This is a genomic window from Dyadobacter sp. CY326 (assembly GCF_021390515.1).
Classification (GTDB): domain Bacteria; phylum Bacteroidota; class Bacteroidia; order Cytophagales; family Spirosomataceae; genus Dyadobacter.
The window spans coordinates 115,343-173,013 of sequence record NZ_JAJUXI010000004.1; the positions used below are offsets into that span (position 1 = coordinate 115,343).

Sequence of the window (57,671 nt, forward strand, 5' to 3'; positions counted from 1 at the left end):
TTCAGCGTAAAAATACGGACGTTCTGAGCACTCGGGAGATCCAGCGTGTCATTCTTTACGCGGCGCGAAACTTCAATTCTATAAGGAAGACCTCCTTCTGTGTAACCGCCTGCCTGGAAAATAAGGTCTGCGACTGTTATGTCTTTGTAATAATAATAGTTGCCTGGGTTGGTGATAGAGCCTGAAATTGACAAAAAGGTAAATTCTTTCAGATCTTCAATGGATTTTATTGTGACAATGTCACCAGGCAGTAAAGGAATGTCAGGGCTCTCACCACTAAGCAGTTTTCTAACATCAAAGGCGAGAATGCCGGTCTGTGTGTCACCGCTTGATCTTTCCAAAATTCCGCGGTTTAAAAACGCTCTCGGACTCAGCCCTTGTGCCATTTGGATCAACTCCAAAATCGTATTACAACGATCTTCTATTGCATAGGCCCCTGGAATTGTGACCGCTCCGCGTATCTCGATCTGATTGCTTACAATATCCAAAATCCTTTTAACCGTAAAGATATCGCCATTTTGAGGAGGAAAGGTTTCTACCTGCGTTGAATCGATACTTCCTATAACGTAATTTGTGCCCGTGTTTCGCTGATAAGTGAGCATTTTCGTGTAAGCCTCCGGTAAAAAGCCTCCTGCATATCTGATCAAAGCAGAAACAGCTTCACCCTTCTTTGCCTCGAATATTCCCGGCCTTTTTATTGCTCCGGTAAGTTCTATTCTGCTTTCAAATGGTCGGATCAGGATGATATCCTGATCTTGCAAAGTGATATTATCTCGAAGATCTGCATCAACCAGAAAACGATAGAGATCTATCACTTTTAGCGTCTTGTTGTTTCTGATTACTTCAATGTTACGATATGAGCCATTTCTATTTGGCCCACCGGAAATAGAAAGAGCATTAAATGCCGTGGCCAGCGATGACACGGTGTATGTGCCAGGACGGGTTGCCTCACCAGTAATCATTACCCTAATGCTGCGAACGTTTCCTAACGTAATAGAAGAATAGGTTCCAGATCCGGGTCGGTTAAGACCGGAATATGCTTGCCTCAGTCTGTTTACAATCCGCTCTGTTGCTTGCTCGATGGTAAGACCATTGACATAAACGGGAGCAAGATTCAACATTTTTACAGTTCCTTCCGGACTGATTTTCATTCTGAAATTGTCAACCGCGTTGCCATAAATGTCAACAACAATCTCGTCCTCTGGGCCTAAAACATAGTTTCTTGGAGTTGCAATGCGCAAATTCGGTTCGAAAGTGTTTGAAGCCCGTGCAAAAAACGCTGAGCCAAAAGTTCTGTTTTGCCTGCGTCCTGTGGCTCTTCTAGCATTTGTTGAATCCTTCTCATTGTTTGCTTCGTCTTCCAATTCATCCAGCTCGTCCTGATCTCTTGTTTCGTCCAGCTCATCTCTATTCGGATCCGGTGCAGCTTTTTCATCCGGTTTCTGCAAACGTTTACGCATTGCAGAAATCTGATCCAGTGTGTATCCGCGTTGCATAGCAGCCTTTTCAATGTCCATGTCAGACATCCCAGCAGACTTGGCCTGATTATAAAAGTCTACGGCTTGCTGATTTGATGTTTGGGTAGGGTTTGGCTGCGTAGTGGGAAGCTGTGCGGGTGCCGTTTGAGTTGGAATCTGTTGTGGCGCGGTATTTTGTGCAAAAACAGTCAAGCCAATTGAAAAGAACAAAAAGAAAAATATACAATTAAGGTATATTCTTGAAGCGTTTTGATAATGCATGCAGTGTTTTAATTACAATCATTTAACGGCTCCAACTTGAAGTCGTTCGTTTTCTATGAAAGTTACAATTGAGCAAAACTACGAAATCTTACAATAAGTAAATTCGCCGCTATAAATATATTAATCCAATAACCTTTTAAACTATTTCCGATTTGATGGATAGTTCCTTCATTTGGACTTCGGAAATCAGGGATGGCGAATCGATCATAACGTCGCGGCCTGAGTTGTTTTTTGGGAATGCGATGAAGTCCCTTATGGAATCAGCGCCTCCAAAAATCGAGCACAAACGATCAAAGCCAAATGCGATCCCAGCGTGTGGAGGCGCTCCAAATTCGAATGCATTCATCAAAAAGCCGAATTGCTCTTGCGCTTCCTCTTCGCTAAACCCGAGGATGCCAAACATCTTCTTTTGAAGCTCCTTTTCGAAAATCCGGACCGAACCTCCGCCCACTTCAACGCCGTTGATTACCATATCGTATGCATTGGCGCGAACTGCTCCCAAATTCTCATCCAGTAATTGAATGTCTTCTGGTTTTGGACTTGTAAATGGATGGTGCATGGCAAACCACCGGTTTTCGGCTTCTCCATATTCAAGCAGCGGAAAATCCAGCACCCATAATGCACGGTAAACATTCGGATCTCTCAGCCCCAATCTCGAACCCATTTCTAATCTTAGCTCGTTTAATTGCTTCCTGGCCTTGTCAGCTGCCCCAGAAAGAATCAGGATCAAATCGCCCGGTTTAGCATTCAACGCCTCAGCCCATTTCTTAATATCTTCTTCCGCGTAGAATTTGTCAACGGACGATTTCAATGAACCATCGGTATTGTAGCGGACATAAATTAACCCTTTCGCACCGATTTGAGGACGTTTGAGCCAATCCGTCAATTCATCCAATTGCTTGCGGGTGTATACGGCACAATCCGGTGCGCAGATGCCGACAACCAGCTCGGCGTCATCAAAAACACCAAAACCTTTACCTGATGTCAAGTCCTGTGATTCTCCCTTTAACTCTGCAAATTGCATTTCAAAGCGAATATCAGGCTTATCCGAACCATATAAGCGCATTGCGTCCGCATAAGTCATGCGGGGGACTTCTGGCAAATCGAAGTTTTTTACTTTGCTAAATAGGTTACGAACCAGTCCTTCAAATGTATTCAGAACGTCTTCCTGCGTTACAAACGACATTTCGCAGTCAATCTGTGTAAACTCCGGCTGTCTGTCTGCGCGAAGATCTTCATCGCGGAAACATTTGACAATTTGATAATAACGGTCAAACCCGGCAACCATTAACAATTGCTTGAATGTCTGCGGAGATTGCGGTAATGCATAAAATTCACCCGGATTCATGCGGCTGGGAACCACAAAATCACGTGCGCCTTCCGGAGTTGACTTGATCAAAACCGGTGTTTCAACTTCTATAAAATCCAGATCATCAAGATAAGCACGCGTGTGACGTGCAACTTGATGCCTCAATTGTAAATTTTTACGAACAATATTTCTTCTCAGATCCAGATATCTGTATTTCATCCGGATATCATCGCCGCCGTCCGTCTCATCTTCAATTAGGAAAGGAGGCAATTTTGCTGGATTAAGCACATTCAGCTCAGTAACACGAATTTCGATCGAACCTGTGGCAATTTTATCATTTTTTGAAAGACGCTCAATCACAACCCCTTTGGTCGAAATCACAAATTCACGGCCTAACGACCGAGCAGTTTCCAGCACATTAGCCTGCGTTTTTCCCTCTTCAAATAGCAACTGCGTTATCCCATAACGGTCACGTAAATCGAGCCAGATCATGCCGCCTTTGTCACGAACACGCTGCACCCAGCCGCACAATACAACCTCTTGATTTACATGTTCTAAGCTTAACTCTCCACAGGTATGGGTACGTAACATATAACTATTTTAATACTGAGATAATGGAATTGCCTAATAATAAATGCCGCAAAAGTACGTATTTTTAGCAAATCTAACGTGATGTGTTTTCTATGAAATTATATAATAGGCTGTCCGGGCAAGTAGGAGTGGTTCTTTCGTCAATTATTTTTTGCGTCACCTGCTCCTGCGATCCCGACCCGGATCCTACTCCAAACACATCCATTGATTTCGAAACCACGCCCGAAAAAGTACAAATTACACCCGGCATCATTGATGAAGCGTCGGGGATTGTTCCCAGTTACAGCATGCCCGGCAATTTTTGGGTAAACCAAGATTCAGGTCAGCCCAATGCATTGTATTTAGTAAGTAAAGACGGCAAGACGATCAAACAAATGACGGTTCCTGGATCTGCTAACCGTGACTGGGAAGACGTTGCGATCGGGCCTGGGCCTAATAGTGGCGTCAACTATTTATACATCGCCGACATTGGCAACAACAATGCGCCTGCAAGTCCGGTTGGCGTTATTTACAGAGTGCCGGAGGTTGGTGACGCCAATGCATCATTTGATCAAAACGCGTTGGCTAAAATCACTTTCAGCTATCCCGACGGCCCAAGAGATGCGGAATCCATACTTGTTGATCCCATAACAAAAGACATTTTCATCATCTCAAAAGAAGGCCAGACGGCTGGACTTTACAGGCTGCCGTTCCCGCAATCGACCGGCGAAACCATTGTTGCCGAGAAAGTAGGAAATGTCCCGTCCCTAACCTTCGCAACGGGTGGCAATATTTCAAAAGATGGGACCGAAATTCTTGTTCGGACTTATCTTGCCGTATATTACTGGAAAGTAAATGCTGGCGAAAGCATTGGGCAAACATTAACGAAGGCAGCCTCAAAGCAGCTTTTAGTCGCGCTTGAACCGCAGGGTGAGGCCGTTTGTATGGATGCCGACGGAAAAGGATTTTACACCATCAGCGAAAAATCAAATGCTGCCAGTGTTACTTTAAATTATTACAAGAAAAAATAAACCAAAGCTATGTTGAAAACACTACTAAGCATCACATTGATGTTCGCTTTTGTTGTTGCCCATGCGCAAAATTCGGATGAGCAATTTATTCGCGACAATTACACCAAAACAGAATATGACATTCCGGTCCGCGACGGTGTGAAATTGCACACCATTGTTTACTTACCAAAAGACGCGTCCGCTGATAAGAAATATCCGTTTTTAATGCAGCGCACGTGTTACAGCGTTGCCCCTTATGGTAAAGATGCATATCCGCCACGCATTGGACCAAGCCCTGCATTGATGCGGGACAAGTTTATTTTTGTGTATCAGGACGTCAGAGGTCGTTACATGAGCGAGGGCGAATGGACCAATATGACGCCGCACATTGCGCAGAAAAAAGGGAAAAACGACGTTGACGAAGCCTCAGACACTTACGACACAATTGAGTGGCTGCTTAAAAATGTTCCGAACAACAATGGTCGGGTAGGGCAGTGGGGGATCTCTTATCCAGGGTTTTACACCACGGCAAGTGCACTTTCAGAACATCCCGCATTGAAAGCTTCTTCGCCCCAAGCACCGATTGCTGATTTCTTTTTTGACGATTTTCATCATAACGGTGCTTTTACACAAGGTTATTATCTGACTTTTCCGGTTTTTGGCATCAAGCCGCCGAAGCCTACAACTGCTTCATGGTTCACGCCCGAAATGATTGAAGCGAAGCCGGACGGTTTTGCATTCAACCTGAACATCGGTTCGCTGAAAAATTTTGATCGTTATTATGCGAAGAATTTCTTTTGGGAAGAAACGGTTAATCACCCCAATAAGGATGAATTCTGGCAGAAAAGAGACATTCTGCCGCATTTGAAAAACATCAAGCACGCATTCATGACGGTTGGCGGCTGGTTTGACGCGGAGGATTTATACGGTCCGCTGAACACTTACAAAACCATTGAGAAGAACAATCCGTCTGCTTATAACACGATCGTCGTCGGTCCGTTTGGGCATGGACGTTGGAGTCGTGAAACGGGTCACACATTGCACAATGACATTTATTTCGGGGATAGCATTGCGACTTTTTACCAAAATAATATTGAAGCCAAATTCTTCAAGCACTTTTTGAAAGAAGCAGGCGACGGCAAAACCGGGCTTCCGGAAGCATATTTGTTTGATACAGGAAAAAAAGCGTGGCAAACTTATGACAAGTGGCCCGTCGCAAATGTTGAAAAGCGCAAATTGTATTTCCACGCAAGCGGCAAGTTGGATTTTAAAGAGCCGGCGGAGCAAAAATCCGTAAGTGAATATGTGAGCGATCCGTTGAAACCGGTTCCATACACGGCCAATTTTAAACAAATGTCAGGTTTTACACCATTTGAATACATGTCGGAAGATCAGCGATTTGCTTCGTCCAGACCGGATGTGCTCGTTTTTCAAACCGATGTTCTGGAAAATGATTTGACGCTTGGCGGTGAAATCACTGCGCTTTTGAAAATCAGCACCACCGGAACCGACGCTGACTTCTTTGTAAAAGTAATTGACGTTTACCCTGGCGATGAAAAAAATCATCCTTATCTGGCCGATCCCAAAACAGTCCTGGCCGGTTATCAGCAAATGGTCAGAAGCGAGATAATGCGGGCAAGGTTCCGAAACAGTTTCGAAAAGCCGGAAGCATTGGTTGCGGGACAAATGACGGATATTAAATTCCGTTTGCAGGATGTTCTGCACACTTTCAAAAAAGGCCACCGCGTCATGATCCAGGTCCAAAGCACCGCTTTCCCATTGTTCGACCGCAATCCGCAGAAATACGTCGACAACATTTATAAGGCAGCGGACACGGATTTTATTTCCGCAAAGCAAACGATTTACCATCAGGCAGGCGCCGCAAGTTCGCTCGAAGTTGACGTCATCAAATAGGCCAGATTCACATATGAATTTTAAATTGATAGGAATGAATATCATTGCCGCTTCCATCATAACTAATGGTGTAGCTCAAAATCTGGATTATCCAACAACAAAGCGGATCGACCACACGGACGATTATCACGGTGTCAAAGTCTCTGACCCTTATCGCTGGCTAGAAGATGATCGCTCAGCCGAAACCGGCGAATGGGTGAAGGCCCAGTATGCGGTTACTTTCGGTTATTTGGACAAAATTCCTTTCAAGGGGAAGATTTTTCAGGATCTCGAAAAAGCATATAATTATCCCAAATATTCAGCGCCAAGGAAGAAGGGAGATTTTTATTATTTCTACAAAAACGATGGATTGCAAAATCAGGCAGTGCTCTATCGCCAAAAAGGCGAAAACGGATCGCCCGAAGTGGTCCTCGATCCCAACAAATTATCAGCCGATGGAACGACGCGGTTAACCGTTTTTAGCTTATCAAAGGATGGCAACCACGCCGTTTTAGGCTTTTCAAAAGGCGGCTCCGACTGGCAGGAATATCAGGTCATGGACATGAAAAACCTGTCCATGCTATCCGACAAGATTGAGTGGGTGAAAATTTCAGGTGCAGCTTGGCAAGAGAATGGTTTCTATTACAGCCGCTATCCGAAACCGGAAGGCAGCGCATTGGCTGCGAAAAACGAAAACCATCAAGTGTTTTTTCACAAGATCGGGACTTCGCAAAATGAGGACAAACTGATTTTTGAAGACGCAGCAAACCCGCAACGCTTTCATACAGTGGGCACAACGGAAGACGAGCAATACGCAGTGCTGACCGTCAGTGACCGGGGCAAAGGGAAAGATGGCAATGGATTGTGGGTTTTGAAAAAAGGAGAAACCGCATTCAAGCCGATTAAGGAAGAGATTACCAACTTTCAATATGGCGTCATTGAGAATGTTGGCAACGATTTCCTGATAGAGACCAATGAAAATGCACCGAATAGCAAAGTGCTGCTTTATGTGGAGAAAGATAAATCCTGGAAAACGATCTTGCCCGAAAAGCCAGAACCGTTGCTAGGCGCAGGCGTTGCGGGCGGGAAATTGTTTGCATCGTATTCCAAAGATGTGAGCAGCCGCGCATATGTGTATAGCATGGACGGCAAATTAGAAAATGAGGTGAAATTGCCGGGATTAGGAACGGCCAGCGGCTTTGGCGGCGAGCGAGAAGATAGTTTCGTCTTTTACACTTATACATCATTCAACTATCCGCCAACAATTTTTAAATACGACATTGCTAGCAAGAAAAGCGCTGTCTTCCGCGAACCCGAGGTTTCATTTAAACCAGAAGATTATGAAACTGAACAGGTTTTTTATCCAAGCAAAGACGGCACCAAAATTCCCGCATTCATCACATACAAAAAAGGCTTAAAACGCGACGGCTCCAACCCGACCATTTTATATGGTTATGGCGGTTTCAACATTAGCCTAACACCAGCTTTCAGTCCGACGCGCATTCCATTTCTGGATCAAGGCGGGATTTTCGTACAGGCGAATCTCCGCGGAGGAAGCGAATATGGTGAAAAGTGGCATGAGCAAGGCATGAAACTCAAAAAGCAAAATGTGTTTGATGACTTCATTGCGGCAGCTGAATTTTTGATAAAAGAAAAATACACGTCGCCAGAAAGATTAGCGATTCAGGGCGGTTCAAACGGCGGTTTACTCGTAGGCGCAGTCATGAATCAGCGACCCGAGCTTTTCAAAGTCGCATTCCCGGCAGTGGGCGTAATGGATATGCTTCGCTTTCACAAATTCACCATCGGCTGGAACTGGATTGCAGACTACGGAAGCAGCGACAATGCCGAAGAATTCAAAGTGCTCCACGCATATTCACCTTTGCATAACATTAAAGAAGGAGGGAAATATCCTGCAACCATGATCACCACGGCCGACCACGACGACCGCGTTGTTCCCGCACATTCATTCAAATACGCTGCAGAACTGCAAGCCAAAGCCGGCGCATCATCCACCAACCCGCTCTTAATCCGCATTGACACCAACTCCGGCCATGGAGCGAGCAACACCAAAAAAGCATTGGAAACGCAGGCAGACATCTATGCGTTTTTGTTTTGGAATGTTGGATTGGTTTGGAAGTGATTTTTGTAAACCTCTATTCTTCTGTATGAAACAATTTTTACTTGCATCTCTTCTATTATTTGGTTTTCAATCCTTTTCTCAAACGCTCGAAGACGACCGACTGGCGCTCGTAGCACTTTACAATGCTGCAAATGGGCCAGAGTGGCTTGATAACAATTGGGTTATACCAGGATCGCCTGGCAATAATCCTTGCGGCTGGTCGGGGGTCACTTGCGAAAATGGGCGTGTCACATCTGTGGATGTTTCGGGAGAGACACTTAAAGGAACGCTGCCAAGTGCCATAGGAAAGCTTACCGCATTAAAAAAGCTTTTGATCAATGCGCGATTTTCAACAACCAGATTAACCGGTGATATACCCGTTGAACTGGGCAATCTCACTAATCTCGAAGAACTGGACATTGCCGGACATGCATTCAGCAGCAAGAATTTTCAGGTCATAGGCCAGCTCGTAAATTTGAAAACGCTTTGGTTTACTCCACTTTGGTCTATCCCAAACCAGCTATTTACACTTCCCAAAATAGAGACTTTGGTGCTTTCCCTTGGTCAGGCAAGTGAGCGTGTCCCGATTGGCCCGTTCCCTGTTGGAATTACGAAGTTGACAACATTAAAAACGCTGGTCATCAGCAGCATGGGATACACTGGTCAGCTGCCCGTGGAATTAGGTAACCTTACCCAACTGAAATTGCTTGTTATTGGAGAGACATTTTTAGAAGGAAGAATCCCAGCCACTATTGGTAACCTGACTAACCTGACGCAGCTAGGAATTAACGGAATTCTCTATGCAGGACCAATTCCACCGGAAATTGGTAAACTTCGTAAGCTGATTGGGTTACATCTTAATTACAATACGCATACTGGACCCATTCCGAGTGAAATTAATGGCTTAGTAAATGCGATAGAAATTTCACTTGAAGGCAATCACCTTACCAGTCCGCTGCCTGATCTTTCGGCATTAAAACCAGGAATAATTAATGCTGAAATGAACAGTTTCAATTTCGATGGCCTTGAAGGGCACATTGACAGGTTTGTTTATGGAGGATATTTGAAACAATTGGAAATCCCATTATATAAAGTAAACGATTACTACTATGTCAATGCTGGTGGAACTCAGGCGAAAAACACTTATAAGTGGTATGTGAATGGCGCGTTGGAAGCAACCATAGTCGGAGACAATAGATTTTACTCGACCAAAACCGGTGCTCATCGTGTTGAAATCACCAATTTGGATATTCCACTTTTAACGCTATCCAGCACAACAATTGGATCTGCATTGCCGGTTAATCTCATTTCATTTCGCGGCGAATCCGGTGTAAATGAAAATCGCCTCATTTGGGAGACCAGCTCGGAAGTTGCCAACAAAGGTTTTGAAATCGAGAAAAGTGCTGATGCGCGGACATTCCATAAAATAGCATTCGTCGATGGCAACGGAAATAGCAATGAACTGAAAAACTATCATTACACAGATCAAAATCCTTTTGACATCACCTATTACAGGTTAAAGCAGCTTGACTACGACGGCAAATTTGAGTATTCAAAAATCATCATCGCCAGGAATGTGCCAGATATTAAAGTGTATCCTAATCCGGCAAGGGACTATATTGTGATCTCAGGATTGGATATGGAATCAAATTTTCAAATTCTAGGGCTGGATGGACATGCGGTTTTAAGTGGTAAGACAAAGCCGGCAGCGCAAATCTCTGTAAAGCAGCTGCCGACAGGGGCTTACATATTAAAGATCGGAGAAAAGACAAAAAAGCTCGTTATTAACAAGTAACTACTAAGGTAAAAGTCATTGAAAACGGTCTTAACAGGCAACACACGTTTCAAGCCAAATTGTCCCGTTTTAACTTCTTAATCTCACATTATTTCTTAATTTATTTCTACATGCAGGATACAGCAGGACGGTGGGGATGGGTAAGTTTTCTAATCTTGTGCCTGTTACACAGTAGTAATTATAAATCAGATTCCTTTGTGGAAATGAGACCTTTTACCTCAAAATGATAATTCATTAACTAAGAAAATATGAGCAGTTCTAATGTAAGCCAGTACAGGTATGTTAGCTATTTGTGGGATGAAGGTAAAGCAGCTTCACTGGGAGATGATCAGGTGGCGCTACTTTTATATCGCTCCAATTTGCTGGGTGCGGACCTCCGTCTTACCAATTATGCAGGTGGTAACACAAGTTGCAAAACCATCGAAAAAGATCCCCTGACTGGTAATCCTGTTGAGGTGATGTGGATCAAGGGCTCCGGCGGCGATATTGGCACTTTGACAAGAAGCGGCCTGGCTGGACTTTATCAGGATCGCTTGCATAATTTGAAAAACATCTACCGCGGACTGGAATTTGAAGATGAAATGGTAGAGCTTTTCAACCATTGCATTTACGATCTGAAATCCAAAGCGCCTTCTATCGATACGCCTTTACACGGTCTGTTGCCATTTAAACACATCGACCACTTGCATCCGGATGCATTGATCGCCATTGCGGCGTCCAAAGAAGGTGAGGCAATTACAAAAGAACTGTTTAGCGGTGAACTGGCGTGGGTGCCTTGGCAACGTCCGGGATTTGATCTTGGATTAAAACTGGAACAGGCATTGGCTGAAAATCCTGGAATCCGTGGAATCGTTTTAGGCGGACATGGTTTGTTTACCTGGGGCGACACGGCTTATGAATCTTACATTAACACGCTCGATACGATCGAAACGGCGTCAGAATATCTTGCTGAAAATTATGGCAAAAAGCGTCCCGTTTTTGGTGGACAACGCCTGGAAAGCGAGCCCGAAGCACGCCGTTCGGAAATAGCCGGAAAACTTGCTCCTTACCTGCGCGGACTGGCTTCTGACCAGCAGGCAATGATCGGTCACTTTACGGATGATGCGCGTGTTCTGGAATTTATCGCAAGCAATGATCTGGATAAATTGGCCCCATTGGGCACAAGCTGCCCCGACCACTTCCTGCGCACGAAAATCCGTCCATTGGTTCTGGATTTCCCCTTTGAAAAGCTTGGCGCAACAGATCAGGAAATTTTGGATCACATTCGTCCGCAGTTTGAAGCTTACCGCGCTGACTATCAAGCATATTATGACCGTTGCAAACACGATAACAGCCCGGCCGTTCGTGACCCAAATCCCGTAATTATATTGTTGCCAGGAGTTGGAATGTTCTCTTTTGCAAAGGACAAGCAGACCGCACGCGTTGCAGCAGAGTTTTATACCAACGCAATTAATGTGATGAAGGGAGCGGAAGCGATTTCGTCTTACGTTTCATTGCCTGAGCAAGAGGCATTTGATATTGAATATTGGCTGCTTGAAGAGGCTAAATTGCAGCGTATGCCGAAAGAAAAATCGGTTTCCCGTAAGATTGCCATCGTAACCGGCGGCTCCGGTGGGATCGGTAAAGCCATTGCATTAAAATTACTGCAAGAAGGCGCTTGCGTCGTAATTTCAGATATTGATGAAAATGCGCTTGCTGAAACCAAAGCGGAATTTGATACAAAATTCGGTAAAGATTTTTCTGCTACGACCATCGCGAACGTGCTGGATGTGGATCAGATCAAAGCGGCATTGCATGCGACGAAATTAAAATATGGCGGCGTTGATATCGTGGTAAACTGCGCAGGATTGTCGATTTCGAAGCCATTGGCAGAAACAACCATCAAGGACTGGGATATTTTGCAGGATGTTTTGGTAAAAGGTCAATTCCTTGTTTCGCAAGAAGCGGTTGCGATCATGCGCCAACAAGGATTGGGCGGTGACATTATCAACATTGCAAGTAAAAACGGAATCGTTTCTGGTCCTAATAATGTGGCTTACGGCACTGCAAAAGCAGCTCAGCAACACATGTCGCGCCTTTTGGCGGCTGAACTTGGGCCAGATAAAATCCGCGTGAATGTTGTTAACCCCGACGCGGTGATTGCCGGAAGCAAAATCTGGGAAAGCGGCTGGGCAGCGGGCCGCGCCAAAGCCTATGGCATCAGCGTCGCCGAACTTCCCGCATATTATGCCAAGAGAACGGTTCTCAATGCAGAAATTCATACAGAGGACATTGCAAACGGAGTTTATATTTTCGTCAGCGGTTTGTTGAGCAAAAGCACTGGAAATGTGATCAATGTCGATGGTGGCGTTCCTGCGGCTTTCCTAAGATAAGCTAGATAACGAAATATTCTCCCGGCTTTTTAATCGGGTTATTAAACGATTTTAGACTTCCCAAGTTTTCAAAACTTGGGAAGTCTTTTTAAATTTCTACAAAAATGAGAATTGACCAATATCAGATTGACCAGCATAATGATAGCATATCGTTGCGGCATAGCAAGCAGTTTGGCTTCTTAACAGAACAACTGGGCGAGCAAGGAATTAATGCCAGTGAAGTCATCAATGCATTGACAGCTTTCCAGGTGGCGATTCCGAGCTGGGCTTTGGGCACAGGGGGAACACGTTTCGGCAGATTTTCGGGCGGAGGCGAGCCGCGTTCTTTGGAAGAAAAGGTCGAAGATGTGGGTCTGCTGCATGCGCTCAACCGGTCAAGCGGCTCGATATCACTGCACATTCCCTGGGACATTCCGCAGCAAGCTGAGTCCATAATCAGCCTGGCTTCTTCCTTTGATCTGACATTTGATGCGGTCAATTCCAACACATTTCAGGACCAGAAAGATCAGGAGCTTTCCTATAAATTCGGCTCATTATCTCACGTGGATGCAGCGGTTCGCAAGCAGGCTGTTGCACACAACATTGAGGTGATTAAATATGGCAAAGATCTCGGCTCGAAGGCGCTATCAATCTGGCTCTCAGATGGATCTTGTTTTCCAGGGCAATCCAGTTTCGTGCGGGCATTTCAAAACACATTGGAATCATTGCAGGAAATTTATGCAGCGCTGCCGGAAGATTGGAAAGTGTATGTGGAATACAAGGCATATGAGCCGAATTTTTATTCAACCGTGATCCAGGATTGGGGAAGCTCATTATTGTTTTGCCAAAAATTAGGTCCAAAAGCGGATGTGCTCGTCGATTTAGGACATCATTTGCCTAACGCAAACATTGAGCAAATTGTGGCCACATTGATGATGGAGGGTCGTTTGGCTGGCTTCCATTTCAATGATTCGAAATATGGCGATGACGATTTGACTGTCGGCAGCATTCGTCCCTACATGCTTTTCCTGATTTTCGTAGAACTCGTCGAAGGAATGAAGCGTGCAGGAAATGGAAGCGATGCTTACGCCTGGATGATCGATGCGAGTCATAATGTAAAAGATCCGTTGGAAGATCTGCTGCAATCCGTGGAAGCGATTCTAATTTCCTATGCGCAGGCTTTGCTAGTTGATCGCAAAAAACTGGAAGAAGCACGCAATCAAAATGATGTTGTTTTGGCGCAGCAAATTTTACAAAATGCCTTCCGCACGGATGTAAGGCCATTGGTTCGCGAATCCATGCGATTGAGCGGCGGTTCACTTGATCCAATCGGTTTATTCAGAAACTTGAAAGTCAGGAATGAACTAATGAATGAACGAGGAAGAGTTACTGTTGCAACTGGATTATAATATTTCTAATTTTCTTTAATTGCCCCGGGCTTAAGCCCGGGGCAATTAAAGAAAATTAGAAATCACAGCGACTTTCTCCTTATCAATGTAAAGGGATTTTTGACAATCGCCCTTCTATTCTCTGTAATCAACTCCGCAGCCGTCTTGCCCATTTGCTCATGATCCGTTGAAATGGTCGTGATCCCGTCAAGCAAAATTTCTTTCAATGGCGTTTCGTTGTAAGAAATGATCCCAATGTCTTTTCCAATGGTCAGTTGCTGTTCGCGGCACTTTTTGATCAGATTTACCAGGTCATTTTCCTCAATCACCACGTAAGCCGTGTCCTGCTCTGCAATGCTGTTTTCATGAAAATCATACATAATTTCATGCTCAAACTCATGCTGAATGCAGAAAATCCGAAATCCTTTAATGATTTCTTTGGGATAACGAATGATGGTCGGGAAGATCAGGATCAACTTTTTATAAACTTTCAGCAAATCAACCGCCTCATTCAATGCGGAAACAATGTCTTTCTCGAAGTTTTGAAAAACAGAAGAATGTTTTTTGCTATTAAGCTCAATGTCTTTATCCAATAAAATCAGCTTTTCCGGCGGGATCATTTTAAGTGCCTCAATGGCTTCCTCCGCTTTTTCATAAAAATGCGGCATGATCACGTAATAATCGTATTCGCCCAAACTGTTCTTGATCAGGTTCTTGAAAATATTGGCATTGGAATGATGAATGTGTAAATCTACATTGACATTACGGCCGACGTTTTCAACAAACGCATTGTAAATCTGTTTTTTATAATTGCTTATCTTATTGAAAACCAATAGAATGCGAACGGAAGTCTCAATGTCGACGCGATTGATAAAATAACCCTTGCCCCGCACCGAAATCAGGACGCCGTCTTTGATCAAGTGTTTGTAAGCCTTTTCAACAGTGTCTCGGGAAAGCAGATATTCTTCACTTAACTGATTGATAGAAGGAATTTTATCGCCACGTTTCAGCTTGCCTTTGCTGATTGCCTGCAAAAGCGACTTGATAATTTGCATGTATTTGGGCGCACTCTCCTTAAACTCAATGTCAAATTGTATTTCCATCAATGCTGTTGTTAATCGAGGCCAGTATAAATAAAAACAGCCGACGGGGAAAACTACTTTCCGCGTCGGCTGTTTTATCATGCATTTTCCCGTTTATCTCGGCCCTCTGCTGCTTCTTTCGGAGCTCCCGCCTCTGGATGAGCCCCTGTCGGAACTTCCCTGAGACGATCTTGCATTGGGTTCGCTGCGTCTTGATTCAGCAGCGCCTCCGCCATATGATCCTCTGTCCGACCGGCTTTCGCGCTGTTGTGTCGGCGCTTCATAAGAACCTCTGCTGCGGCTTTGGTTCATGGACTCATTGGTGCGCTCGGACCTGGTGCTGCGTTCGTTGCCATATGCCGGTACACTTCGTTCCGCACTGCGCTCAGGCTGACGAGGCATTTCTTCACGGCTCGATCTGCTGTCATTTCTTGGCTCAGGAACATTCCGAGGCGCTTCATTTACGCGACCGTTCCGCGAATCATTGTTTCTGAATTCAGCATTGTCGCTTCGCTCACTGCGGCTGCTGGTTTCGCGACGGTTATTTTCATAACGCGCATCGTTGTTTCTAAAATCCGCATTGTCGCTTCTCTCGCTGCGGCTGCTAGTTTCGCGACGGTTGCCTTCGTAACTTGAATTGTCTCTTCCGCTGCGGCTCGATCCGGCGTCGATTGTTGCGCCCCGGCGGTTGGATTCGTTAACTCTTTCGTTGCGGTTATTGTCACGGCTGTTTTCATATCTGTCGTTACCACGACTATTGCCTGCTACGACAACCCTGCCGCGACGGTTTACATCAATTTCACGAACCGGAACACTTCTTCTCGTAACACGCTCAATCTCATCACGTCTCGGGCCATAAACATAGGTCCGGTTGTTGTTATAATAATAGTTATTAATGATGGTTGTTCTACCGTAATAATGTGAAACCCGGTTTCTTGGCGCGCAATACGAAGACCAACGCGGACTAGTAATGTAACGCTGCGGAACAAAAACCCACCAGAATGAAGGAATGTTGATAGACACATTCACATTCACGCCAGGACCAAGCGGAGCCCAGCCATAATATCCGCCGCCCGACCGCCAGTTCACCCATGCAGGACCCCATTCGTAATCAGGGATCCAAAACCAGCCATTGTAATCATCGAAGGACCAGCGGCCATAGTGAAATGGAGCCCAGCCCCAGTCGTAATCCGAAACCCAGGTGTTACCATATTCGGTAACTTCCCAATATCCGGCAGTGGAGTAGGGCTGGAAACCTTGCGGCGCGTCGGGAATCCAAACGGAACCATATTGCGGCGTCCGGACCCACCTTCCGTAAGGGGAAAGTTCATCGTAAAATGTTTGAAACGAAATGTTAACTCCGGGCTGTGCCTGCGTCTTGTTAAGGGTCGAAACACCGCCAAGCATTAGCAAGATCAGGCCCAGTATCCGAAGTTTTCGCATGATTTTCATGGCTATATGGATTAGTTGTTTTCTTTGTTTAAAATCATTAGTTGGACACAGAATTTTGTTTTTGGTTTAAACGCTTCCTTGCGTTGTTATCGGTATAAACATGATGCGTTTGAAAGGTCAAAGGATGCATGGATCAATGCGGATGCAAGTTTTGAGTTATAATTTGTTCATAATTAAATGGTTATATGGTTTTTACAAAAGAAATTAGGAGTCTTTTACCTATGCTAAGACAATTGTAAACTACTTTCGCCCTATCCGCCATCGTCAACATTAACAACACGTTAACAATTTTTTTAAGCATACTATGATCAACCCGGAAATCCTCCATAACGAACTGGTCTTTCAAACGGCGCGCAGCGGTGGAAAAGGAGGGCAGAATGTGAATAAAGTCGAGACGAAAGTCGAGTTGCGATTTGACATTAAAAACTCTCCCTCACTAACAGAAGAGCAAAAACAAACGCTGATTGAGAAACTGGCCAATAAGCTCACGAATGAGCAAATATTGATTCTGTATCACCAGACCGAACGCTCGCAACTGGCCAATAAAGAGAAGATTATCACTAAGTTCAATGACCTTATTAAGAAGGCATTCTTTGTCCAAAAAAACCGAAGGGCAACGCGCCCGACGCTCGCTTCCAAAATGGAACGGCTGCAAACCAAGCAGCGGAATGCCAACATTAAATCATTGAGAAAAAAGTCGTTTGAAGATTAACACCGCATTCGCCAACCCATGCATTCGCTCACTCCTGCTCAACCCAAATTAAGTGCCGTTTTCACGCTTCCTGTCATTGTCGCATCGCTCGGTTACTTTGTAGATGTGTATGATTTGCTGTTATTTAACATTGTCCGCGTGCCAAGTTTGAAAGATTTGGGGCTCTCCGAAGAGGAGATCTCTCGCATAGGCGCAAACATTTACAATTGGCAGCAGGCTGGCTTGCTGATCGGCGGATTTATGTGGGGCATATTAGGAGATAAGCTAGGCAGGAAATCGGTTCTTTTCGGCTCCATTCTCACTTATTCTTTGGCAAACATTGCTTGCGGCTTTGCAAACAATGTCGAAATGTATTCCTTTCTAAGATTCGTTGCAGGATTAGGATTGGCCGGTGAACTCGGGGCCGGAATAACATTGATTGCCGAAATTTTGCCAAAAGAATTACGCGGTTATGGCGCTTCCGTTGTCGCCAGCGTTGGGCTTGCGGGCGCCATTGCTGCGTTTTTTGCCGTGAAGCTTACAGATTGGCGCACGGCATATTTCATCGGCGGCGGCATGGGGCTTGTGTTGTTGGCATTGAGGATCAACGTGTTGGAATCGATCATTTTTAATAAAAGCATTGAAAAAAGAGGCACAAAGGCGGTTCCCTGGTGGACGATCTTCACAAACTGGTTGCGGTTTGTCCGCTACATTCGTTGCATGGGAATTGGCCTGCCGACTTACATGGTCATTGGCATTTACTCGACTTTCGGGAATGAGTTTGCGAAGGCGTTGGGCATAACTGCTGACGTTCAGGCTGCAACCTGCGTGCTTTACACATACATAGGCATTGTCACGGGTGACTTTTTTAGCGGAATTTTAAGCCAATGGCTGCGTTCACGACGGAAAGCGATTTTGCTGATGATGTCAATGACGTTGGCTGGCGTGATCCTGCTGCTTTATGGCGGAATTCAGTCGCCTGCGGTGCTTTATGGCTGCTATGTCTGGCTTGGGTTTTCCATTGGATACATTGCCATGTTCCTGACGACAACCGCAGAGCAATTCGGGACAAACCTCCGCGCGACAGTTACAACTTCTGTGGCCAATAATGTGCGGGCAACCGTGCTGATCACACTCCCATTATTCCAATTCTTGAAACCAGGCTGGGGCGTCTTGACCTCTGGGGCAATCGTTGGGGCCATTTGCTTCTCCCTCGCACTCTTGTCGCTTTGGAAAATGGAAGAAACTTATGGGAAAGATTTGGATTATGAAGAAGCGTAAATGGGTTACGCTTCTGCTGTTTTGCCAAAAATCAATTGATCAGGGCGCGGATAATCGATCAATTTTGAGAAATCTACTTTCCAAAAATCCAGGTCAAGAAGGTGATTCTGATTGTCTTTGGTCAATGTGATGACGACCGGCGTGCCATCGCTGTCCACATATTCGGCTTGGATCAAATCTCCATCATAACCATTCACATCACCGCCCAGGCTGATACTGCCCATTTTTCCGCCTTCATATTCATCAACCAACTCGCTGATGGGATAATCATCAGGATTCAAATGCAATTGTTGCAACAGAAAATGAATCAGCGTTTTTTCATCCGCTCTAATCGGTCTCATTTTACTCATGAATTGACTTTTGACAAATTATTATTCTTGTTTCGCAATTGCTCCGCCTTTTTTCCAACAAACCAAAAAGAGAGCGCGAGGACTGCAAAGAAGATTCCTTTATTCGTCCTGTCCCAAAAATATTCAAAATAGCGCGTGTAAATGTTGAGCAGGAAAAAGACGAGGCCCAAGTCGCGCAGCGTATCAAGTTTATTTTTAAATGCATAAATAAGCAGCAAGGTCAAAACAATGGTAAAGCACAGAGCCCAATACCAGAAATAACTCTGCTTAATGGCTGTCCAGCCGCTCAGATCATCATAATTGCCGAAAATAGAAAGTGTCCAGGCCGCGAGCAAGAATAGGAAAAGGCCAATGGAATAAGTCGTTTCCTGGAAGAATGGCAGCAATTTCATGCGCTGCAAGGCAATGGAAAACAGCCAGATAGCAAGTCCGAAAACCGTCATGCGCAAAGGATAATTCATACCTAAGAACCGGTAATTCCCGCCAGACCAAAAGTGCGTCTGAGCGCCCCACCAGCCAGCAAGGGAAATGATCATCACCGTCCACAGCAACGTTGAGCGCAAGAAGATCGCAGCGGCTCCGTAAACTATGGTTGCAATCAGCAGTGGAATCGCATAATTGCCCTCGAAATTCGTAAAGCTGCGCGTCCAATATGTTATCGCAACGCCAATTGTGAGGATAATCGTAATGTTGTAAGTTTCGTTGCTCGCCTTTGAAGCGGGATATTTTACTTGTCTTCTTTTGGCAAGAAAAACAAACAATGCAGCCAACAATGTAAATCCGATCCCGAATATGGTTTCCGAAAAGCCCCATTTCTTGCGAAGCAATTCCAGCCACTTTTCGTCCAGCACCAATGCACCAAAAGCAAGTAATCCGCAGGATATAGCCGAGATTAAAGCATAAATGGCAATGGCATCCACATTCGCATTGCGCAACTGGTAACTGCCCTGCAACTCCTCAGCCAACTCACCCGAAACCTTGCCACTATCCTTCCAAAACTGTATCGCTTTCTCAACAGCCGCCGCCTCTTTCTTATCTAATTCCATTAATTTATTGATGATGAAGTTTCGTTTCGGGACCTGAACTATCAATTGAAAGCCTCGATCTTATCATTGAATATGACAACAAGTTTATATTCGGCACTAAGCAATATCACTTCTTCCCATATCTGCGAAACCAAAATATAAAAGTTTTTCATCGACATGTTGCCAGTTCTGAAATGGATAACGCGTGGAGGAGGAGATGATATCAAGATGCGGTTAGAAAAGTCAGCATCTTTTGAAATGATGGTCATATTTTGTGCCTTTGCAGCATTCCAGATATCAGAATCAACTGCTTCTCGCTCTATGTCCAGTTGGTGGATGTATTTCTGTTTTTCCAAAGGGAGAAATAATAGGGAAGATTCACGTCAATCAAATACTCAGGCGACATGCTTTACCTCTTTGATGAAATAATTCCTATTCATCAAAGAGATGGCAAATTGATAGCAGGCATCAATGTCTTCGTTTTCAAGATTTGGATACTGTTGTAATAACTCCTCACGACTTGTTCCTGCAAACAAAAATTCAAGAACAGTTTGCACAGTAATTCTCATCCCACGGATCACCGGCCGCCCATTGCAAATATCGGGATTAATCGCTATCCGGTCAGTAAGATAAGTTGTCATAGTAATAGCTTTTGCCAAATATAATCAATATTCCAGGAGCCTGGACGCTTATGCCAATTGCCCATAAACAAGAAAGTCCGGATCTCATTGATCCGGACTTCCTTGTTTATGACTATTTGCCGCTTTTTAATCCCGACAAAAACTCAACCACGTCTCGGATTTCTCGTTTTGACATGATGGTTCCCATTGGGGGCATGCTGGATGGGACGTTTTCGCGTTTGGCAATGCGGGCCGTTGCGATTTTGAGTGGCTCTGCTTCGGAAGTTTTAAGGACCAGTTCGTGATCGCTTTCCTGAGCGAGAATGCCTGCTGTGGAAGTTCCGTCTTTCAATGTAAGCATGACCATTCCAAAACCTGGCGAAAGCCGAGCGCTTGGCTCAACAAGTGCCTGCAATATTTGCTCCCTTGACAGCACATTGCCAATGTTGGAAAGGTTAGGACCAACTTCGCCGCCCTGTCCGCCAATCGAATGGCAGCGCACGCATTCAGCAGCCGAATTGGTCATAAAATATCTGCGGCCCAATTGCGCATTTCCACCGAAAAGTGCGTCCTGATAATCAGCAACGGTTGTTCCTTTTGTGCGCAATGGAGCGAGCTTGGCAATCAATGTGCTGGATTTCGTAGAATCAATGGCTTCTGAAAGATCCAATGCAAGACTTGCAGGCAGTTTCTTGTCAGACATTTTACCAATCAAATCTTCAAAAATGCCTTCTGTCTTAGCAACCGGAATCGTGCCCAGCACACGCAGCATTTGCTGTTGCTCACGCACGCTTCCTTTGTCGAAAATGCTTTTGGAAATATCCGCCAATGCTTCTTTTGACATATCAACGCTTCCTGCCATGCCCAGCGCTGCCGTGCGAACGTCGGCGTCAGAATCAGTCATCCCAAGCTTCATGGCCGTTTCCATATCGGCGTATTTCAACTCATTCAATGCAACGAGCATTGCGGTTCTTACTTTCGGATCTTTATGGCTGGCCAGAATCTTTGCCATTGCTGCATTGTTTTCCGATAGACCCAGATTAGTTAGCATTTGCGCTGCTGCGATGAGCGTTTCCGAATCGTCGTCATTCAATAAGCCACTGATCACAGGCTGCACTTTTGACTTCACAAGCGCAGGATCACGTTGGATCACGCCACGGTAACGTCCGTCGACACGGTCCATGACAGATGGGCTGGCCCATGTGCCTAATGCCGCCAATGCTTCTGTCCGAACGCTTTTCTCAACATCTTTCCGTTGTGCGAAGGCGACCAAATTATCCAATTGATCATTGGTTCCGACCCGCAAAGCAGCATTGATTGAACGTCTTAACAATGGCTCCGACTTGAATTTTTTGTCCTTCAAAAGATCGGCTAAGGCTGGAAGCGCGGCAGTTATCGACAAATCGTCGTTAATGCCTCTCGCTGCTTCGGTAACGATATATTCATCTTTATCCTGCAAAAACAAACTGATCTTCTCATTACGCATTCTTCTCAAAACAAGCACGGCTGCAATGCGAAGCGACTTTTCTGGACTGGATGACAATGCAACGATAGGCTCAACTTCGCCAATGCGCGACAATGCAAGCACTGCTGCGTGTCTCAGATAAACATCTTCGTCATTATTAGTTTTAATCATTGCCAAAAGCGGCGTGACAGCTTGCTTGTCAGCAATGCGCCCCAAAGCTTGCGCTCCGAAGAACTGCATGCGTGGATTTTTAGAAGAAAGCATTGGAATCAGCATTGGACCAGCTTCTGCGATTTTCGCATCACCGAGCACTTTTGCTGCTTGCACAGCAATTTCTTCGTCTGAATCTTTCAACAAAGTCATCAACACATTCGCATATGACTTGTCCTGACGTGCCAATTGACCCATTCCCCAAATCCCGTGAATTCTTTGCAATTGATTGCCCGTTTGTGCAATGGCTTTGCTTAGCACCGTTGCACCCGTTGCGCCGCGTGCCGCCAATTCAAACTGCGCTTTCTGACGAATGCGCATATCCTGATTGTCCAGCAACGAATACAGCATGTCATCGGTTTGCTTTTCGTAATCAAGCTGCATGAGGCGTTTTGTGATCGCTCTCAGCTCTTTGAGGTCATTCTTTTCGTCAGTAACATCCAGTTTCCAGACTCTTCCATAATTTTTTGTATCCCAACCATTAATCCAGTCAGCCACATACAATGCGCCATCCGGACCGAAACGAATGCCGGTTGGCAGGATTCCGTTCAGGATATTTTTTTCTCCGTCCAATACGAATGAAGCGCCTTTTGGTTTCAATCCAAATGACCAGATCGGCGAGCGGGCAGGGTTTCCTACGAATTCCACAAGGAAAAATTTATTTTTCCAAGCAGATCCCAAAGCCGTTCCCGGGTTGTATTGCATTCCGGTCGGGCCGTTATGAAAATTCTGAATTGGCGGAATAATGTATGCAGCCTGACCTTCCCAGCGCGGTTTGTAAAGCTTTTCATCCATCCAGACTTTGTAGGAATTGTTTTTCGGGTCCGTATATTTTCCATACTGCCAGTTGGAGCGCCAGCCCGCATCGGAGCCTTCTACAACGTGAACCAACCTTTCGCTTTCGCCCGGATGGTCACCATCATTATCCGAGCTGATCAGGTTTCCGTATTCGTCAAAAACAAACTCGTGCGTGTTTCTTAATCCATGTGCAAAAACCTCAAACTCACTGCCGTCCGGATTTGAACGCGCAATGATGCCGGAATTGGGATGCTCGTGTTTTACGCCTTCGGCCGTTGTAATGTTTGCCCCAATGTCACCAATGTTCCAATAAATTTTTCCATCCGGACCTTCAATCGGATTAGACATGCCGTGACCGCCGAAACCAATGTGAACCCCATAACCGTGACTGATTGATGTTTTTTGGTCCAAAACTCCGTCGCCATTCGTGTCTCTCAATCTCCACAAATCCGGCGCAATGGCTACGAACGCGTCATGTGCACGAATAAGTAATCCGCCTGCGACGTCCGAAACTTCTTCAAAAAAGTCGTCCAGAATGCGCATGGAAACGTCAGCTACGCCGTCATTGTCGGTGTCTTCAATGCGCCAGACTTCGTCTTTTTCAACAGCTAAGTCTTTCCAATCGTGACTTCCGTCTTTATTAAGGTCTTTCAAAAAGCTGTTTTCCTTGCTTTTGCTGGGAGCGAATGTGCTCCGCAAAAACGCGCGACGGTCTTCAACGGTTTGCAAGCCAATGGAAGCGGTCATCCAGTGGCGGTAACCTCTGATGTCAAACTCTGAGTTTTTCTGGCGATTCGTCCGGTTCAGATAAATTCTTCCCATGTCGTCAACGGCGATGGCAACCGGGTCCGGAGCAAGTGAATCGGACGCCCAAAGATCCAGTTTAAGCCCGTCAGCCAGCTTAACAACTGTTTTCTCACGGATTTCTTTGGCGTGTGCTTTGCCAGTTGTAGCATCCTCCTTAATGACGACAGCAGTGCTGTTGGTTTTGGAAGTTGAACCCGTTTTCGCGGTCTTAGGCGACATTTTCATACAGGACACAACCACAATCGCGGTGGCCCCAAGAATAAATAGTGGTTTTCGTAAAAGTTTTTTGGGAATCATTGAAGCAGGTCCTTAATCAGGATTTAGTTTTTAATCTTAGTTTTTGATCGGAATAAGAGAATTTAAAGAGCGGGCAAATGCCGTTTTATACTGTCAAATGTCAGCCTGAAATTGTATTAAAAACATTTCCGTCTGCGTATAAGCTGTAAGTTACAAAAATTACAGGCCCGGTGGGAAAACGCATGACAATGCGTCTGTCTTATCGCGTGGAATGCTTTTTTCATAAAATGCATCTAATCATCTTTTTTATCCCAAAACACATCCTCACTAGGAATGGCTATCCAGATTATCATCACATTAGTGCTTGTCTTGTTGAACGGTTTTTTTGTCGCAGCGGAATTTGCCATTGTTAAAATTCGGGCTTCACAATTGGAACAAAAGGTGCAGGAAGGCAACAAAATGGCCATTCTTTCCAAAAAAATTGTCGCTGATCTGGATGGATATCTTGCCGCAACGCAGTTTGGAATCACGCTCGCCAGTCTTGGATTGGGCTGGATAGGGGAGCCCGTCGTGTCAAAAGTTTTGATCGGCGGCATGGAGCTTGTTGGCATTTCCCTTGATCCAGAGCTGGCGCATCAGATTGCTTTGCCGGCTGCATTTGCCATCATTACCGTCCTGCACATTGTTTTCGGAGAATTGGCCCCGAAATCAATTGCCATACAGCGTCCGGAAGCGACAACGTTATTTCTGTCTTATCCGCTGCACGCCTTTTTCCTTGTTTTTCGTCCCATTGTCTGGATTCTGAATGGCATTGCGAGTTTTATCCTCAAAGGCGTCGGCATCACGCCTTCGCATGGGAGCGAGGTGCATAGCAGTGATGAGTTGCGTTATCTGGTTCAGCAGCAGAAGGAAAGCGGGATGATAGAGGCGGCGGATTATGATCTGATCAAAAATGCATTCAACTTTTCAGAACGGATTGCCAAACAAATCATGATCCCGCGCCCGCAAGTTGTCGGCGTTGATATTAATGATTTTGATGAGGCGAAACTTGAAAAAATCATTGAAGAAGGTTACTCGCGAATTCCGGCTTATGAAGATACATTGGACCAAATTGTCGGCGTTTTGCATTTGAAGGATTTGCTTTTGAAAATGCGTCAGGGCAAGGAAATTGTCCTAAAAGAACTCATCAGGCCCATTTCTACGGTGCATGCTTCCAAGCCAATTGGCGCATTGCTTCGTGACTTCCAGGTTAGCAGACAACAAATGGCCGTTATTATTGATGAATATGGCGGCGTGGATGGGATTGTTACGATGGAGGATATTTTGGAGGAATTGGTTGGTGAAATTCAGGATGAATACGACAATGAGCTTCCCATCGTCAAAAACGAAAGTGATAACACTTACACAGTCCTGGGCTCTGCCTCCATTTCGGATATCAATGACAGATTACCGCATGATATTTCAAAAGAAAGCGATTATGAGACATTGGCGGGCTATTTGATTTACAGATTTGGCCGAATCCCGGCTGTGGGTGAAAAGCTAAAAACGGAGGACTTTGAATTCACAATCCTCAAAAAGCAACGCAGCACCATTAGTCAAGTTAAAATCCTCGTTTTTGACGATTGATTCGTTTTTTCGTTTATTTAAGTCATTCCCATAAAAAATGAACACGTTCTTTTTGATAACCATCACATGTTTGCTGGCTAGCTATGGTGACGCATTGGCGCAGGCCAAGAAGAAAGATTCATTTCCAACATATGAGCAAATCAGGGGAAATAAATCGGAGACTTATGATTTCGTCGCGCCGCAAAATGTGCGATCAGGCGCGCCGCATTCCGTTCCGGCAACCAGTGAGTTTCATCTCATCAAACGTTCCATTGTGACAGAGCACGGATTTGACGTTTTTGGTTATCCGCAAGACAGCGTTCTCTATTTTTTGAACGGCAGAAAGGAGAAGAATGCGGAGCGGGCGGAGAAGGAGATCCGGACGAAAAGTAAAAATATCAGGGATATTTCCATCGGCGCAATGGACGCCAAAGGAAAGAGAACGATCCGGATTGATTATGACGTGAAATAACTTAGCTTTCAGCTATGTCAGCCGCAGCGCATCGGGCTGACATAGCTGACGTTCTATTTGTTCAGAATATCAATTAAAAACTTTCTGAACGGCTCGGCGAATTCTTTTCGTTTTAATGCAAACTCAACCGTTGTTTTCAAGTAATCCAACTTATCACCGATGTCGTGGCGCTTGCCTTCGATGCGGTGAGCGTAAATGTTTTCGCGTTTCAAAAGAAGCAACATGGAGTCCGTGAGCTGGATTTCGTTGTTTTTTCCTTTCGGCGTTTGCTCAATGGTGTTAAAAATTTCTGGTGTTAAAATGTAACGTCCGGCAATGGCGAGATTGGAAGGAGCGAGATCAAGCGCTGGCTTTTCAACCAATGTGCTCAATTCCATAATCGTGTCACTTAGCGACGTTCCGCCTACAATTCCATAACGATTGACTTTATTGGCAGGCACTTCTTCAACGGCGATAACCGATCCGCCATATTGTTCATATGTGTCCATCAACTGCTGTGTAACCGGGATCACCGAGTCCATAATGGTGTCTCCCAAAAGCACTGCAAATGGCTCATTGCCAACATGATGACGCGCATAATAGATGGCGTCGCCTAATCCGTTCGCTTCCTTTTGCCTTACAAAATGCACATTAGCCATATCAGCCAGACGACGCATTTCATTGAACCACATTAAATCTTCTTTCTCTTCCAGCCGGCTTTCCAGTTCCACATTGCGGTCAAAATGGTCTTCAATCGCGCGTTTCCCTTTCCCGGAAATGATCAGAATGTCCTCAATTCCCGAATCCACAGCCTCCTGAACCACATATTGGATTGTAGGAATGTCGATAATTGGAAGCATTTCTTTCGGCATTGATTTGGTTGCGGGCAGGAAGCGCGTTCCAAGTCCGGCGGCAGGAATTACAGCTTTACGAATCATAAGTTGGGTTTTGGCCGTCAGCACTGGGCTTCCGGATTATATTTTGTGTTTAATAATTTTGAATGTAATGAACGTCCTATTCAGCTTTCAAACATTGCGCCGCTAAACGACAAATGGCTTAATCACGCGGGCATTGTGTTTTTTGAGTTGAACAAACAATTGATTGAGCATGTCATCATCGTGGTAAATTCCGATGATCGTGCCGCCGGAACCTGCGAATTTGGCCGAAGCGCCGCATGTTCTGGCCGCATTGATAAGCCTTTTATTGGATTCGGGCACATTGTAAATCTTGCAGCGCAGGTCAAAATTCTCGTTCATCAACTGGTGCAGATCATGCGCCCGGCCTTCTAGTAATGCGCTTTTGCCATCCGCTGCTTTTTGAGCAATCTGGCCCAGCACTTCAATGACGTCCTGTTCGCCGCGGTCAAAACGCGTTCTTACATCGCTATGGACTTTCCCGGAAACTTTGCTGAGGTTCGTGTTATAGGCAACATACAATTTTGGCAAAAGCGCGGGATTAATGCGCTCATAATTGCCAAATCCCTGATTGTCAATTAACGTTTTGTCAAAATCCATGTAAACGCAGCCTTCGTAACATTGAATCACACGATCCTGCAAACCGGCTGTAATGCCAAGCTCCTCAGTTTCGGTAACCATTACAAGCTGCGGAAGAATTTGAAGTGGGATTTCTACTTTGTAAAACTGCATCAGCGCCCTGAACAACGCAACGACGATCGCGCTGGAACCCGACATTCCGACTTGTCTGGGAATCGAAGATCGGTAACGCACTGTAAAATTGCGGTTGGGGAGCCTGATTCCGTTGTCCTCGCAGAAATCACCGAATTTCTTAATGCCTGCTTTGATCAGTGGGATGCCGCCATTATAGCCGAGCATGCTGACAGTGTCGCGCAAGTGGAAAATGCTGCGGAAGGTGCTCTCATCCTGCGGTTCAGACTCAATGTGCAGCTCCGGGGATTCGTAAAGTGAAATAGAAGCGCCAAAATTTCTTACAGAAATGGAGATCGTCTTGCCGTAAAAACCGTCGGAAGGGTTGCCTAATAACCCGGCCCGGGCATAAGCGCGTGTTTCAATTATCAAGGTAAAATTCTTTTTTAGCCAAAAGTAATAACTTAATGACGACACAATGAATTTTCTCCCTGATAAGGATTTATTTATTCAGAAACTGGCTGGGCACAAAAAAAGCGCGGATATAAAATATCCACGCCCGTTCTGAGAATAGGTTTACTATATATATGTTATTGCTTCACGACCTGAATATTCGCGATAAGCTTCACTTCGTCTCCTACAACGACACCGCCCGCTTCGGTTACTGCACTCCACTCCAAGCCGAATTCTTTACGGTTGATTTTTCCAGAAATTTCAAATCCTGATTTATTGTTGCCGTAAAAGTCAGTCATGTTACCGCCATATTCCACCGCAAAGTCGATTGGTTTTGTAACGTTTTTGACTGTCAGGTCACCTTTCAAAGAGTAACTGTCGTCTCCTTTTTTAACCAACGTTCCTTTGATCGTCAACTTTGGGTGTTTTGCTGAGTCAAAGAAATCGCCTGACTTCAAATGCTCGTCGCGCTGCGCCTGGTTGGTGTCAATGCTATCAACGTCAGCTGAAAAGTCAATAGTTGCTCCTTCAAAATCCTCTGTTTCAGTTACTACTGATCCTTCGAATGTTTTGAATGCTCCCGTTACAGTGGAAATCACAAGGTGTTTCACTTTGAATTGAACTTCGGAATGTGTTGGGTCAATAACCCAGGTTGTTGCAGTTGCCATATCTTTCTGTATTTAATGTTTCAACATTTAATGTATATACATGTAAATTTAGAAAATAGTTTCGTTGCCGTAAAAAAATCCTGAGAATTTAATTTCATCAGGATTTCAAAAGTCTGCATTAAAAGCGATGTTATTTCGGCATTGCGAAGATTGCCTCGTCAATTTTCGGATTGACTTCCAATGTGCTGATCTTTAAGACCATTGCCGTTCCCGGCATTGCGGATGTGGTAACTTCGGATGTGTAAGGATAAGTGATGCCATCGACCTGACGAAAATCAGATTGTGTATTTTCAGAACTCACTTCCTGGCCGTTCATAGTCGTTCGCACGACCATTTTCAGAATATAAAAAGTGTCTTTGGAAATGTAATTGGTCCGCTTGGTGCCGTTTGGCAAAGCCATTGTGACTTTATAAACTTTTGCGCCAGCCAAATCCTCTTCGCCGTCCAGGGTTAATGTGTAACCTTTTTGTTTGTAATTGTATAAGCCAGTCAGATCGGTTTCGGTCGCCATCGCTTTCACGGCCTCTTCAGGCAATGCGGTTGCGGTTGTCTGGCCGGTCATGGGGTTAATGGTCCAGCCTGTATTGCCGTTGATCGCCTGCACAACGGTCATTCCCTGCACGGTTGTTTCACTGCGAAATCCTTTGTTTTGGACAATTGTCGTGCTAATCGGCACTTTCATGTTCATAACGTCCATTTCTGCTGTGATTTTCAAACTTTGCAGTTTAGAAAGCTTGTCTGCCCCGCCCATTGCCTTGACGTGCTTATCAATAATCTCGTCCAGGTTTTGCGCAGAAGCAATGTTTATAGAGGAGACAAAGCAAATGATTATCAGCGATTTTGAAAGGATGGATCTTAGCATGATATGGTTGTTCGTTTTAGTTTGAACTTCGAAACGGAAGCGTTATTGTAAATTGGGATAATAATGGCACAAAAAAAACGAGTGGAAGAATTACCAGCCACCCGTTTCGATATAACTTTTACTTTGTTCTCTTAGTTCTTCAAAGCTTCTGCTCCGCCAACGATTTCAAGGATTTCAGTTGTAATCGCAGCCTGACGCGTACGGTTGTAAACCAGTTTCAGTTCTTTCAAGAGCTCCTGAGCATTCTCAGTCGCCTTATCCATCGCCGTCATACGAGCACCTTGTTCCGAAGCATTCGATTCTAAAACAGCACGGTAAAGTTGTATTTTCAATGATTTGGGGATCAATTCAGCAAGAATCTCTTCCTCAGTCGGTTCGAAAATGTAATTAACCTCCGTCGTCTTTGTTCTTGTTGCTTTATCTTCCGTCGCAATCGGCAAGTAACGATCCGTATGAATAATTTGCGTTGCAACGTTTTTAAATTCGTTGTAAACCAAATCAACCGCATCATACTGGCCATCTGAAAACGCCTTCATGATTTCTTCCGCAGCCTGTTTAACAGCAACGAAATTCAATCTGCCAAAAAGGTCCATGTAAGTTTTGTTCACTACAAAACCTCTTTTTGCAAGCGATTCAGCGCCTTTTTTACCAATGGCGAAAATTTCAACGTTTCCTTTCGCAGCCTGCGCCGCATATTTTGATTCAATTAAAAGCAATGTTGCTTTCACGATATTCGTGTTGAAAGCACCACACAATCCGCGGTCAGAAGTAACAACTATGATAAGCACCTTTTCAACCGGACGAGCCGTTTTCAAAGGACTATCCACTGCAGTTTCTGCGCCCGAAGACACTGTTGTAAGCATATCACCGAGCTTCTGAGCGTAAGGTCTCATTTGCATGATGTTATCCTGAGCCCTGCGCAACTTTGCAGCTGCAACCATTTTCATGGCTTTGGTGATCTGCTGCGTGGAATTTACGGATACGATCCGGTTACGGACTTCTTTTAAGCTCGCCATAATTGATTAACGATATTTTACAGCAACTTCACGCGCAACTTTGTCAACTACATCGGTTACGCTGTTGTCCAATTTACCTGCACGGAGAGCCTGTAAAGTGTCTTTATGCTGAGCAGTCAAAACAGTAAGGAAATCTTTTTCAAATTCCTTCACGCGGTTCACGTCAACCAAGTCAAGCAGACCTTTTGTAGAAGCATAAACTGTTGCAACCTGCTGTTCAACCGGAACTGGTGAGTATTGAGGTTGTTTCAGAACTTCCTGATTACGGCGACCTCTGTCAATGGCAAGTTTAGTAGCCGCATCAAGATCAGAACCGAATTTAGCAAACGCTTCCAATTCACGGAACTGCGCCTGATCCAGTTTCAATGTTCCAGAAACCTTCTTCATCGACTTGATCTGTGCATTACCACCCACACGTGACACCGAAATACCCACGTTGATGGCAGGACGAATACCAGAGTTAAACAAGTTCGACTCAAGGAATATCTGACCGTCGGTAATCGAAATTACGTTTGTCGGAATATATGCTGAAACGTCACCCGCTTGTGTTTCGATAATTGGAAGAGCAGTTAATGAACCACCGCCTTTAACGATTCCTTTCAATGAAGGAGGAAGGTCGTTCATGTTTCTTGCGATCGTATCATCAGCGATGATCTTGGCAGCACGCTCCAAAAGGCGGCTATGCAGATAAAATACGTCACCAGGATAAGCTTCACGTCCCGGAGGGCGACGCAGCAGCAAAGAAACTTCACGATAAGAAACCGCTTGCTTGGAAAGGTCATCATAGATAACCAATGCTGGACGGCCTGTATCTCTGAAGAACTCACCAATCGCTGCACCTGTAAATGGTGCGTAAAATTGCATTGGTGAAGGATCTGATGCACCGGCAGCAACGATTACCGTGTAATCCATGGCTCCGTAACGGCGAAGTGTTGCTTCAATTCCTTTAATGGTTGAGGCTTTTTGTCCGCAGGCTACGTAAATACAGAAAACAGGTTCGCCCTTGTCAAAATATTCTTTTTGATTGATGATTGTATCAATTGCGACAGCCGTCTTACCAGTCTGGCGGTCACCGATGATCAATTCCCGCTGGCCACGGCCGATGGGGATCATTGCGTCGATTGCCTTGATACCGGTCTGAAGAGGCTCCGTTACAGGCTGACGGAAAATAACGCCGGGAGCTTTGCGCTCAAGTGGCATTTCGTAAAGTTCGCCTGTCAAAGGACCATTTCCGTCGATGGGTTCAGCGAGTGTATTCACAACGCGGCCTATAATTCCGTCTCCAACGCGTACAGAAGCGATTTCTTTGGTCCGCTTCACGGTGGCTCCTTCCTTGATGTCGCTAAAATCACCCAGCAACACGGCTCCGACGTTGTCTTCCTCGAGGTTAAGGGCGAGGGCTTTAAGGCCATTCTCGAAAACAAGCAGCTCACCTGCCTGCACCTGGGATAGGCCATAAATGCGGGCAACACCGTCGCCAACCTGAAGGACTGTTCCTACTTCTTCGAGTTCTGCTTCTGATTTAGCTCCTGCAAGTTGTTCGCGCAGGATGGCCGAAACTTCATCCGGTCTAACAGATACCATAGTATAATTGACTTATTGAAAGTATAGTAGTAAGTTTTTGAAAACTGCCGCAAAGGTAGGGCTTTATTTCGGTATAAAAAGAATGTTTCGGTTAAAACCTGTGCCTAAAAATTAGATTTTTCCAAGGTTTTTGATGCTGCCCAGCCCTCGAAATAGATTTTGCCGTTTATCATTCATAATTGACATTTTTAAAACTTTTTTAGGTACTATTTGTGTTTTTGTTGTAATTGAGTTCGTTAACAACACTTACAATTCCATTCTTACATTAATTGACCATCCTTAGAGCGTAATGTACAAATTAGAAAAAACCATTTTAGCAGCCTTCGTATTAGCATTTTTGGTAACAGCAGAAAGCACAGCACAGACTATCAAGAAAACAACAAAACCGGCAACAGCAGTAAAGAAAGCGCCGGGCACACCAGTAAAAGCAGCAGCAACCTCCGCCGTACTCAAAAATCAGATGGATTCTTTGTCAGCAGCAATTGGTGTAAGCTTCTCAAATTCATTAAGTTCACAAGGAATTACGGATATTAATACGGAAGTTTTGACGAAAACAATCAATGCTTCATTGAAAGGTGGCAAGACGGCATTTTCGCCAGAAGACGCTAACAAGTTTATTGGGGAATATTTTCAAAAAATAACAGAAGAAAAAGGAGCCGTGTTTAAAATCGAAGGAGAGAAATTCTTAGAAGAAAATAAGAAAAAAGAAGGCATCGTTACAACAGAAAGCGGCCTTCAATATCAGATCATTAAGACGGGCGACGGGCCAAAACCTGCTGCAACCGACAAAGTTAAAACACACTATCATGGCACGTTAACCAATGGAACAGTTTTTGACAGTTCGGTCGATAGAGGCGAGCCGGTTGAGTTTCCGGTTAATGGTGTGATCAAAGGGTGGACAGAGGCGTTACAGCTAATGCCCGTTGGTTCGAAATGGAAGTTATTCATTCCTTACCAGCTTGCATATGGTGAACGCGCAGCAGGCCCTCAAATTCCGGCTTATTCAGCTTTGGTTTTTGAGGTTGAATTATTAGAAATAGTGAAATAGCAAACATTCAACAATGAAAAAGTACTTAATCACGCTTATTCCAGTAGTGTTGCTGGGCTGGCAGCAAGGGCCTGTTCAGGAGAAGGCAGCAAATATACCAGCTGCAGAGGTGTCAATGGAGGACGATATAAAGCCCATTCCTGCACAGTTTAAGGCCGAGGAGCTAACGACCCGGATTCTTTCCAGTTATCATTACCGGAAGACCAGGCTAAGCGATTCGTTGTCTGAAGCGATTTTTGATAAGTACATTGACGGGATTGATCACGGTAAACTTTATTACCTGGCCAGCGATCTTGCCGATTTTGATCAATATAAAAAATCCTTTGACGACTATCTTCAAAAGAGAGAACTTGATGTTCCTTTTGAGATGTACAATGTGTTTAGAAAACGCTATAAGGAAAGGAGCGACTACATTCAAACCTTGCTGAAAGCGCCAAAACCGTTTGAATTCACATCTGATGAATCCATGAACACAGATCGTGAAAAAGCAACCTGGGCGAAAAGCACAGACGAATTGAACGACACTTGGAGAAAATATCTGAAAAGCGAAGCACTTGACCTGAAATTATCGGGAAAAGCTGACACGGCGGTTGTTACCATGCTGCGCGAGCGTTACAAAAATAGAGATCGTGCATTGGGCCGTATTCGTACAGAACAGGTTTTCCAGATGTTTATGAACGCATATGCTGAGTCAATGGACCCGCATACGAGTTACATGGCACCAACTTCGGCGGATCGTTTCAAACAAGAAATGAGTCAGTCGTTGGAAGGAATCGGTGCATTGCTTCGTGAAGAAGACAATTATATCAAAATTGTAGAAGTTATTCCGGGCGGACCTGCATTTAAAGGAAAGCAGCTAAAAAAAGAAGATAAAATTATTGCAGTTGCACAAGGTGACGAAGGCAAAATGGTAGACATCGTCGGCTGGTTTGTGGATGATGCAGTAAAGCTGATCAAAGGGCCAAAATCAACGGTTGTGCGTTTGCAAATTATTTCTGCTGATGCGCTTCCAGGCACGCCTCCAAAAGAATATCGAATGGTGCGTGAAAAGATCAAATTGGAAGAGCAACGTGCTAAGAGCGAGATTGTTTCAGTTAACAATGCCAATAAGGAATACAAAATTGGTGTGATCGACATTCCCTTGTTCTATCGTGATTTTGAAGGTGCGCAACATAAAGAAAAAGAGTTTTCAAGCACAACACGCGACGTTCAGAAACTGATCACAGAATTGCAGGCTTCTAATGTTGATGGAATTGTAATTGACCTGAGAAATAATGGTGGCGGATCTTTAACGGAGGCCGTTTCTTTGACAGGTTTGTTTATCAACAGAGGACCCGTTGTACAGGTGAAAGAAGGCCAGGGCGAAGTGGAAGTGCAGTCAGACAATGATCCGACCATTGCTTACGACGGTCCGATGGCTGTGATGGTCAACCGTTTTAGCGCTTCTGCATCGGAAATTTTCGCGGCAGCAATTCAGGATTACAAACGCGGAATCATCGTTGGCGAGCAGACATATGGTAAAGGAACTGTTCAAACATTGATCGACCTGAACCAGTGGGTGCCCAAGGAAACAGATCAGCTTGGTCAGGTAAAACTGACTGTTGCCAAGTTTTATAGAATCAACGGAAGCAGCACGCAATTGAAAGGTGTAATGCCTGATTTGGAACTGCCAACTGCATTCAAGGTAAATGAATATGGTGAAGGTTCTCAGCCAAGCGCATTGCCTTGGGATCAAATTGCATCCTCCCGTTACGAGCCAACCAACAACATCAATGCGAAAGTGGTAGATCAGCTGAAAGGCAAATACAACCAGCGTCTGAAATCAGATGAAGAATTGAAAACATTGGTTAAAACACTAGACGAGTTTAAAGAAGCGCGCGAAAATAAAGTGGTTTCATTGCAAGAGTCAAAACGTAAAGTTGAGCGAGACGAAGCTGAAAAGAAAAGAGCTGCTATGAAACAGCTTGGTGAAGACAATGCAGACGGCGATGATGAGGAAGAAGATGGCAAAGCCGTTGAAGCTCCAAAAGAGGTTAAGAAAAAGAAAGACATTTACTTAACCGAAACCAGCCGAATGCTTGCCGATTTAATCGTGATCTCAAAAGAGCCAAGCTTGGCAGGAGCTAAGAAGAAGTAATTGAGATAATATATAAAGTTGAAAGCCCGGGCTGTGGAGTCCGGGCTTTTTTTATGCCCATAGAACTGCCTTATTCTTCACACTTATTTTAGAAAAAAACTATATTTATCTCCAATTGAGAATTCAGCGGGACGCACATTTATGAGCATTAAGACGATAGCCACGGAGGATTTTATCCTTACAAAAATGACCGAGGCCGATGGAGATAAGTATTACAGGTTGAGTAACAATGCCAATGTGATGAAGTTTGTGACGGGCCATGCTTTGGATCGTGAGGAGTCGGATAAAATGTTACGCACTTTCCTGGCAGAATATGGAGATGATACGTTTCTGGGCAGATATTTAATTGAAAGCCGCGCTACGGGCGAACTGATAGGAACGGCGAAACTGGACAGCGATGGCAATGAGGTTGAGATTGGTTACCGGATCATGGAGGAGCATTGGGGGAAAGGAATAGCGACCGAAATTGCGCGCGGACTAATTAATTTTGCAAAACAAAAAATGAGCGCTGAGCAAGTAATTGCCTATGTGAATGTGGGCAATGCGGCATCCATTCGCGTGCTAGAGAAAGTTGGAATGATCAATGTTGAACGAATCGAAGGTCTTGATGAGGTTAAGTTCAAATTTGCTTACGCACCCAAGAGATATTTGTTACAAAACAAAGTGCTTTACATTATTTTGGGGCTGATCGCTATTGCCTTGATTGCCGCCTACATTGTTTACTAACGTCTAAAAAACCATCGGAATAAAGCATTCAATGGACAAGACCGACCCAAGAATCGACGCATATATTGTCAAATCGGCTGATTTTGCAATTCCCATTCTTTCCTATCTGCGGGATCTCGTGCATGCTTACTGTCCCGATGCGACCGAAACCATGAAATGGAGCTTTCCGCATTTTGAATACAAGGGAAGCATTCTGTGCAATATGGCTTCGTTTAAGCAACATTGTTCGCTTGGATTTTGGCATGGCTCGCGTTTATCAGATCCCAATAACCTGCTTGCAGTGGGTGAAAAAGCATCTATGGGGCACTTGGGACGGATAACGAAGCTGGGAGATCTGCCGGATGAGTCAGCTCTGGGAGATTTTATTGTCCAGTCAATGCAGCTGATTGACAGCGGTGTAAAAATGCAGCGTGAACCCAGGCCTGTTAACAACAAAGAACTCGAAGTGCCCGGTTACTTTATTGAAGCAATGACGCCAGAAGCCCTCGCAACATTCAATGGTTTCAGTTATTCGCAGCGGAAGGATTATGTGGAATGGATCATTGAGGCTAAAACGGAGGCAACGCGCGAAAGGCGCATGGCGACAGCCGTTGAATGGCTTGAAGAAGGTAAAATCCGCCATTGGAAATATGCGGTAAAATAAAAAATTGGGAGAGCTTCAAGAACCTTCCCAATTTATCATTTCAACTAAAAGTTCCCGTTTTCGTCCGCAAAGGCATATTGGAATGTAAGATAGCTGGACTCCTCAGTAGGCAATTCTTCCGGCGCACCTTTGTAATAACTGATAATCTGAACCTTGGCATAACGGCCATCGACCGTTTTAATCAAAAGCGTCACGCTCCCAATCGGCCTGATCGCGTGAACGGTCATGTCATATTTATACCAGGAATTTCCACTGCCTCCCGGAATAGCAAATGCGCTTTCCTGATCTGATCTATAACCGTCTTTCGGTGCTTCCAAAACAGCTTCGAATGGCTGCTGAACCATCAATGCGCCTGCCTGACCCGGTCCGCTGCTGCCGCTGTTGATTGCAATGGTCGTTTTGCTGAATGCAATGTCCCAATTTACAGTTTTCGCCTCGCTGGCTGACACATCTTTTCCTTTGGCCAAACTGAAATAGGCATAAGGTTGCGTGTTTGCATTAAGGTCGTTTATTACGATTATTTCTGAGCTCATGTTTTCGTTGTCTTGCTGCAAGTCTTTGGTGACAAAATTGATAGCGCCAAGATAACTTTTGTACGTAAGATCAGCTTCTAATTTTTAATTTTTTGTGAAAATTGCAGAATGTATTTCCCACAGCATTCTGAATAAGACAATAAAAAGCCCAGCCCTTCTGAGCTGAGCAAGTCTTTAAAATCCATGAACGTTTACTTGATAATCGCCTTTAAGCTGACTATTACGACATCCTTCAATTTCCAGTCCTTCGTTCCAATTTTGTAATCAAGCCGATTGATTTCAAATGTGCTTGAAAGTGCATAAGTGCCATCCGGGTTTTTTTTTGCTTCAAATGGCAGGGTTACCGTTTTGGTCACATCGCGGATAGTCATTTTACCGGTTGCCTCATACTTCCCGTTTTTCTTCTCCACTTTGGAAGACTTGAAATTGATATTGGGATATTTCTCAACATAAAAATATTTGTCGCTTTTCATGTCCTTATCCCGCGAGTTATTGCCCGTCTTGAATGTGTTAGCCGCGATGTCCAGGTCAAAAGAAGCGTTTTCGAGTGATTTTTCGCTGAAAATTGCCGTTCCTTTTGGTGCATCAAATGTTCCTTCACAAGTGCCCAGCACATATTTCACACTAAAATCGGTGGAACCTGAAATGACTTTGGAGGTCTGCGCGAAACTGAGGCTGCATTCGATTAAAACGAGCAGTAGGGCAAGCAATCTCAAACTGGTTTTCATAACACTCAATAACGATTAATGCAGTTAAATTTCTTCCAAAAGCGATTCTCCTTCCGATTGATCACCGGAAGTCCACCGCCATTTTTCATGCATACGGATTTTCCCGTTCGCAAGTTGCTCAGGCGTCGATTTACAAATGCCCGTCGTAATCTCGCCTTTGTCATTCACCTGGTGGTAACGCATGTCGAGGTTCCCGTTTTCATCCACCAATGCGATCAAATGGCCCGTTTGGATTCTGCCGCCGGAATAAGTTGAGGTGACAATGTTGCCGTTTTGTTTGTAAACAAATTGCATCGAAAGGTCAACCTCGCCGTTTTCCGAGTTGGAAAGCGGGACAAAAATTTTGTTGTTATAATTAATCATGGTCAAAGAACAGATGTGATCCACCAAACATTGCCGCAAGGATCTTTAACGCCACAGCTGCGGCCGTAATCCTGGTCGGCGGGTTCCATTACGCTGGTCGCGCCCTCGCTCAGTGCTTTTTGAAAAGTGTCGTCAGCATTATCGACATACACAAACAGGTTGGCAGGCTGGGCTGGCCACTCGCCGCGACTGTCGCAAAACATGATCGTGCTTTCTCCTATGCGCACCTCGCTGTGCTTGATCGCATTCGCGTCATCCTCCTGATAATGCGTTTGCGTGATCACGCCGGCAAACACATTGGTCGTAAAATCTTTGAATTTCGAGGCTCCGTCAAGCATAAGATAAGGCATTACAGCTTGGTGGCCGTTGGGGATTTTTACAGTGCTCATAATTTTTGTTTTGAAGTTTTAGCAAATGTAAAGGAGCGGCAAAGCCCGAAATTGGAAAAACACGACATCAAGCGTCTCTATATTCACTTCCTTCCGTTTTGCCCGAAAAATAGAAGCGCGGATGCTGTCCGGAAAATGCTTTGAAATCATGGATAAAATGAGATTGATCGTAATATCCGCATTCATAAGCAATCTCCGTCAGCGATTTGTCTTTGCTTCCATATGCATCCAGCGCATGCTGAAATCTAATGATCCGCAGATAAAGTTTGGGACTGAAACCAGAAAATGCCTTGAATTTGCGTTCAAATTGCCTCGTCGATAGAAAACTTTGTTCTGCAAGCCGCTGCACATTAGTCAGCCCGTTATTTCTTATAATGTCATGGATGACTGAGAAAACCGCAGGTTCAGCCGCCATATTTCTCATCAGTAAGGACTCCAAAAATCCTGAAATAACGGCAACGCGCTCTATGTGATCTTTTGCCAGCATCATGCGCTCCTCCAAGCCATTTTCCTTCTTGCCCAGAAAAGTTTGAATGTCGGGCATTTGATCCGTAAGTTCGGTTGAAGGCATGCCAAAAAGAACTGGAATTGCAAACGGATACAGGTAAACTCCGAAAATTCCAAAATCCTCCTGAATGACAAATCTTCTGAAATATTGCGACTGGCCATGTATGCCGGAATGAAACGATGACTCTGTCTTGTCATTCGCCACAAACTCATCAAAACGGCCTTTGTAATGAAAAATAAGCTCTGCGCAACCGTCAGCCATGGTCCGGTGAATGTATGGTTTACCCGACCCGACCTCATGTTCGAGCACCCAAAAAAATCTTACGTATTTTGCAAGCGCAGGAGATGGTGGTATGGTAAAATATTTCATTGCAACCGTTTAAAATGAGCATTCCACTAATTCTATATATTAGCTGCGTTGTTCTCGTGACGTTAGAAATTTATATTTTTGAAATCTCTTTAATACATTTGATACAACTAAGATTCATAAAATTTTAGAATTATTCGCTGTCATCCGTTGTTAGAAAAGAATTCTGCTGATTAGCATTTCCATAGTCGATTACCATTTACTCAGTTTCTGACATGAAATTAGTGCCCATAGAGAAACGAAGCGGCCTTACCCGTGAAGAATTCATTGAAAATTATTTAAAACCAAGTCGTCCGGTTGTATTTACCGATTTGGCAAAAGACTGGCCGGCAGTTCAGAAATGGACATTCGAGTGGCTTCGTGAAAATCATGGCAATATTGATGTCCCGCTGGTGGATAACCATTTGCATGACGCCGATAAGTATTTTCAAATCGCAAAAACGATGAAGTTTGGCGATTATCTGGAACTCATTCAGGGCGGCCCGACCGATTTGCGAATTTTCCTTTTTGATATATTCAAAAAAGCACCCGAATTGGCTAACGACATTCGTTTTCCGACGATCATGGATGGCTTTTTGAAATCCTACAAATTTGTATTTTTTGGTGGACAAGGCTCAATTACCAGCCTCCATTACGATATGGATTGCTCCAATGTGTTCTTAACGCAGTTTCAGACCCGCAAGCAGGTTATTTTGTTTTCGCCAGAAGAAAGCAGGAGACTATATCATCATCCGTTCACGGTAATGAGCAAAGTGGACCCGATCAATCCGGATTACGAGCGATTCCCGGCATTGAAGGGTGCGGTGGGACACGAAACCACATTGCTGCACGGTGAAACGATTTTTATTCCTTCCCTTTGGTGGCATTATATCCGTTATGTCGACGGCGGTTTCAGTCTCGCACTGCGTGCGAACAATTCCATTTTTACAGCAGTTCGCGGCGGTATGAACCTTGTGCGTCATACGTTTGTGGATAGAAGCATGACCAAATTGCTCGGCTTGGGCTGGCAACATTGGAAAGAAAAGAAAGCTGTCGAAAACGCAAAAGAAGCACTCACGGAACAGGTGTAGCACGATTCGAGAACGCATTTCAAAGAACTATTCTATCTTTGAAATGCGTTATCTTTATGATGCTTACACTTCGTTATGGACTTTGAAATAACCTCAGAATACCAGCCAACAGGAGATCAGCCTGTTGCTATCCAACAACTTGTACAAGGAATCGAAGCCGGAGAACCAGCCCAGACGCTTTTGGGCGTAACGGGCTCTGGCAAGACATTCACCATTGCCAATGTGGTGAAGCAAGTTAAGAAACCTACACTCGTATTAAGTCACAATAAAACGCTTGCTGCCCAGCTTTACGGGGAGTTTAAGCAATTCTTCCCGCAGAATGCCGTAGAATATTTTATTAGTTACTACGACTATTATCAGCCGGAAGCTTTCATTTCGAGCACCAACACGTACATTGAAAAGGATTTGCAGATCAATCAGGAGATTGAAAAGCTGCGCTTACACACTGTTTCGTCGCTCATGAGCGGCAGGCGTGATGTGATTGTTGTGGCCTCTGTTTCATGCATTTATGGTGCTGGCAATCCTAACGAATATAAGAAGAGCATTGTCAGTGCCAAACTCGGTGACATTGTTAGTCGGAATCAGTTTCTTTTTCGTTTGGTTGAAATCCTTTACAGCCGCACGGAGCTGGAATTCAATCGCGGAACATTCCGTGTAAAAGGTGACACAGTCGATGTGTTTCCGGGTTATGCAGATTTTGCTTATCGGATCATATTTTTTGGAGATGAAATTGAAGAAATTCAGCGCATTGAACCGGAGACCGGCAAGAAGATTTCCTCCGAACGCGCAATCGCCATTTTTCCTGCCAATCTTTTTGTGACGGGAAGAGATGTTTTGACCCAATCCATCAAGGAAATTCAGGATGATCTGGTCATGCAGATCAATTATTTTACCAAAGAAGGCAGGCTAGCAGAAGCCGAAAGGGTTAAAGAGCGCACGGAGTTTGATATGGAAATGATGCGTGAGCTGGGTTATTGCTCAGGAATTGAAAACTATTCGCGTTATTTTGACCGCCGCCTGCCCGGAGAACGGCCATTTTGTCTGCTCGATTATTTTCCGGATGATTTTTTAATGGTCGTGGACGAAAGTCACGTGACTATGCCGCAGATCCGCGCAATGTGGGGCGGCGACCGTTCGCGGAAAGAGCAGTTGGTGGAATATGGTTTCCGCTTGCCATCTGCATTGGACAACAGACCATTAACCTTTCAGGAATTTGAAGACATGACGCCGCAAACCATTTTTGTGAGCGCCACGCCAGCTGATTATGAGCTTAGGAAATCCGAAGGCGTTGTCGTTGAGCAGATTATTCGACCAACCGGCTTGCTTGATCCTGAAATTGAAGTTAGGCCAAGCCTGAATCAAATAGACGATTTGCTCGAAGAAACGAACAAACGCATTGCTATGGGTGATCGTGTTCTGATAACGACGCTTACGAAAAGAATGGCCGAGGAGTTGAGCAAATATATGGAACGGGTGGGCGTCAAATGTCGCTATATACATTCAGAAGTGAAGACGCTGGATCGTGTTGAAATTTTAAGAGAGCTCAGGTTAGGGATTTTTGATGTGTTGGTTGGCGTGAATTTGCTTCGTGAAGGGCTCGATTTGCCGGAGGTTTCGCTCGTTGCCATTATGGATGCCGATAAAGAAGGATTCTTGCGCGACACACGTTCGATGATCCAAACCATTGGCCGCGCAGCGCGAAATGATCGTGGAAAAGTAATTATGTATGCCGATGTGATGACCGGTTCCATGCAACTTGCTATTGATGAGACAAATAGGAGAAGGAGTATTCAGCTTGAATACAATGCAGAGAATGGCATTACGCCCAAAACCATTTTGAAATCCAAAGAGGCCATCATGGAGCAAACCTCTGTCGCCGATTCCAAAGTCCGCAAAGTTTATGTAGAGCCAACCGAGGTTCGCATTGCCGCCGATCCGATTGTCCAATATATGGGTAAAAACGATCTTCAAAAACTTATCTCCGAAACCCAGCGAAAAATGGAAACCGCCGCCAAGGATCTGGACTTCCTGGAAGCAGCCAGGTTAAGAGACGAGCTCATGCAATTGAAAGAGCGGGCGAAGGTGGCGGCTTAGTAGAATTGCTTAGGGTTTCGACTGGTATGAAAAATAGAAACTATGAACACAGTTTCTAATGTTTCATCGACCCAGTAAACAATCACGTAAGGAAAAACCTTTAATGGTGCGAAATGCAGTTCGTTGTCATATTTGGCAGCGAACTTGTATGGATTTTCAGAGATTGAGGAGAGATATTTTGAGATTTCTTTGAAGAACTTTCTGCCTAAACCGACCAACTGCTCATCATACCAATCGTAAGCCTGAGAAAATTCAATTTCCGCCGGCTTTAAAATTTCAATGCTATATTGACTCATAACGGGCTTTTACATCCGACCATGGTTTAGAAGTTATATTGCCTTCGAGAAATTCCTTTTTACGTTTCAAAAGTTCAGCTCTTGCTTCGTCCGAAACGACAAAATCTTCTTCAAGCGCATTTTTAATTTGAATTTTTTCAACCTCATCCATGCCATTAATCACTTCAATGAGCTGATCCACTGAGATATTTATAGAAACCATAGCTTTATTCGTTTGACGTTTTGCTAATCTCATTCTAAAATACAAAAAATTAAACTTCTTCCATTAATTTGCTAGTTCACCTGTCAGCATTGCCAGCACTTCCTCCCAACTATTAACCCGCGTGTGTTTGGTGACGTTAATGTTGTGACTTGCCGTAAAGAGAATGGGCATTCCTTTGCAGAAATCGAGGTTTTTCAGGTGATCGTCGATCAGATAATCAGTGTCGATGACCCTCTTATCGCCGCAGAAAACGATGTTTTTCCAGGATATGAATGGCAAATGTTCGTTGAGCCAATCGTGTTTTTCAATGAGTGAATTTGGGAATTCCATAGCTGCGGATACGATGAAAATGTCATAGTTTTCCTGCAATTTTCGTACAGCCTCAGCAGCTCCTTCAATCATTGGCGCGTGGCGGAAAAAGCCCGTTTTGTAAATAAGACTCCTCGCGGCAGCGGGATTGGGGAAAGCGTCATCTTCCGGAACGCCTAGTAAATCTTCTTTGGGGATTCTGACGCCAAACTCCTTTTCATACCAATTGATCCAATTTGTTTCAATATCAACGATGACATTATCCATGTCAATGGCAATCGACTTTTTCATAAATTATTAAACTTTATCTTGCAACTTCATGCAACAAATGTAAATTTTATCTGCAATATTTTGCGATATTATTTATTATTAGTTTCTATTTTTACATAAAACGCCAGGTAGCAATGTTAAAAGAAGAAAGGTTTCAGCTCATATTGGATCGACTTAACAATGATCAGAAAGTTTACCTGGCCGGGCTAAGCACATTGTTGAATGTTTCCGAGGACACAGTTCGAAGAGACATTAAAGAGCTTGCAGATCAGGGACTTCTGAAATCCGTTAGGGGAGGAGCAGTGCCGCATTCGCCCGGGCCGCATCATTTCCGTGACAGAATTTTGCATGATAATGAGCAGAAGCAAATCATTGCAAAAAAGGCGCTGAGTTTCTTGAAAGACGATCAGCTCGTTATTTTTGACGGAGGCACGTCGGCCGTGCTCATTGCCAAATCGCTTCCGAAAGACATTCGGCTGACGGTGGTAACCAATAGTTTTCCAATCGCGTCCATCCTGGAAGAGCACGAACACGTTGAAGTCCTGTTTGCCGGCGGTCGGTTATTGAAGGATTCATTTGTCACTATTGGCAATGATACGATCCAGTTTTTGAAAAAATTCCGTGCTGATGTGTGCCTGCTTGGGATCTGCAGCATTCATTCGCACCTCGGCGTAACCGGGCCAAACTATGAAGAAAGTGAAGTGAAACGTGTTATGGTTGAATGTTCAAAAGAGGTGATCGCACTTGCATCTGTTGAGAAGTTAGCCACTGCGGAAACCTATTTTATCTGCCCGGCTGAGCAGTTAACGGCAATTATAACCGACCAGCCGGCAGATAAGGAAGCGTTCAAAATTTACACAGACATTGGCATTCGGATGGTCTGAGGCCACTTCCAATGCTAATCCATCTTGTCCTTTTGCACTTCTTCCGTTTTGAAAAATGTGTCGTCTATTGTCTTCGTTTCTTGATTGATTGCATTGGCAAAACCAAGCATGTAGGCCATAGCAAGCCTCGTAAGCCATTTTTTCGCGGCTGAAAATATCTTTTCCATTCCATTTGCTGATTAATGAAAAACGGGAAACCCAGTCCTCTGCGGAAAGGGGCACATGATCATCTGACAGGCATCAGATGCGTTTAGCAAGGGAAATGAAATGGTTCTTCCGAAGAGAAAGATCTGTTTTTGAGAAATTGACCAGTCGCGCGCATGACAATGTGCAGCAAGTCAGGAGCAAGGGAAACCGCTAATGCAGTTTTTAAATGAAGTTTTTGGGAAAGAAAAATGAATTGCTCGCATTGCAAGTTCCGACTTTTGAAATGAACTGTTAGCTTGTCAAAACCCGTAAAAGAATGAGAAAGTGCTGCGATTTTCGGTGCTCTCTCTTCGACTTTTGCAGCAGAAATAACCTCCTCAATTCGATAAACAGACCGCGGTTCTGCAAAATTTTGTGCAACAATGCTTGTTAGCAAAAATGCTAGAAGCAGCCACCGCCACATTGAATTTCCGTTTCCTATGACCCGTTTTTCTTTCATCGCGGACTCATTCTAATCGCCCCATCCAGGCGAATCACTTCACCATTGAGCATCGGATTTTCAACAATGGATTTGGCAAGCAATGCATATTCAGAAGGTCTGCCTAGTCTCGAAGGAAATGGGATTTGCTGTCCTAGTGAAATGCGGGCTTCCTCAGGCAAGCCGAGCATTAATGGCGTTTCGAAAAGCCCCGGCGCAATAGCCATCACGCGGATTCCGGATTTTGCAAGATCGCGTGCGACGGGCAAAGTCATGCTTACAATGGCTCCTTTACTCGCGGCGTAGGCAACCTGACCCATTTGTCCGTCATAAGCGGCAACCGAAGCCGTGTTAATGATCACACCGCGTTCGCCTTCATCATTTGGCGCATTCTTGTCCATTGCAAACGCAGCCAGCCGCATCACATTGAATGTGCCAATCAGATTGGTTTTAATGGTTTTTTCAAAAAGATCAAGTGAATGCGGGCCATAAATGCCATCCGCTTTGCCAACAATCTTAAGCGCCGGAGCAATGCCAGCGCAGTTGACAACAATTTGTATAGATCCAAATGTTTCCAGCGCCAGGTCAACAGCGTTTTGCACATCAACCTCACTGGAAACGTCGGCTTTTATAAATATGATTTTATCGAAAAATTCAGCTTGTAACGCTTCCCCGGCGGCCTCATTCAAATCAAGAATAACAACATTCGCTCCTGATTCCACAAACGACCGTACAGTCGCTTCACCAAGCCCCGAGGCTCCGCCGGTGATAATTGCTGTGGAGTTTTGTAGTTGCATAGAATATTACTTCCTGTGCAAATTTCCAGGAGGAGGGTATTTTTCCAGAGTCTTACGAGCTCGCTCGGTTTTTTCCAACACTATTTGGGGTATTGGAAGGTTATCCAGTAGCGAATTGTAAGTGATGTTGTCGGTTTTCCCAGATTTTTTATCGAGCACTTTCATTTTTTAGGAAGACTGTTTTTATAAAGTTAGGGCTTTTTCTCCGCTAAAAAACCTTCAAAATTAATATTCGGTTCAAATGCAAACCATTGACCGTCTTGAAGGCCGCTAATTAACAGGTCGGATTGTTCAGGATCATAAATTTTTGAAATAGCAATTTGATAGAGTCGCGTTCTGGTAGGCGTGCTGCCTTCGAAATAAATTCTCTTACCAGGATTGGAATCAAGAAATTGGTGGATAGTAGAAATTACCGTAACAAGAACTTCCGGCATGTCTCCATTGTCCGTTACAGATAAGTCATCATAATTTCCCGTCACCGTGTTATAGTCAAGAAGCGATAAGTTAAAGGTGTCAAATGTCACGGGCGTAAACAATATGGCCTTTTCGAAAACACCCCGCTTCCCGACACTTTGGAACTGGAAGCGGGTGTTTTCTTTATTGCTTTCGGTTAGATATGCTTGATACTGCATTTAAACAACCTCAATCTTGACTTTCAATAAAAACTCATCCATTTCAATCTCATTAGCTTCGCCGTTGAGGTCGGGGATAAGGTTTAGTTCCAATGCCTGCACTTCCTGGCAGATGTAATCTTTGTTGGCTGTTACGGCGTTGGTTAGGAGTTGATCGTTGTCTTGAAGCGTGATCTTTATCTTATCTGTTACTTCGAAACCGCTGTCTTTACGAAGGTTTTGGACACGGTTTACAAAATCGCGCGCAATTCCTTCGAGACGCAGATCATCTGTAATTGTAATGTCAAGCGCTACAGTTAGGCCGCCTTCGCTGGCTACTAACCAGCCTGGAACGTCTTCTGCGTGGATTTCGACGTCCGTTAGAGCGATTTCAATGGGCGATGTTGCTGCGTTAAGCGTGATTAAGCCATTTCGCTCGATTTCCTTAATCGCAGCTTCGTCCATGGCGGAAATTGCTGCGGCAACTTCCTTCATTTTTGGGCCGAATTTTGGTCCTAATGTCTTGAAATTTGGCTTTATTTTCTTGATCAAAATCCCGCTGTCGTCATGCACAAACTCAATGTGCTTAACATTCACCTCAGACAAGATTATGGCCGTAACCTGCTCGATCTGACGTTTTGTGTTGTCATTTAGAACCGGGATCAAGATCTTCGATAATGGTTGACGTACCTTGATTTTATGTCCTTTACGGATTGAGTGAACGAGCGAGCTGATCGTTTGTGCCTGCTCCATTGCTGCTTCCAAGTCAAGATCCACAACCTCGGTTTCAATTTTTGGCCAGTAAGTCAAGTGGACAGACTCGTATTTATGATCTGTATTATTCGCAATCGAAGCCGCACGGTCGCCGTCGGTCAGGTTTTTATATAACCATTCTCCAAAAAATGGCGCGATAGGCGACATTAATTGTGAAACTGTAACTAAGCAATGCTGCAATGTTTCGTAAGCAGCTTGTTTATCTTCTGTTAAGCCTTCGCCCGAATCCTGCGATGGGTTCCAGAAACGGCGACGGTTGAGGCGGATATACCAGTTTGAAAGCTGATCCGTGACAAAATCCTGAACCAGTCGGCCAGCTTTTGTTGGATTATAGTCATCAAACTGCTCGCCGACTTCTTTTACCAATGTATTCAACTTTGACAAGATCCAGCGGTCTAGCTCCGTGCGCTTTTCAATGGGTACAGAAACAGCTTCGTGAAATTCATAACCATCCAGGTTAGCATATAAAGCAAAGAAGTTATAAGTGTTCACAAGTGTTCCGAAAAACTTGCGCTGCACTTCACCAATGCCGTCAATGTTGAATTTCAGGTTATCCCAAGGCTCCGCATTGGTGATCATATACCAGCGCGTGGCGTCCGGGCCGAATTTTGACAGTGTTGCAAACGGATCAACCGCATTACCAAGACGTTTGGACATCTTGTTGCCATTTTTATCCAAAACCAAACCTGTTGAAACGACATTTTTGAATGCGACCGAATCAAACAATAATCCGGCGATGGCGTGCAAAGTGAAGAACCAGCCGCGGGTTTGATCCACGCCTTCCGAGATAAAATCTGCGGGATAGCTTTGGTTAAAAATCTCCTGATTCTCAAACGGATAGTGCCATTGCGCATAAGGCATCGCACCCGAATCAAACCAAACATCGATCAGATCCGGCTCACGATGCATGACGTGGCCTTTTTTCGAGACCAGCACAATGTTATCGACATATGGCCTGTGCAGGTCGTAATCGCCGTTTTCAAGTTTTAACAAATAAGCCGAATTGTTAGCGGCCTGCTCCCTCGTCAAATGTTCCGAAAGCAATGCTTCTTCCAATTGATCCTTCAATTCCTCGATTGAGCCAATGCAGATCTCGTCGCCGTGCTCGCTGCGCCAGATCGGCAGAGGCGTTCCCCAGTAACGCGAGCGCGACAGGTTCCAGTCGACCAGGTTTTCCAGCCAGTTGCCAAAACGGCCCGTCCCGGTGCTTTCGGGCTTCCAGTTGATGGTTTTGTTCAATTCCACCAAACGATCCTTCATGTCCGTGGTTTTGATAAACCAGCTGTCGAGCGGATAATACAAAACTGGCTTGTCTGTACGCCAGCAATGCGGGTAAGGGTGCTCGTATTTTTCAACTTTAAATGCTTTGCCTTCCTCTTTCAACCTGATCGCGATCAAGACGTCAGTCGCGCGGAATTCCGGGTCATTTTGCTCTTCGTCAGAATAATATTCGGGCTTTACAAACCGGCCTGCATAATCTGTGATTTCTTTTACAAACCGGCCTTGGCGATCCACAATCGGCACATCTTTGCCTGTTTCATCTTTCACCATAATCGCAGGAATTCCATTGGCTTGCGCCACCCGGAAGTCATCCGCGCCGAATGTCGGTGAAGTATGCACAACGCCCGTTCCGTCCTCTGTGGTCACAAAGTCACCCAAAATTACGCGGAATGCACGTGTGGCCGGTTGCACGTAAGGCAGCAATTGTTCGTATTCAATGCCTTCCAGATCTTTTCCTTTGAATTCTTTCAGGATTGTCCAGGGAAGCAGCTTTTTGTCGCTGGCTTCGTAACCTTCAAAATCGCCGTCATGGCCTTTTTCGGAAAAATATTTTGAAACCAGATCCTTTGCCAAAACCACCGCGACTGGCGCGTGCGTGTATGGATTAAAGGTTTTCACCAGAACATAATTGATGTTAGCACCGACCGTCAAAGCCGAGTTCGCAGGAAGCGTCCATGGCGTGGTTGTCCAAGCGAGGATGCGGATGTCCAAACTTTGCAGACTTACCAAGTCTGAAAAGACTTGGTAAGTCTCAGGCTTAGTCACCTTGAACATGGCCACAATCGTCGTATCCTTCACGTCCCTGTAAGTCCCCGGCATGTTCAGTTCATGAGACGAAAGTCCGGTTCCGGCTGCGGGCGAGTAAGGCTGAATGGTGTAACCTTTGTATAGTAATCCTTTGTCATACAGCTTTTTAAGCAGGTTCCAAAGGCTTTCGATGTATTCGCTTTTGTAAGTGATATAAGGATCTTCCAGATCAACCCAATAACCCATTTTCTCGGTCAGGTCATTCCATTGATCCGTAAATTTCATCACCGTCTGGCGGCATTTTTCGTTGTAATCTTCAACGGAAATGGTTTTTCCAATGTCGTCTTTGATAATGCCGAGTTCCTTCTCAACCTGCAATTCAACAGGAAGTCCGTGCGTGTCCCAGCCTCCTTTTCTTTTGACTTGAAAACCCTGTAATGTTTTGTAACGACAAAAAATATCCTTGATCGAACGAGCCATAACGTGGTGAATGCCAGGCGTTCCGTTTGCAGATGGCGGCCCTTCATAGAATGTGAATGAAGGAGCACCTTCACGCGTTTCAACCGATGCTTCAAAGATCTTTTTGTCCTTCCAGAATTTCAGAACTTCGTCTCCTATTTGCGGATAACTCAGATTTTTATATTCGTTGTATTTCATATGTGCTGTGGCTTTTAGCGCTCCGCTATTAGCCTTGTAATGTAAATGCAATGTATTATTAACACCAACCGGGATTTTTAAGAGCGCAAAATTACGATTTTTTTTCCGCTAAAAGGAGCCTCAACACTTTTGATTGTCAATGCAGAATCGCGGTAAATAAAGAAATTCTGCTCCTAATGCGGCGCGACTTCTTGTTTTACGAAATGTTCGCATTACATTAGTATTTTGATTGAGTCTAAATAGTAATTGCGAACTGGCGTATTGATGAAAAAACTGATCGGGAAGCTGCATCTTTACCTTGGGCTAGTCTCGGGAATTGTTGTATTTATGGTGGCCATAACTGGCTGCATTCTGGCTTTTGAGCAGGAAATCAAAAATGTGACGCAGCCTTACCGGTTCGTGGAGCCGCCAGCCAATGCGAAAGTTTTGCCGCCATCGGTTTTGCAAGCCAGTGCCGAAAAAGCGCTTCCAGGCAAGAAGGCCAATAGCATCCTTTACGGAGTTCCCACACGCAATGCGGAAATTGGTTTTTACAACGCAGTTCCTGAATATTATTATGTCGTCTATGTCAATCCCTACACGGCCGAGGTTAAGCATGTCTGGAATGAAGACGATGACTTTTTTCACTTTATCTTACACGGGCATTACTATTTATGGCTCCCGGCAGAGATCGGGCAAACCGTTGTTGCATCGTCCACATTGATATTTTTGGTGATGCTCATCAGTGGATTGGTGTTATGGTGGCCTAAAAACAAGTCAGCTGCAAAACAGCGTTTTTCCATCAAATGGGACGCGGCATGGCGCAGAAAAAATTACGATCTGCACAATGTTTTTGGTTTTTATGTTTTGTCAATCGGCTTTTTACTTGGTTTTACCGGGCTTGTTTGGGGATTCAAATGGTTTTCGCAGGGACTTTACACAGTAACAGGCGGGAAAGGACCGGCTGAATATTACAGTCCGGCCTCTGATTCAACATTGCAAGTAGGCACTTTCACGCCAATTACGGCTGTGGATAAAGTTTGGAGTTCGTTAATGAAAGAATATCCGAAGAATGAGGGCCTTAACATTTCAATCCCGCATTTGAAATCGGAGTCTATATTTTCCTTTGTAAATTTCAGAGCAGGGACTTATTATACAGTCGATTACAATTATTTTGACCAATATTCCCTTAAACAAATCAAAACAACCGGACCTTATTCCGGGCGTTATAAGGACGCAGATTTTGCCAATAAGCTGCGCAGAATGAACTACGACATTCACGTCGGGGCCATTCTGGGACTTCCTGGCAAGATCATCGTTTTTCTGGCCAGCTTAATATGCGCAAGTTTGCCTGTAACGGGAACTATCATCTGGTGGGGCAGACGGAATAAGCAGTCTAGAAAAGTGAAGAAAAGCTTCCGCTCGCTGAAACCGGATCTGGTTACCCGATAAGATTATTCTTTTTGATAAACCCGCACGTAATCGATTTCAAATTTCGCAGGAAATGTCGTGCTGGTCAGATCGCCGCCATTATCGCCACCTAACGCGAGCGTCAACAAAATGTAATGCGGATGCCGGAACGGGTGCATCGCAGTCTGTTTTGAATTGGTTGCCTTATCCAGATCCTGCTCGTTGATCAGCTTGTCATCCACATATAAGCGGATAAAGTTTTCGTCCCAATCCATCCGCCACACATGGAATTTTTGTGACCATTCGGGATCATTGAACTCCTTAACCGGCAATTTTACCGAGTTCCAAACTGGTTTATAACGCTCCGACGAGCCCCACGCAAGGTTGGCGAGCAACATGCCCCGGTAAAATTCCATAATGTCAATCTCCCCGTTATCAGGCCATTCGCCTTTTTCTCCTAATGTCCAGAAAGCCGGCCATAAGCCTGAGCGCGTGTCTATTTTGGCTTTCATCTCAAAGCGGCCGTATTTGAAACTCTTTTTATTTCGCGTGATAATGCTGGCCGAAGTGTATTCTGCAAATTCCCGGTTCTCTTTCCAATCTTTGCTGTCCGCAACGTATTTTGGATTCTTGACACGCTCTTTTTTTGCTTCCAAGATCAGAAAACCATTCTTACAGTAAGCATTTTGCGGCTGAAACCATTGCGCTTCATGGTTTCTTGTAAAACCATTTTCTGCCTGCCAGACTGCAGGATCAGGCGGTCCGTTTTTGTCAAATTCATCAGCCCAAACGAGCTTCCATTGTGCCTGCGAAGCGGACATACACGTTAAACTTATAAATCCTGAAATCATCCATTTCTTAATCATTGAACACATATTATCCCGTTTGAAAGCGTCCTGTTCACAAAGCAATGTCGCAAAATATTCTACCTGAGAACGGTTTTTAAGTCAAACTTTTCCCCTTCTTTGTGAAGGAACGATGTTGGAAATAGATGAATAAAATATTTGATACAGCCAAAAAAGCGGGACTCGACGGATTCATGCTGGCCCTGCTGGCCATGATTTTCCTGGCCTGGCTTTGGCCATATCCGGGCATGAAAGAAAGTCCGGTGCCCCTTTCCGATATTTCGACTTTCGCCGTTTCGATCATTTTCTTTTTTTACGGATTGCGGTTAAGTCCTAAAAAGTTAAAGGCTGGTCTGGTAAACTGGAAGTTGCACGTAATGGTGCATTTGTCCACTTTCATCCTGTTCCCGGTGCTGGCACTGGCCTTTCGCTCATTTTTCAAAACCGATGAAAGTCAGACATTATGGCTCGCAATTTTCTTCCTAACTGCCCTTCCTTCAACGGTTTCGTCATCCGTGGTCATGGTTTCCATTGCAAAGGGCAACATTCCGGCCGCGATCTTTAATGCAAGCATTTCAAGTTTGATCGGCGTTCTTGTTACACCGCTTTGGATGGGTTTGGTGATGGACACTGGGCCGCAACATTTCAATTTGCTTTCGGTAGTCGGAAAGTTGTCCCTACAAGTATTAATTCCGGTGTTCGCAGGGATTTTTTTGAATAAAAGATGGGGTGGATTTGCAGAAAAAAACAAAAAATATATCCGCTATTTCGATCAATCATCCATTTTGCTTATTGTTTACACTTCTTTCTGTGAATCTTTCGGCGAGCATTTGTTTACGTCGCTCGGATTAAAAGAAATTGTATTTTTAGGGATAGGAATGCTGACGCTGTTTTTTGGGATTTATTTCCTGCTCACATTTATCAGCAACCTGTTGCATTTCAATCGGGAGGATCGTGTAACTGCGGTTTTTTGCGGATCTAAAAAGTCGCTTGTGCAGGGCGCTGTCATGTCGAAAGTGCTCTTTCCGGGTCCGCAGGCGGGGTTAATGTTGCTTCCGATCATGATTTACCATGCTTTGCAATTGATTGCGGCAAGCATTATTGCGCAGCGAATGGCCCGTGAGGCGGGGGAAGAAGCGGGGCAGATTGTTCATTAAAAGAGATTTTTATGCGTTGGATAGTGCGTTTGCTGGTTTTGATCCTTTTACTCGCCGGTCTTCAATCGATCTGGACCAATTTCCGGGCGGGCAACTGGGTTCCCGACTGGCTGAGCAGCGCGGAGAAAAGTGAGACTACGCATGCGCTTGTTTTGCAGGAAATCAGTGCAATGGGTAAATTGGAATTGGTAAAATATAATTTCAAAGACGTTGTAGAGCAACAGATTACGAAAATGTGGCTGCCCAATGCAAAGGCCATTCTAATCGTGCAGGGCGAAGCCATCGGTTGCATTGATCTTACAAAAGTTGAAATCGCCGACATTACAACCGAAGCCGAAACGCTGGTTGTTAACATGCCCGAGCCGGAGCTGTGCGTTTTTAAAATAGATCATAGCAAATCAAGGGTTTACAACACAGAATATGCTTTTAATGAAGAGGCAAAGCTCGTTCAGGAAGCTTATAAACAAGCCGAAAAACAAATCCAGCGATCCGCGCTGGATATGGGCATTCTGGATCAGACGAGAGCAAATGCGCGTAAAATATTGACACCGGTTTTGGAAAAAGCATCCGGTAAAAAAGTGATATTAAAATTCCCTCTTACAGCCAAAATTGAAAAATTGCGTTAACATTCATTTCTAAAAATCAGCCCTTTCCAATGAGTAAAAGAGGATTTCTCACGCAGGATGAACTTACAGCCAAAATCGCGGAAGGGTCAATAGAAACCATTGTTGTTGCATTTACAGACCATTATGGCCGCCTCATGGGCAAGCGCGTGGATGCAGATTATTTCCTGGATTCGGTCATTAAATCGGGCACGCATGGTTGCAATTATCTGCTGACGACGGACATGGCCATGGATCCGGTTCCCGGTTACAAATATGCCAACTGGGAGCTCGGTTATGGCGATTTTCACCTCGTTCCAGATCTCGCCACATTGCGCATTGCCGATTGGCTTGATAAAACTGCATTGATAATATGTGATCTGCACAATGAAAAGTCGCATTCGCTTGAATCCATTGGGCCAAGATCTGTTTTGAAAAAACAGCTGGAAAAGCTCGAAACGGATGGTTTTCAATGCTTTGCGGCATCAGAACTCGAATATTATCTTTTGGAAAACAGTTATAAGCAGGCTTTCACACAGGGTTATCAAAACCTCACACCAGCAGGCTATTATCTTGAAGATTACCACATTATGCAAGGCACGCGTAATGAAAAATACACTTCGGCTGTAAGACGGCATTTGAAAAATTCAGGGCTGGAAATTGAAACTTCGAAAGGAGAGTGGGGGCTCGGTCAGCATGAATTGAATGTAAAATTCGCAGAAGTGCTCGCGATGGCGGATAACCATGTGGTTTACAAGCAATGTTTAAAGGAAGTGGCCGACGCCATGGACATTTCCGTCACCTTCATGGCTAAATTTCAGACGGATCAGGCGGGTTCAAGCAGCCACATTCACATGAGTTTGTGGAAAGATGGCGAAAATGCATTTGCGGGTGATCAGGAGTTTGGGCCGGTGAAAGGTTCGGATCTTTTTCGCTGGTTTTTAGGCGGTTGGATCAAGCATGTGCCGGATGTTATGCCGTTTTACGCGCCAACAATCAATTCGTATAAAAGATTTGTAGATGGCTCCTGGGCGCCCACGCGGCTTGCATGGAGTTACGATAACCGTACGGCCGGTTTCCGGGTTGTAGGAAGCGGGCCAAGTTTGCGCATTGAATGTCGCATTCCAGGCGCGGATTGCAATCCATATCTGGCATTTGCAGCTTCATTGGCATCGGGTTTGGACGGGATTAAAAACAAAATCGAGCCGCCGGAATGTTTTGTCGGCGACATTTATGCTGCCGCACATTTGCCCAGAGTTCCTTACACATTAGCAGAAGCCACCGCATTGTTTGAAAACAGTGCATTCGCCAAAGAAACGTTCGGCAGCGAGGTCGTAGAACATTACACGCATTTTTTCAAAACCGAGCAACGGGCATACGACACATTCGTAACGGACTGGGAGCGAAAGCGCTATTTCGAGCAGATTTGAAAAGCAGCACTTAAATGGGCCGTGGCTCGGTCCTAATGTCATAAAATTATAACTCAATTACTATTAATATTAACGATCAAATTCCAATGCGTTTAGAAAATAAGGTTGCCCTGATCACCGGGGGAAGTGGCGGAATCGGGCGCGAGACTGCGCTTTTATTTGCCAAAGAAGGTGCAAAAATTGTTGTAACGGACGTCAATGATGCGGCAGGACAGGAAACTGCCGACGAGATCGTGGCCAATGGCGGCGAGGCGTTTTTCCTGCATTCCGATGTTTCAAAAGCGGCTGATAATCAAGCAGCGGTTGCTTTCGCAGAAGAGAAATTTGGCAAATTGAACGTGATTTTCAACAACGCGGGCATTATGCACAGCGACGATGACAATGCAGTCACGACAGAAGAAGCCATTTGGGATTTGACCATGAATATCAATGCGAAAGGCGTTTTTCTGGGATGCAAATATGGCATTCCGGCGTTGCAACGCGCAGGCGGCGGCTCTATCATTAACACTGCGTCCTTTGTGGCAATATTAGGTGCGGCTACTCCTCAGGTGGCTTACACGGCGAGCAAGGGCGCTGTTTTGGCGCTGACGCGCGAGTTAGCGATTATCCATGCGCGAGAAAATATCCGCGTTAACGCATTGTGCCCCGGACCGTTACGCACGGAATTGCTGATGAAATTTTTGAATACAGAAGAGAAAAAACAACGCCGGTTGGTCCACATTCCGATGGGGCGCTTTGGCGAGGCAAAAGAAATGGCTTATGCTGCATTGTTTCTCGCATCCGACGAATCTTCTTTTGTAACAGGAACCGATTTTCTGGTTGACGGCGGGATAACTTCTGCCTACGTAACGCCGCTCTGATTATGGCAACGCAAAAAACAATAAGCCCCATCGACGGCTCTGTGTATGTGGAACGAACATTAGCCGAACCACAAGAAGTTGAAAACGCATTGGAAAAGGGCGTTTCCGCACAAAAAGAATGGCGCAAAACTTCCATAAATGAGCGCGAGGCGATTTGCCGTAAAGCTGTTGAATATTTTTTGGACAATGCGGACGAGATCGGTCTCGAACTGACCTGGCAAATGGGCCGGCCCATTCGTTACACGGCAAATGAGATTAGAAAAGGCTTTCAGGAACGTGCTAATTACATGATTTCTATTGCGTCGAAAGCTTTGGCCGATGTGGAAGTGGAGGAAATTTCCGGTTTCAAAAGGTTTATTCGCAGAGATCCGCTCGGCGTGATTTTCGTGGTGGCGCCGTGGAATTATCCTTATCTGACTTCCGTAAACTCGGTGATTCCTGCGATTATGGCGGGTAATGCGGTTATTTTGAAGCATGCGCGGCAAACGCCGCTTTGTGCTGAGCGTTATGCGGCTGCATTTGAATATGCCGGTTTGCCCGAAGGCGTTTTTCAATATTTGCATTTAAGCCACGAGCAGGTTGCACGGGTAATTGTGGATAATCGCGTTGATTATGTGGCGTTTACGGGCTCCGTCGAAGGCGGACATGCCGTTCAAAAGGCGATCAACGAGCGATTTATCATTGGCGGACTTGAACTCGGCGGAAAAGATCCCGCCTACGTGCGTGCCGATGCGAACCTGGCTGATGCAGTCGAAAATCTTGTCGATGGCGCATTCTTCAATTCGGGACAGTCGTGCTGTGGGATTGAGCGGATTTACGTGCATAAAGCGGTTTATAATCAGTTTGTTACAGAATTTGCAGCATTGACCAAAACCTACACGTTAGGAGATCC

The 57,671-nt window shown here is 44.8% G+C and carries 52 protein-coding genes (2 of these 52 running past the window's edge); 23 read left to right on the forward strand and 29 right to left on the reverse strand.

What is annotated here, in order from left to right:
* Nucleotides 1-1,688: the 5' portion of an SLBB domain-containing protein gene (locus tag LZG73_RS08855; RefSeq protein ID WP_233847790.1), read on the reverse strand. 691 nt of this gene lie to the left of the window's left edge; 1,688 of the gene's 2,379 nt are visible here — the first part of the coding sequence; its start codon is at nucleotides 1,686-1,688; its stop codon lies beyond the left edge, outside the window.
* A gap of 187 nt (nucleotides 1,689-1,875) precedes the next feature.
* Entirely contained in the window at nucleotides 1,876-3,639 is a 1,764-nt protein-coding gene (gene aspS, locus LZG73_RS08860; RefSeq protein WP_233847795.1) for an aspartate--tRNA ligase, read from the reverse strand.
* Nucleotides 3,640-3,731: 92 nt separating this feature from the next.
* On the opposite strand from aspS, the gene LZG73_RS08865 reads away from it, so the two are divergent.
* From LZG73_RS08865 to LZG73_RS08890, 6 genes are all read left to right on the forward strand, one after another.
* Entirely contained in the window at nucleotides 3,732-4,649 is a 918-nt protein-coding gene (locus LZG73_RS08865) for a PE-PGRS family protein (RefSeq protein WP_233847796.1), read from the forward strand.
* Between the two features lie 9 nt (nucleotides 4,650-4,658).
* Entirely contained in the window at nucleotides 4,659-6,542 is a 1,884-nt protein-coding gene (locus LZG73_RS08870; protein ID WP_233847798.1) for a CocE/NonD family hydrolase, read from the forward strand.
* 34 nt (nucleotides 6,543-6,576) lie between these two features.
* On the forward strand, nucleotides 6,577-8,664 hold the full coding sequence (locus LZG73_RS08875; RefSeq protein ID WP_233847799.1) for a prolyl oligopeptidase family protein: 2,088 nt from the start codon (nucleotides 6,577-6,579) through the stop codon (nucleotides 8,662-8,664).
* 25 nt (nucleotides 8,665-8,689) lie between these two features.
* The gene (locus tag LZG73_RS08880; protein ID WP_233847802.1) at nucleotides 8,690-10,438 is read left to right on the forward strand and encodes a T9SS type A sorting domain-containing protein; all 1,749 of its coding nucleotides are present in this window, start codon (nucleotides 8,690-8,692) and stop codon (nucleotides 10,436-10,438) included.
* 248 nt (nucleotides 10,439-10,686) lie between these two features.
* Nucleotides 10,687-12,810, forward strand: a complete 2,124-nt coding sequence (locus LZG73_RS08885) for a bifunctional aldolase/short-chain dehydrogenase (protein ID WP_233847804.1) — start codon at nucleotides 10,687-10,689, stop codon at nucleotides 12,808-12,810.
* Between the two features lie 104 nt (nucleotides 12,811-12,914).
* Entirely contained in the window at nucleotides 12,915-14,198 is a 1,284-nt protein-coding gene (locus LZG73_RS08890) for a TIM barrel protein (RefSeq protein ID WP_233847807.1), read from the forward strand.
* Between the two features lie 62 nt (nucleotides 14,199-14,260).
* Here the strand turns inward: LZG73_RS08890 and LZG73_RS08895 are convergent, their stop codons facing one another.
* Nucleotides 14,261-15,280 (reverse strand): GntR family transcriptional regulator, encoded by a 1,020-nt coding sequence (locus tag LZG73_RS08895; RefSeq protein ID WP_233847810.1) that lies wholly within the window; start codon nucleotides 15,278-15,280, stop codon nucleotides 14,261-14,263.
* 93 nt (nucleotides 15,281-15,373) lie between these two features.
* A complete protein-coding gene (locus LZG73_RS08900; protein WP_233847811.1) occupies nucleotides 15,374-16,711 on the reverse strand; it encodes a DUF6600 domain-containing protein in 1,338 nt (445 codons plus the stop codon).
* Nucleotides 16,712-17,015: 304 nt separating this feature from the next.
* Here LZG73_RS08900 and arfB point away from each other — a divergent pair, with 304 nt between their 5' ends.
* The gene (gene arfB / locus LZG73_RS08905) at nucleotides 17,016-17,423 is read left to right on the forward strand and encodes an alternative ribosome rescue aminoacyl-tRNA hydrolase ArfB (RefSeq protein WP_233847812.1); all 408 of its coding nucleotides are present in this window, start codon (nucleotides 17,016-17,018) and stop codon (nucleotides 17,421-17,423) included.
* An 18-nt stretch (nucleotides 17,424-17,441) separates the two neighbouring features.
* Entirely contained in the window at nucleotides 17,442-18,683 is a 1,242-nt protein-coding gene (locus tag LZG73_RS08910) for an MFS transporter (protein ID WP_233847813.1), read from the forward strand.
* Nucleotides 18,684-18,688: 5 nt separating this feature from the next.
* On the opposite strand, the gene LZG73_RS08915 is transcribed toward LZG73_RS08910, so the two are convergent.
* The 5 genes from LZG73_RS08915 to LZG73_RS08935 all read right to left on the reverse strand — a co-directional run bounded on the left by LZG73_RS08915 (nucleotide 18,689) and on the right by LZG73_RS08935 (nucleotide 24,255).
* Entirely contained in the window at nucleotides 18,689-19,024 is a 336-nt protein-coding gene (locus LZG73_RS08915) for a DUF6984 family protein (RefSeq protein ID WP_233847814.1), read from the reverse strand.
* Between the two features lie 5 nt (nucleotides 19,025-19,029).
* Nucleotides 19,030-20,079, reverse strand: coding sequence for a hypothetical protein (locus LZG73_RS08920; protein ID WP_233847815.1), 1,050 nt, complete (start codon nucleotides 20,077-20,079; stop codon nucleotides 19,030-19,032).
* Nucleotides 20,080-20,120: 41 nt separating this feature from the next.
* Complete coding sequence (locus tag LZG73_RS08925; protein WP_233847817.1) at nucleotides 20,121-20,414, reverse strand: DUF5615 family PIN-like protein; 294 nt, start codon at nucleotides 20,412-20,414, stop codon at nucleotides 20,121-20,123.
* A gap of 39 nt (nucleotides 20,415-20,453) precedes the next feature.
* Nucleotides 20,454-20,699, reverse strand: a complete 246-nt coding sequence (locus LZG73_RS08930; protein ID WP_233847818.1) for a DUF433 domain-containing protein — start codon at nucleotides 20,697-20,699, stop codon at nucleotides 20,454-20,456.
* A 112-nt stretch (nucleotides 20,700-20,811) separates the two neighbouring features.
* Nucleotides 20,812-24,255 carry a HEAT repeat domain-containing protein gene (locus LZG73_RS08935; protein ID WP_233847819.1) on the reverse strand — a complete coding sequence of 1,148 codons (3,444 nt, stop codon included), beginning with the start codon at nucleotides 24,253-24,255 and terminating at the stop codon, nucleotides 20,812-20,814.
* A gap of 273 nt (nucleotides 24,256-24,528) precedes the next feature.
* On the opposite strand from LZG73_RS08935, the gene LZG73_RS08940 reads away from it, so the two are divergent.
* Together LZG73_RS08940 and LZG73_RS08945 are read left to right on the forward strand one after the other, a co-directional pair.
* A complete protein-coding gene (locus tag LZG73_RS08940; RefSeq protein ID WP_233847820.1) occupies nucleotides 24,529-25,821 on the forward strand; it encodes a hemolysin family protein in 1,293 nt (430 codons plus the stop codon).
* A 37-nt stretch (nucleotides 25,822-25,858) separates the two neighbouring features.
* Nucleotides 25,859-26,272, forward strand: a complete 414-nt coding sequence (locus LZG73_RS08945; RefSeq protein ID WP_233847822.1) for a hypothetical protein — start codon at nucleotides 25,859-25,861, stop codon at nucleotides 26,270-26,272.
* 53 nt (nucleotides 26,273-26,325) lie between these two features.
* Here the strand turns inward: LZG73_RS08945 and galU are convergent, their stop codons facing one another.
* The 6 genes from galU to atpA all read right to left on the reverse strand — a co-directional run bounded on the left by galU (nucleotide 26,326) and on the right by atpA (nucleotide 32,438).
* Nucleotides 26,326-27,189, reverse strand: coding sequence for a UTP--glucose-1-phosphate uridylyltransferase GalU (gene galU, locus LZG73_RS08950; protein ID WP_233847825.1), 864 nt, complete (start codon nucleotides 27,187-27,189; stop codon nucleotides 26,326-26,328).
* 102 nt (nucleotides 27,190-27,291) lie between these two features.
* Nucleotides 27,292-28,287, reverse strand: a complete 996-nt coding sequence (locus LZG73_RS08955) for a mevalonate kinase (protein ID WP_233847827.1) — start codon at nucleotides 28,285-28,287, stop codon at nucleotides 27,292-27,294.
* Nucleotides 28,288-28,445: 158 nt separating this feature from the next.
* Complete coding sequence (locus LZG73_RS08960; RefSeq protein WP_233847829.1) at nucleotides 28,446-28,976, reverse strand: YceI family protein; 531 nt, start codon at nucleotides 28,974-28,976, stop codon at nucleotides 28,446-28,448.
* A gap of 130 nt (nucleotides 28,977-29,106) precedes the next feature.
* Nucleotides 29,107-29,838 (reverse strand): outer membrane lipoprotein-sorting protein, encoded by a 732-nt coding sequence (locus LZG73_RS08965; RefSeq protein ID WP_233847836.1) that lies wholly within the window; start codon nucleotides 29,836-29,838, stop codon nucleotides 29,107-29,109.
* Nucleotides 29,839-29,969: 131 nt separating this feature from the next.
* Nucleotides 29,970-30,854 (reverse strand): ATP synthase F1 subunit gamma, encoded by an 885-nt coding sequence (gene atpG / locus LZG73_RS08970; protein WP_233847837.1) that lies wholly within the window; start codon nucleotides 30,852-30,854, stop codon nucleotides 29,970-29,972.
* A gap of 6 nt (nucleotides 30,855-30,860) precedes the next feature.
* Nucleotides 30,861-32,438, reverse strand: a complete 1,578-nt coding sequence (atpA, locus tag LZG73_RS08975; protein WP_233847840.1) for a F0F1 ATP synthase subunit alpha — start codon at nucleotides 32,436-32,438, stop codon at nucleotides 30,861-30,863.
* Between the two features lie 289 nt (nucleotides 32,439-32,727).
* Here atpA and LZG73_RS08980 point away from each other — a divergent pair, with 289 nt between their 5' ends.
* The 4 genes from LZG73_RS08980 (at nucleotide 32,728) to LZG73_RS08995 (ending at nucleotide 36,992) form a co-directional block, all read left to right on the forward strand.
* Nucleotides 32,728-33,486 (forward strand): FKBP-type peptidyl-prolyl cis-trans isomerase, encoded by a 759-nt coding sequence (locus tag LZG73_RS08980; RefSeq protein WP_233847845.1) that lies wholly within the window; start codon nucleotides 32,728-32,730, stop codon nucleotides 33,484-33,486.
* A gap of 13 nt (nucleotides 33,487-33,499) precedes the next feature.
* Nucleotides 33,500-35,623 carry a carboxy terminal-processing peptidase gene (locus tag LZG73_RS08985; protein ID WP_233847846.1) on the forward strand — a complete coding sequence of 708 codons (2,124 nt, stop codon included), beginning with the start codon at nucleotides 33,500-33,502 and terminating at the stop codon, nucleotides 35,621-35,623.
* 141 nt (nucleotides 35,624-35,764) lie between these two features.
* Nucleotides 35,765-36,349: a GNAT family N-acetyltransferase gene (locus LZG73_RS08990; RefSeq protein ID WP_233847848.1), complete on the forward strand. Its 585-nt coding sequence runs from the start codon at nucleotides 35,765-35,767 to the stop codon at nucleotides 36,347-36,349.
* 31 nt (nucleotides 36,350-36,380) lie between these two features.
* A complete protein-coding gene (locus LZG73_RS08995) occupies nucleotides 36,381-36,992 on the forward strand; it encodes a DUF1801 domain-containing protein (RefSeq protein WP_233847850.1) in 612 nt (203 codons plus the stop codon).
* Between the two features lie 44 nt (nucleotides 36,993-37,036).
* On the opposite strand, the gene LZG73_RS09000 is transcribed toward LZG73_RS08995, so the two are convergent.
* The 5 genes from LZG73_RS09000 to LZG73_RS09020 all read right to left on the reverse strand — a co-directional run bounded on the left by LZG73_RS09000 (nucleotide 37,037) and on the right by LZG73_RS09020 (nucleotide 39,882).
* The gene (locus LZG73_RS09000; RefSeq protein WP_233847852.1) at nucleotides 37,037-37,525 is read right to left on the reverse strand and encodes an HmuY family protein; all 489 of its coding nucleotides are present in this window, start codon (nucleotides 37,523-37,525) and stop codon (nucleotides 37,037-37,039) included.
* Nucleotides 37,526-37,716: 191 nt separating this feature from the next.
* On the reverse strand, nucleotides 37,717-38,253 hold the full coding sequence (locus tag LZG73_RS09005; protein WP_233847860.1) for a YceI family protein: 537 nt from the start codon (nucleotides 38,251-38,253) through the stop codon (nucleotides 37,717-37,719).
* Nucleotides 38,254-38,277: 24 nt separating this feature from the next.
* Nucleotides 38,278-38,616 (reverse strand): n-acetylglutamate synthase, encoded by a 339-nt coding sequence (locus LZG73_RS09010; RefSeq protein ID WP_233847862.1) that lies wholly within the window; start codon nucleotides 38,614-38,616, stop codon nucleotides 38,278-38,280.
* 2 nt (nucleotides 38,617-38,618) lie between these two features.
* Complete coding sequence (locus LZG73_RS09015; RefSeq protein WP_233847864.1) at nucleotides 38,619-39,005, reverse strand: glyoxalase/bleomycin resistance/extradiol dioxygenase family protein; 387 nt, start codon at nucleotides 39,003-39,005, stop codon at nucleotides 38,619-38,621.
* A 67-nt stretch (nucleotides 39,006-39,072) separates the two neighbouring features.
* Nucleotides 39,073-39,882 (reverse strand): helix-turn-helix domain-containing protein, encoded by an 810-nt coding sequence (locus LZG73_RS09020; protein ID WP_233847866.1) that lies wholly within the window; start codon nucleotides 39,880-39,882, stop codon nucleotides 39,073-39,075.
* A gap of 212 nt (nucleotides 39,883-40,094) precedes the next feature.
* On the opposite strand from LZG73_RS09020, the gene LZG73_RS09025 reads away from it, so the two are divergent.
* Together LZG73_RS09025 and uvrB are read left to right on the forward strand one after the other, a co-directional pair.
* Nucleotides 40,095-40,949 (forward strand): cupin-like domain-containing protein, encoded by an 855-nt coding sequence (locus tag LZG73_RS09025; protein WP_233847868.1) that lies wholly within the window; start codon nucleotides 40,095-40,097, stop codon nucleotides 40,947-40,949.
* Between the two features lie 75 nt (nucleotides 40,950-41,024).
* Complete coding sequence (uvrB, locus tag LZG73_RS09030) at nucleotides 41,025-43,043, forward strand: excinuclease ABC subunit UvrB (protein ID WP_233847871.1); 2,019 nt, start codon at nucleotides 41,025-41,027, stop codon at nucleotides 43,041-43,043.
* On the opposite strand, the gene LZG73_RS09035 is transcribed toward uvrB, so the two are convergent.
* From LZG73_RS09035 to LZG73_RS09045, 3 genes are read right to left on the reverse strand one after another with little or no spacing between them, the layout of a single operon-like run.
* Nucleotides 43,040-43,339: a type II toxin-antitoxin system RelE/ParE family toxin gene (locus LZG73_RS09035; RefSeq protein WP_233847872.1), complete on the reverse strand. Its 300-nt coding sequence runs from the start codon at nucleotides 43,337-43,339 to the stop codon at nucleotides 43,040-43,042. The two genes, uvrB and LZG73_RS09035, sit on opposite strands and share 4 nt — an antisense overlap.
* On the reverse strand, nucleotides 43,326-43,574 hold the full coding sequence (locus LZG73_RS09040) for a hypothetical protein (protein WP_233847874.1): 249 nt from the start codon (nucleotides 43,572-43,574) through the stop codon (nucleotides 43,326-43,328). Before LZG73_RS09040 ends, LZG73_RS09035 begins: the two co-directional genes overlap by 14 nt.
* A 30-nt stretch (nucleotides 43,575-43,604) precedes the next feature.
* Nucleotides 43,605-44,141 carry a 5' nucleotidase, NT5C type gene (locus LZG73_RS09045; RefSeq protein WP_233847876.1) on the reverse strand — a complete coding sequence of 179 codons (537 nt, stop codon included), beginning with the start codon at nucleotides 44,139-44,141 and terminating at the stop codon, nucleotides 43,605-43,607.
* Between the two features lie 113 nt (nucleotides 44,142-44,254).
* Here LZG73_RS09045 and LZG73_RS09050 point away from each other — a divergent pair, with 113 nt between their 5' ends.
* Nucleotides 44,255-45,004, forward strand: a complete 750-nt coding sequence (locus LZG73_RS09050; protein WP_233847878.1) for a DeoR/GlpR family DNA-binding transcription regulator — start codon at nucleotides 44,255-44,257, stop codon at nucleotides 45,002-45,004.
* Nucleotides 45,005-45,018: 14 nt separating this feature from the next.
* Here LZG73_RS09050 and LZG73_RS09055 read toward each other — a convergent pair whose 3' ends face one another.
* The 5 genes from LZG73_RS09055 to ileS all read right to left on the reverse strand — a co-directional run bounded on the left by LZG73_RS09055 (nucleotide 45,019) and on the right by ileS (nucleotide 50,496).
* Nucleotides 45,019-45,171 carry a hypothetical protein gene (locus LZG73_RS09055; RefSeq protein ID WP_233847880.1) on the reverse strand — a complete coding sequence of 51 codons (153 nt, stop codon included), beginning with the start codon at nucleotides 45,169-45,171 and terminating at the stop codon, nucleotides 45,019-45,021.
* Between the two features lie 83 nt (nucleotides 45,172-45,254).
* Nucleotides 45,255-45,650, reverse strand: a complete 396-nt coding sequence (locus tag LZG73_RS09060) for a hypothetical protein (RefSeq protein WP_233847881.1) — start codon at nucleotides 45,648-45,650, stop codon at nucleotides 45,255-45,257.
* Nucleotides 45,647-46,426, reverse strand: a complete 780-nt coding sequence (locus LZG73_RS09065; protein ID WP_233847883.1) for a 3-hydroxyacyl-CoA dehydrogenase — start codon at nucleotides 46,424-46,426, stop codon at nucleotides 45,647-45,649. Before LZG73_RS09065 ends, LZG73_RS09060 begins: the two co-directional genes overlap by 4 nt.
* Before the next feature lie 191 nt (nucleotides 46,427-46,617).
* Nucleotides 46,618-47,058, reverse strand: a complete 441-nt coding sequence (locus LZG73_RS09070) for a DUF6934 family protein (protein ID WP_233847885.1) — start codon at nucleotides 47,056-47,058, stop codon at nucleotides 46,618-46,620.
* On the reverse strand, nucleotides 47,059-50,496 hold the full coding sequence (gene ileS / locus LZG73_RS09075) for an isoleucine--tRNA ligase (protein WP_233847892.1): 3,438 nt from the start codon (nucleotides 50,494-50,496) through the stop codon (nucleotides 47,059-47,061).
* Between the two features lie 264 nt (nucleotides 50,497-50,760).
* Between ileS and LZG73_RS09080 the strand changes: the two genes are divergently transcribed.
* Nucleotides 50,761-51,927: a PepSY domain-containing protein gene (locus LZG73_RS09080; RefSeq protein WP_233847893.1), complete on the forward strand. Its 1,167-nt coding sequence runs from the start codon at nucleotides 50,761-50,763 to the stop codon at nucleotides 51,925-51,927.
* A 2-nt stretch (nucleotides 51,928-51,929) separates the two neighbouring features.
* Here LZG73_RS09080 and LZG73_RS09085 read toward each other — a convergent pair whose 3' ends face one another.
* Nucleotides 51,930-52,706: a family 16 glycosylhydrolase gene (locus LZG73_RS09085; RefSeq protein WP_233847895.1), complete on the reverse strand. Its 777-nt coding sequence runs from the start codon at nucleotides 52,704-52,706 to the stop codon at nucleotides 51,930-51,932.
* Between the two features lie 170 nt (nucleotides 52,707-52,876).
* Between LZG73_RS09085 and LZG73_RS09090 the strand changes: the two genes are divergently transcribed.
* From LZG73_RS09090 to LZG73_RS09110, 5 genes are all read left to right on the forward strand, one after another.
* Complete coding sequence (locus LZG73_RS09090) at nucleotides 52,877-53,887, forward strand: bile acid:sodium symporter family protein (protein WP_233847899.1); 1,011 nt, start codon at nucleotides 52,877-52,879, stop codon at nucleotides 53,885-53,887.
* Between the two features lie 11 nt (nucleotides 53,888-53,898).
* Nucleotides 53,899-54,513, forward strand: a complete 615-nt coding sequence (locus LZG73_RS09095; protein WP_233847902.1) for a DUF4230 domain-containing protein — start codon at nucleotides 53,899-53,901, stop codon at nucleotides 54,511-54,513.
* 29 nt (nucleotides 54,514-54,542) lie between these two features.
* The gene (locus tag LZG73_RS09100) at nucleotides 54,543-55,919 is read left to right on the forward strand and encodes a glutamine synthetase family protein (protein ID WP_233847904.1); all 1,377 of its coding nucleotides are present in this window, start codon (nucleotides 54,543-54,545) and stop codon (nucleotides 55,917-55,919) included.
* Nucleotides 55,920-56,005: 86 nt separating this feature from the next.
* Nucleotides 56,006-56,779, forward strand: coding sequence for a glucose 1-dehydrogenase (locus tag LZG73_RS09105; protein ID WP_233847905.1), 774 nt, complete (start codon nucleotides 56,006-56,008; stop codon nucleotides 56,777-56,779).
* Between the two features lie 2 nt (nucleotides 56,780-56,781).
* Nucleotides 56,782-57,671: the 5' portion of an aldehyde dehydrogenase family protein gene (locus LZG73_RS09110; RefSeq protein ID WP_233847906.1), read on the forward strand. 502 nt of this gene lie beyond the right edge of the window; 890 of the gene's 1,392 nt are visible here — the first part of the coding sequence; it begins with the start codon at nucleotides 56,782-56,784; its stop codon lies beyond the right edge, outside the window.

Excerpts from the sequence above, each read along its gene's own strand:
- LZG73_RS08910 (WP_233847813.1), top strand. The coding sequence starts at position 17,442 with ATGCATTCGCTCACTCCTGCTCAACCCAAATTAAGTGCCGTTTTCACG.
- LZG73_RS08930 (WP_233847818.1), bottom strand. The coding sequence starts at position 20,699 with ATGACAACTTATCTTACTGACCGGATAGCGATTAATCCCGATATTTGC.
- LZG73_RS09085 (WP_233847895.1), bottom strand. The coding sequence starts at position 52,706 with ATGTCCGCTTCGCAGGCACAATGGAAGCTCGTTTGGGCTGATGAATTT.
- LZG73_RS09055 (WP_233847880.1), bottom strand. The coding sequence starts at position 45,171 with ATGGAAAAGATATTTTCAGCCGCGAAAAAATGGCTTACGAGGCTTGCT.
- LZG73_RS08900 (WP_233847811.1), bottom strand. The coding sequence starts at position 16,711 with ATGAAAATCATGCGAAAACTTCGGATACTGGGCCTGATCTTGCTAATG.
- LZG73_RS08895 (WP_233847810.1), bottom strand. The coding sequence starts at position 15,280 with ATGGAAATACAATTTGACATTGAGTTTAAGGAGAGTGCGCCCAAATAC.
- LZG73_RS09095 (WP_233847902.1), top strand. The coding sequence starts at position 53,899 with ATGCGTTGGATAGTGCGTTTGCTGGTTTTGATCCTTTTACTCGCCGGT.
- LZG73_RS09065 (WP_233847883.1), bottom strand. The coding sequence starts at position 46,426 with ATGCAACTACAAAACTCCACAGCAATTATCACCGGCGGAGCCTCGGGG.
- LZG73_RS08960 (WP_233847829.1), bottom strand. The coding sequence starts at position 28,976 with ATGGCAACTGCAACAACCTGGGTTATTGACCCAACACATTCCGAAGTT.
- LZG73_RS09000 (WP_233847852.1), bottom strand. The coding sequence starts at position 37,525 with ATGAGCTCAGAAATAATCGTAATAAACGACCTTAATGCAAACACGCAA.
- LZG73_RS08940 (WP_233847820.1), top strand. The coding sequence starts at position 24,529 with ATGGCTATCCAGATTATCATCACATTAGTGCTTGTCTTGTTGAACGGT.
- LZG73_RS09070 (WP_233847885.1), bottom strand. The coding sequence starts at position 47,058 with ATGCAGTATCAAGCATATCTAACCGAAAGCAATAAAGAAAACACCCGC.
- LZG73_RS08875 (WP_233847799.1), top strand. The coding sequence starts at position 6,577 with ATGAATATCATTGCCGCTTCCATCATAACTAATGGTGTAGCTCAAAAT.
- LZG73_RS09040 (WP_233847874.1), bottom strand. The coding sequence starts at position 43,574 with ATGAGATTAGCAAAACGTCAAACGAATAAAGCTATGGTTTCTATAAAT.
- LZG73_RS09090 (WP_233847899.1), top strand. The coding sequence starts at position 52,877 with ATGAATAAAATATTTGATACAGCCAAAAAAGCGGGACTCGACGGATTC.
- LZG73_RS08885 (WP_233847804.1), top strand. The coding sequence starts at position 10,687 with ATGAGCAGTTCTAATGTAAGCCAGTACAGGTATGTTAGCTATTTGTGG.
- uvrB (WP_233847871.1), top strand. The coding sequence starts at position 41,025 with ATGGACTTTGAAATAACCTCAGAATACCAGCCAACAGGAGATCAGCCT.
- atpG (WP_233847837.1), bottom strand. The coding sequence starts at position 30,854 with ATGGCGAGCTTAAAAGAAGTCCGTAACCGGATCGTATCCGTAAATTCC.
- LZG73_RS09105 (WP_233847905.1), top strand. The coding sequence starts at position 56,006 with ATGCGTTTAGAAAATAAGGTTGCCCTGATCACCGGGGGAAGTGGCGGA.
- LZG73_RS08945 (WP_233847822.1), top strand. The coding sequence starts at position 25,859 with ATGAACACGTTCTTTTTGATAACCATCACATGTTTGCTGGCTAGCTAT.
- LZG73_RS09060 (WP_233847881.1), bottom strand. The coding sequence starts at position 45,650 with ATGAAAGAAAAACGGGTCATAGGAAACGGAAATTCAATGTGGCGGTGG.
- LZG73_RS09015 (WP_233847864.1), bottom strand. The coding sequence starts at position 39,005 with ATGAGCACTGTAAAAATCCCCAACGGCCACCAAGCTGTAATGCCTTAT.
- galU (WP_233847825.1), bottom strand. The coding sequence starts at position 27,189 with ATGATTCGTAAAGCTGTAATTCCTGCCGCCGGACTTGGAACGCGCTTC.
- LZG73_RS08890 (WP_233847807.1), top strand. The coding sequence starts at position 12,915 with ATGAGAATTGACCAATATCAGATTGACCAGCATAATGATAGCATATCG.
- LZG73_RS08935 (WP_233847819.1), bottom strand. The coding sequence starts at position 24,255 with ATGATTCCCAAAAAACTTTTACGAAAACCACTATTTATTCTTGGGGCC.
- arfB (WP_233847812.1), top strand. The coding sequence starts at position 17,016 with ATGATCAACCCGGAAATCCTCCATAACGAACTGGTCTTTCAAACGGCG.
- aspS (WP_233847795.1), bottom strand. The coding sequence starts at position 3,639 with ATGTTACGTACCCATACCTGTGGAGAGTTAAGCTTAGAACATGTAAAT.
- LZG73_RS08995 (WP_233847850.1), top strand. The coding sequence starts at position 36,381 with ATGGACAAGACCGACCCAAGAATCGACGCATATATTGTCAAATCGGCT.
- LZG73_RS08870 (WP_233847798.1), top strand. The coding sequence starts at position 4,659 with ATGTTGAAAACACTACTAAGCATCACATTGATGTTCGCTTTTGTTGTT.
- LZG73_RS08990 (WP_233847848.1), top strand. The coding sequence starts at position 35,765 with ATGAGCATTAAGACGATAGCCACGGAGGATTTTATCCTTACAAAAATG.
- LZG73_RS09045 (WP_233847876.1), bottom strand. The coding sequence starts at position 44,141 with ATGAAAAAGTCGATTGCCATTGACATGGATAATGTCATCGTTGATATT.
- LZG73_RS09005 (WP_233847860.1), bottom strand. The coding sequence starts at position 38,253 with ATGAAAACCAGTTTGAGATTGCTTGCCCTACTGCTCGTTTTAATCGAA.
- LZG73_RS09100 (WP_233847904.1), top strand. The coding sequence starts at position 54,543 with ATGAGTAAAAGAGGATTTCTCACGCAGGATGAACTTACAGCCAAAATC.
- LZG73_RS08985 (WP_233847846.1), top strand. The coding sequence starts at position 33,500 with ATGAAAAAGTACTTAATCACGCTTATTCCAGTAGTGTTGCTGGGCTGG.
- LZG73_RS08880 (WP_233847802.1), top strand. The coding sequence starts at position 8,690 with ATGAAACAATTTTTACTTGCATCTCTTCTATTATTTGGTTTTCAATCC.
- ileS (WP_233847892.1), bottom strand. The coding sequence starts at position 50,496 with ATGAAATACAACGAATATAAAAATCTGAGTTATCCGCAAATAGGAGAC.
- LZG73_RS09035 (WP_233847872.1), bottom strand. The coding sequence starts at position 43,339 with ATGAGTCAATATAGCATTGAAATTTTAAAGCCGGCGGAAATTGAATTT.
- LZG73_RS08865 (WP_233847796.1), top strand. The coding sequence starts at position 3,732 with ATGAAATTATATAATAGGCTGTCCGGGCAAGTAGGAGTGGTTCTTTCG.
- LZG73_RS09010 (WP_233847862.1), bottom strand. The coding sequence starts at position 38,616 with ATGATTAATTATAACAACAAAATTTTTGTCCCGCTTTCCAACTCGGAA.
- LZG73_RS08920 (WP_233847815.1), bottom strand. The coding sequence starts at position 20,079 with ATGGAATTAGATAAGAAAGAGGCGGCGGCTGTTGAGAAAGCGATACAG.
- LZG73_RS08915 (WP_233847814.1), bottom strand. The coding sequence starts at position 19,024 with ATGAGACCGATTAGAGCGGATGAAAAAACGCTGATTCATTTTCTGTTG.
- LZG73_RS08980 (WP_233847845.1), top strand. The coding sequence starts at position 32,728 with ATGTACAAATTAGAAAAAACCATTTTAGCAGCCTTCGTATTAGCATTT.
- LZG73_RS09050 (WP_233847878.1), top strand. The coding sequence starts at position 44,255 with ATGTTAAAAGAAGAAAGGTTTCAGCTCATATTGGATCGACTTAACAAT.
- LZG73_RS09080 (WP_233847893.1), top strand. The coding sequence starts at position 50,761 with ATGAAAAAACTGATCGGGAAGCTGCATCTTTACCTTGGGCTAGTCTCG.
- LZG73_RS08965 (WP_233847836.1), bottom strand. The coding sequence starts at position 29,838 with ATGCTAAGATCCATCCTTTCAAAATCGCTGATAATCATTTGCTTTGTC.
- LZG73_RS09025 (WP_233847868.1), top strand. The coding sequence starts at position 40,095 with ATGAAATTAGTGCCCATAGAGAAACGAAGCGGCCTTACCCGTGAAGAA.
- LZG73_RS09020 (WP_233847866.1), bottom strand. The coding sequence starts at position 39,882 with ATGAAATATTTTACCATACCACCATCTCCTGCGCTTGCAAAATACGTA.
- atpA (WP_233847840.1), bottom strand. The coding sequence starts at position 32,438 with ATGGTATCTGTTAGACCGGATGAAGTTTCGGCCATCCTGCGCGAACAA.